This window comes from Modestobacter sp. SYSU DS0290 (assembly GCF_054050955.1).
Window position 1 is genome coordinate 1 of record NZ_JBJHAI010000004.1, and the last position, 57023, is coordinate 57023.

Below are 57023 nucleotides of genomic sequence, written 5' to 3' on the forward strand. Positions count from 1 at the left end.
GGGGGCGCCGCCGCCCCGGCGGGGCGGGGGGGGGGGGGGGGGGGGGGGGGGGGGGGGGGGGGGGGCGGGCGCGCCCCCCGCCCCCCCCCCCCCCCCCTCCCCGGTCTGCGCGGGGACCGCGGGCCGGGACACCGCCGGCGCGGGCGCGGGCGCGGACGCCGGGACGCCGGAGACCGCCGTGGCGTCCTTGCGGTTGCCCGGCTTGCCGCCGTCGAAGCCCGCGGCGATCACGGTGACCCGGACCTCGTCCCCGAGGGCGTCGTCGATGACCGCCCCGAAGATGATGTTGGCGTCCGGGTGCGCGGCGTCGCTGACCAGGGACGCCGCCTCGTTGATCTCGAACAGACCGAGGTCCGAGCCACCGGAGATCGACAGCAGGACGCCGTGAGCGCCCTCCATCGAGGCCTCCAGCAGCGGCGAGGCGATCGCCTGCTCGGCGGCCAGCAGCGCCCGGTTGTCGCCCCGCGCGCTGCCGATGCCCATCAGCGCCGAGCCTGCGCCGGACATGACCGACTTGACGTCGGCGAAGTCCAGGTTGATCAGGCCGGGCGTGGTGATCAGGTCGGTGATGCCCTGGACGCCGGACAGCAGCACCTGGTCGGCGGTGCGGAAGGCGTCCATCACGCTGACGTTCCGGTCGCCCAGCTGCAGCAGCCGGTCGTTCGGGATCACGATCAGCGTGTCGCACTCGTTGCGCAGCTCCTCGATGCCCGACTCGGCCTGGACGGCCCGCCGCTTCCCCTCGAAGGAGAACGGGCGGGTGACCACGCCGATGGTCAGGGCACCGAGCTTGCGGGCGATGGAGGCGACGACCGGGGCACCACCGGTGCCCGTGCCGCCGCCCTCGCCCGCCGTCACGAAGACCATGTCGGCGCCCTTGAGCACCTCTTCGATCTCCTCACGGTGGTCCTCGGCGGCCTGGCGACCGACGTCCGGCTGCGCACCGGCGCCCAGACCGCGGGTGAGCTCGCGACCGACGTCGAGCTTGACGTCGGCGTCGCTCATCAGCAGCGCCTGTGCATCGGTGTTGATCGCGATGAACTCGACCCCCTTGAGGCCCACCTCGATCATCCGATTGACCGCGTTCACCCCGCCGCCGCCGATGCCGACGACCTTGATGACCGCGAGGTAGTTGTGCGGAGGTGTCATGCGGCGCTCCCCAACTGAACCCTCATCCTCATGTAGAGCCTTATAGTTATGTCAACTCGGGCGTTGGGGACGAAGTTAGGTGCCCCCCAACGGCCCAGCAAGCACCCCTCCGGGCTCGGCGTGTCCCACGGGCACCACCTCACGAATCTCCCCCGACCCGTCGGTCACATCTGTCTCACGGATAGTGACGACCCGCGCGGCGGGCGTCTCATGTGCCGGTGCAGACGGCTGGGACGCCGCCCGGCACGCCGAGACGGGGAACTCGCTGGACATTTTCCGGCCCGGGCGTGTCGTCGCGCGCGGCGCGTTGCCTCCGGGTGGACGTCCGGAGGTCGATCCGTCCACCCACCGCCGGGCTGCGGAGGCCTCGGCTCAGCGCAGGACGACGGCGTCGGGGGTGCTGACGTCGAGGGTCCCGGCCGGGTCGAGGGTGCCGGCGTCGATCTGCTCCAGCAGGGCGTCGAGCACCTCCGCCTTGCGGTCGGTGCGCGCGGCGCTGCCCCACAGCACGGCGCGGCCGTCGGTCAGCGTGAGGGTGACGTCGTCCGGCCCGTCGGCGGAGACCGCGGTGACCTGCTCGCGCACGTGCCGCGGCAGCGCGGTGAGCGCACCCAGCGCCGCGGTGGTGGCGGCGTCGTCCGGACCCGGGTCGGCGACGTCCAGCGGCACGACGCCCTGGGGGGCCGGTCCGGTGATCGTGTCGAACACGACGCCGGTGTCGTCGACCAGCTGCCGGCGACCGGCGTCGGACACCACCGCGACCGGACGGCGCTCGACCACGGTGACCACCACGGTGTCCGGCCAGCCCCGGGTGACCTCGACCGAGGCGACGGGTGGCAGCCGGCCGACCCGTTCGGCGGCGCCGGCGGTGTCGACCCGGACCAGCGGCGTCCCCTCGTCGATCCCGGCGCTCGCCACCACCTGCTCGGTCGAGAGGGCCACCACGCCGTCGACGCGGACCTCCTGCACGGCCAGCACCGGGGAGCCCAGGAGCAGCCAGGCGACCACACCGACCGTGCTCAGGGCGACCGCCAGGGCGGCCACCAGGCGACGCCGCGGGCGGGCCGTCCGGCGCGGCCGGCGCCGTGGCCGCAGCGGCGTGACCGAGGACGCGCCCCGGCCCGGGGCCGTCCCGCGCCGGACCGACCGGGCCCGGTCCCGCGTGGTCGACCCCGTGCGGCTCACCGGGGCGCCCCCGGTGCGGTGGTCGCCTCGGTCCCCGGGTCCGGGTCGGCGATCGCGGCCAGGATCTCCGGCCCGACCATGGAGACGTCCCCGGCGCCCATGGTGACCACCAGGTCACCGGGGCGCGCCCGGGCGGCCATCGTGGGGGCCGCCGCCGACCACGACGGCTCGAACGCCACCCGTTCCGCCGGCAGTGGCACCGCCTCCGCCACCAGCGCGCCGGTCACCCCGGGCACCGGGTCCTCACGGGCGCCGTAGATGTCCATCACGACGACCTCGTCGGCGAGCCCCAGTGCCTGCCCGAAGCCGACGGCGAACTCCGCGGTCCGGCTGTAGAGGTGCGGCTGGAAGAGCACCAGCAGCCGGCCGGAACCGGTCACCGCCCGGGCGGCGCGCAGCTGCGCGGCCACCTCCGTGGGGTGGTGGGCGTAGTCGTCGTACACCCGCACCCCGGCGACGGTGCCCTTGAGCTCGAACCTGCGGTGCACCCCGCCGAACCGGCCCAGGCCGCCGATGAGCCCGGCGGCGGGCAGGCCCAGCTCCAGCCCGGCCAGCAGCGCGGCCGCACTGTTGAGCGCCATGTGCGCACCCGGCAGCCGGATGTGCACCTCACCGAGCACCCGGCCGTCCAGGACGGCGGTGTAGCGGGTGCCGTCGGGTCCGACCCGCAGGTCGTCCAGCCGGAGGTCGGCGCCCTGCCCCTGGCCGTAGGTGCGCACCCGGGCGGGGCCGCGAGCTGCCGGTCCACCCGCCACCTCCGCGAGCCGGGCGGCGCCCGGGTCGTCGGCGCACAGCACCAGGAACCCGTCCGCCGGCACCGTGCCCACGAAGGCGTCGAAGGCGGCCTCGACGGCCGCCAGGTCGCCGTAGTTGTCCAGGTGGTCGGCCTCCACGTTGGTCACGATCGCCGCCCGGGGCGCCAGCAGCAGGAAGGAGCGGTCGCTCTCGTCGGCCTCGGCCACGAAGACGTCCCCCTCCCCCGCGTGCGCGTTGGACCCGGACTCGTTGAGCGTGCCGCCGATGGCGAAGGAGGCGTCCACCCCGCAGGCCTGGACCGCGACGGTCAGCATCGACGTCGTCGACGTCTTGCCGTGCGTGCCCGCGACGGCGACGCTCCGCCGGCCGGCCATCACCGCGGCGAGCGCGACCGCCCGCGGCACCACCCGCAGACCGCGCTCGCGGGCAGCCGCCAGCTCGGGGTTCTCGGCCCGGATCGCGGTGGAGACGACGACCGTGGCCGCGTCCCCGAGGTGGGCCGCCTCGTGGCCGACCTCCACGCGGGCGCCCAGGGCCGCCAACGCCCGCAACGCCGGGGAGTCGCGGCGGTCGCTGCCGGACACCTGCAGGCCGCGGGCCAGCATGATCCGGGCGATCCCGCTCATCCCCGCGCCGCCGATGCCGATGAAGTGCACCGCCCCGAGGTCCTCCAGCGCCGGGATCGGCCCCCGCCACCCGGCCACGTCCGCCGCACTCATCGCGCCACCACTCCCAGGACCATGTCGGCGAGCCGTTCGTCTGCGTCGCGGGCTCCGGCAGCGGCCGCGCGCCCGGCCAGCGCGGCCAGCCGCACCGGGTCGGTGAGCAGCGGCAGCAGCTCCGCGCCGATCCACTCCGGGGTCAGGTCGGCGTCGGCCACCAGCAGCCCGCCCCCGGCCGAGACCACCGGCAGGGCGTTGAGCCGCTGCTCGCCGTTGCCGATGGGCAGCGGCACGAAGGCCGCGGGCAGCCCGACCGCGGACAGCTCGGCGACGGTCACCGCACCCGACCGGCACAGCGCCAGGTCGGCCGCGGCGTAGGCGAGGTCCATCCGGTCCAGGTAGTCGACGACGACGTAGGGCGCCGCGCCGGCCGGCCGGGCGGGCACCTCGACGTCGGTGTTCTTCGGCCCCCGGGCGTGCAGGACCTGCACCCCGGCGGCGGTGAGCGCGTCGGCGGCGGCCACCGCGGCCCGGTTCAGCGAGGCCGCGCCCTGCGAGCCGCCGAAGACCAGCAGGGTGGGCCGGTCGGCGTCCAGGCCGAACGCGGCCCGCGCCTCGGCGCGGCGCGCGGACCGGTCCAGCCCGCTGATCGAGGTGCGCAGCGGCATCCCGACGTGCTCTCCCCCGCGCAGCGGGGTCCCCGGGACGGTGACCGCGACCCGGGCGGCGAGCCGCGCCCCGATCCGGTTGGCCAGCCCGGGCAGCGCGTTCTGCTCGTGCACGACGACCGGGATCCCGGCCCGCCGGGCGGCCAGGTAGGCCGGCAGCGCGACGTAGCCGCCGAACCCGACGACGACGTCGGCACCGAGGTCGGTCAGCAGCGCGCGGGTCTCCGCCACGGCACGGCGCACCCGTCCCGGCACCCGGAGCAGGTCGACGGTGGGCTTGCGGGGCAGCGGGACCGGCGGGATCAGGCGCAGGTCGTAGCCGCGCGCCGGGACCAGCCGGGTCTCCATGCCGCGGGCGGTGCCCAGGCAGGTGACCCGCGGGGTGCCACCGGGGGCGCCGGTGCGCCGGGTCAGCGCGTCGGCGAGGGCGAGCATCGGCTCGATGTGGCCGCCGGTGCCGCCGCCGGCGAGCACGACGTGGACCCCGGCGGGGGAACCGGGGGCGGGGTGGGGCTGGGTCACTGCGGGCGTCCTGGCCGTTCCGTTCTCGGGCGGGACCGCGGGACCGACCGGCCCCGTGCCCCGCGGGCAGCCCCGGCGGCACCGCGGTCGCGGCGGTCGCGGGGGTCGACGGGGACGGGCACGGCCGGGGTGCGGCCGCGGTCGGTCGGGCGGTCACCGGCGGGCTGCCGGCCGCGCACAGTCTGCCGCTGGACCCCACCCCGGCGCGCGTCCGGGGCGTCCGGCCAGGGGTCCGGGGCGCTGCGCCGGGCAGGCCGGGGGGTCTCCCGGGGACCCGGTCGCACGGCCTCCTGCTCCTGGGTGCGCAGCCCCGGCACCCGGGTGACCGTGCGGCCCTGGCGCCGCCGGGCAGCGTCGGCCACCGGCTCGGTGCCCTGCCCCGACCGCGTCGGGCGACGACGGCGGGACGGCACCGGGTCGACCGGGGTGGCCGGGACCGGCAGCAGCAGCCGGGCGGCCCAGCTGCGGCGGGTGGTGCGCTGGTGCGCGATCGCCGCCGGCTCGGACCGGGCGAAGCGGGCGAGCAGGCCGATGACGAACAGGGTCAGCACCAGCGAGGTACCGCCGGCGGAGATCAGTGGCAGCGTCACGCCGGTGACCGGCAGCAGGCCCACGACATAGCCCATGTTGATCGTGGCCTGCCCGATCAGCCAGAAGGTGATCGCGATGCTGGCCAGCTGGACGAACCGGTCGGTGGAGCGGCGGGCGATCCGGAAGCCGGCGTGGGCCAGCATGCCGTACAGGCCGATCACCACCAGGCAGCCGAGGAAGCCCAGCTCCTCGCCGATGATGGCGAAGATGTAGTCGGACTCGGCGTGCGGCAGCATCAGGTTCCACTTCATCGCGCTGTTGCCCAGCCCGACGCCCCACACGCCGCCGGAAGCGAGCGCGTAGAAGCCGCGGATCGCCTGCATGCCGTCGCCCAGCGGGTCGGCGAACGGGTCCAGGAACGAGGTGACCCGGGCCAGCCGGTACGGCGCCACCGCCACCGTCACCGCCACCACCGCGGCGACCACCCCGACCGCGCCGCCGATCCACTTCCAGGACAGCCCGCCGGCCCACATCAGCCCGGCGACGACCAGGCCCAGGCTGACCACCGCACCCATGTCCGGCTCGCGGAGCAGCAGGAGGGACATCACCCCGAAGACCGGGATGACCGGGACCAGGAGCGACCGGGTGGTGAGGTAGCGCTCGCGCAGGGCAATGACGTGGGCGCCCCACAACGCGAAGACCAGCTTGGCCAGCTCCGAGGGCTGGAAGTTGGTGAAGCCGAGGTCGAACCAGGCGCGGGAGCCGTTGAGCTTCAGCCCGATGCCCGGGACGAGCACCAGCACCAGCAGCGCGACGGCCAGCAGCATGCCGCGGCCGGCCCACTGCCGGATGCGCCCCACCGGCAGGCGCATCGCGACGAGCATCCCGGCCAGGCCGATCAGCGCGAAGACCAGTTGCCGGACGCCGGGCAGCCAGGCGGGCTGGCCGGCGGTGGCCGCCTCGATCGCGGAGGCGGAGAAGACCATGACCAGGCCGATGGCCAGCAGCATGCCCGCCGAGCCGAGGACCAGGTGCGAGCTGGTCATCGGCCCGTCGAGCCAGGCGGGGCCGCGCAGCCGCCAGCGCACGCCACCGGCGGTCCGGTCGGCGGCGGTGCGGTCCCCGGCGCGCTCGGTACGCGGGCCGCGCTCGCGCGTGGTCGCGGTCATCGGCAGCTCACGGGCGCACTACCTCATCCCAGTGCGCGGACCGCGTCCGCGAAGGCACGGCCCCGGTGCGCGTAGTCGGTGAACACGTCCATCGAGGCGGCCGCCGGGGCGAGCAGCACGGTGTCGCCGGGGCGGGCCAGCCGGACCGCGGCCGCCACCACCTCGCGCATCACCTCGTCGCCGTACGTCACACGGCCCCCATCGGTCACCACCGCACCATCGTCGCCGCTGGGGACCACGGTGCGCGGGACCGCGGGGGCGTGTCGCGCCAGAGATCGGGCCAGCTGCTCCCGGTCCCGGCCCAGCAGCACCACGCCGGCCAGCCGCGGGGCGACCGCGGCGACCAGCGGGTCGATGTCGGCGCCCTTGAGCAGGCCGCCGGCGATCCACACGACCCGGGGGTAGGCGGCCAGCGACGCGGCCGCGGCGTGCGGGTTGGTCGCCTTGCTGTCGTCCACGAAGTCGACGCCGTCGACCGTGCCGACCAGCACGTTGCGGTGGGCGCCACCGCGGAAGCCGGCCAGCCCGCGGCCGATGTCGGCCGGCGCGATGCCGGCCACCCGGGCCAGCGCGGCCGCGGCCAGCGCGTTCACCGTGTTGTGCGGACCGCGGACCTGCAGGGTCTCCAGCTCGGCGAGCACCTCACCGGCGGGCGCGCCGGCGAACGCCCGGTCGACCAGCGCGCCGGAGCGGACGCCGAGCTGGCCGCGGGCGGGCTCGTCGAGGGTGACCGTGACCGGCCGGCGGTGCCGGGCGACCAGGGCCGAGGCGACCGGGTCCCCGGCGTCGGCGACCGCGACCGGGGCGTGCAGCAGCAGCCGGGCCTTCGCGTCCCGGTAGGCCTCCGGGGAGCCGTGCCAGTCGACGTGGTCGTCGGCGACGTTGAGCACGCAGGCGCCGGCCGGCGCGATCGAGGAGGACCAGTGCAGCTGGAAGCTGGACAGCTCCACCGCGAGCGCGTCGTAGGCCGGGGCGCCGTCGGCGTCGGTGGCGGTGACGACCTCGACCAAGGGGCGCCCGACGTTGCCGGCGGCGACCGCCCGCCGGCCGCCCGCCTGCAGCACCGCCTCCAGCATCGTCACCGTGGTGGTCTTGCCGTTCGTGCCGGTGACCGCGTACCAGGGCGCGGGCTCGCCGTCGGGGCCGGGCAGTCGCAGCCGCCAGGCGAGCTCCGGCTCCCCCACCACCTCCAGCCCGCGGGCGGCGGCGGCGACCAGCAGCGGGTTGTCCGGGCGCCACCCCGGTGAGGTGACCACCAGGTCGACGTCCTCCGGGGGCAGGCTCAGCGGCCCCAGCCAGCGGGCGCCGGCGGCGACCAGCTCCGCCACCACCGCGGGTTCCGCGGCGTCGGTCAGCGCGACGTCCGCGCCGCGGGCCAGCAGCACCCGGGCGGCGGCCGCGCCCGAGACGCCGAGCCCGGCGACGAGCACGCGGTCGGGGACGCGGGGGGTGGAGGTCGGGGAGGTCACCGGCCCAGCCTTCACAGTCCGGCGAAGGAGAGCCAGTCGGCGTAGAACAGCCCCAGGCCGAACGCCACCGCCATCCCGGTGACCAGCCAGAACCGCACGATGACGGTGTTCTCCGCCCACCCGGCCAGCTCGAAGTGGTGGTGCAGCGGCGCCATCCGGAACACCCGGCGGCGGGTGGCCCGGAAGAAGCCGACCTGGATCACCACCGACAGGGTCACCGCGACGAACAGCCCGCCCAGCACCACCAGCAGCAGCTCGGTGCGGGTGACGATCGCCAGCCCGGCCATCAGCCCACCCAGGGCCAGCGACCCGGTGTCGCCCATGAAGATCCGCGCCGGCGAGGTGTTCCACCACAGGAAGCCCAGGCAGGCGCCCATCGCCGCGGCCGCGACGAGGGTCACGTCCAGCGGGTCGCGCACCGTGTAGCAACCGTCGACCAGCTCGGCGGCGCAGTCGTGGCCGAACTGCCAGAACGAGATGATCACGTAGCTGGCGAAGACCATCGCCGAGCAGCCGGCGGCCAGGCCGTCGAGCCCGTCGGTGAGGTTCACCGCGTTGGAGAAGCCGGCGATGAACAGGTAGGCGAAGGCGACGAACAGGAACGCCGGCAGGGTCAGCGGCGCGATGTCCCGGACGAAGGAGACCGCGGTGCTGGCCACCGCGGCGCCCTGGTCGTCCTCCACCAGCGCCAGCACGGCGAAGGCCAACCCGACCACCAGCTGGCCGACCAGCTTGGCGGTCTTGTTCAGCCCCAGGCTGCGCCGGTACCGGATCTTGAGGTAGTCGTCGAGGAACCCGACCGTGCCCAGCCCGATGAGCAGGAACAGCAGCAGGAGACCGGTGGTGGTCACCCCGCGCCCGGGCTGGCCGATGAGGAACAGGTGGGCGATGAGGTAGCCGCCGACGGTGGCCAGCACCATGACGGTGCCCCCCATGGTCGGGGTGCCCTTCTTCGCCAGGTGGCTCTGCGGCCCGTCGTCCCGGATCTCCTGGCCGAACCCGTGCCGGCGGAACGCCTTGATCGCCAGCGGGGTCAGCAGGATCGAGATGATCAGCCCGAAGGCGGCCGCGACCAGGACGGACTTCACGCGCCGGCCCCGCGGTCGGCGGGGACGTCGGACAGGACGTCTGCGGCCAGCAGCTCCAGGGCGTAGGCCCGGGACGCCTTGACCAGCACCACGTCGCCCGGTGTGAGCACCTCGGCGAGCAGCCGCCGGGCGGCCTCCCGGTCGGGCACGTGCACCACTTCCTCCTGTGTCTGGGCCTCCGCCGCGCCACTCGCCGACCGTTCGGCGAGCGCGCCGGTGTGCAGCCCGATGGCGTCGTCCCCCACGGAGACGAGCAGGTCCACGCCGCTGCGCAGGGCGTCCCGGCCCAGCCGGGCGTGCTCGGCGTCGGCGCCGGGGCCGAGCTCCCCCATCGCGCCGAGCACCGCGACGCGGCGGCGCGCGGGCAGCCGGGCGAGCGCCGCCAGCGCCGCGCGCATGGACTCGGGGTTGGCGTTGTAGGCGTCGTTGACGACCGTCACCCCGTCCGCGCGGCGGGTGACCTCCATCCGCCAGCGGCTGCGCGGGCCGGCAGCCGACAGCGCCGCGGCGACCGCCCCGGGGGCCATCCCGGCCGCCAGCGCGGCACCCGCCGCGGACAGCGCGTTGGCCACCTGGTGCACGCCGACGACCTGCAGCTGCACCGGGTGCTCCTCGCCCGCGGCCACCAGGGTGAAGCGGGCACGGGCCTGCTCGTCGAGCTCGACGTCGGCGGCCCGCACGTCGGCGTCCTCGGCCAGCCCGGTGCGCAGCACGGACGCGGCGGTGCGCGGCGCCATGCCGGCCACCCGGGCGTCGTCGGCGTTGAGGACCGCGGTGCCCTCGGCCGGCAGCGCCTCGACCAGCTCGCCCTTGCTGGCCGCGATCACCTCGGCGCTGCCGAACTCGCCGAGGTGGGCGGAGCCGACGTTGAGCACGACGCCGATGCGCGGGCGGGCGATGCCGCAGAGCCGGGCGATGTGACCGGGGCCGCGGGCGCCCATCTCCAGCACCAGGAAGCGGGTCGCGGCGTCGGCGGTGAGCACGGTCAGCGGCAGGCCGATGTCGTTGTTGAACGACCCCTGCGGGCTCACCGTCGGGCCGGCGGCGGCGAGCACCTGGCCGAGCAGGTCCTTGGTGGAGGTCTTCCCGGAGGAGCCGGTGATCCCGACCGTGACCAGGCCACCGGCGACCAGCCGGCGGTGCACCTCGGCGGCCAGCCGGCCGAGCGCGGTGACCGGGTCGGCGACGACGACGGTGGGCAGCGCGGGGTCGGCCCGGGTGGCCAGCGCCCCGGCCGCTCCGGCCGCCGCCGCGGCGGGCAGGTAGTCGGCGCCGTCCACCCGCTCGCCGGGCAGCGCGACGAACAGGTCGCCGGCGGCCAGCCGGCGGGAGTCGGCGACGACCGCCCCCGTGACGGCGCCGGTCCCGGCACCGACCAGCTCGCCGTCGACGGCGGCGGCGACCTCGGCCAGGGTGAGGGTGATCATGCGTGCACCCGCGCGCCCAGCACCTCGCGCAGCACGGTGCGGTCGTCGAAGGGGAACACCTGCCCTGCCACCTCCTGACCGGTCTCGTGGCCCTTGCCGGCCACCAGGAGCGTGTCACCCGGGCGGGCCAGCGCGACCGCGGCGGCCAGCGCCTCGCGCCGGTCGCCCACCTCCAGCACCTCTGCCCGCCGGTCGGCGGGCACGTCGGCGGCCCCCGCACGGACGGCGGCGCGGATGGCCGCCGGGTCCTCCGAGCGCGGGTTGTCGTCGGTGATCACCAGCACGTCGCTGCCGGCCGCCGCGGCCGCACCCATCCCCGGCCGCTTGCCGGGGTCGCGGTCACCGCCACAGCCCAGCACGGTCAGCAGCCGGCCCGGCGTGGCGGCGCGCAGCGCGTCCAGCGCGGTGGTCACCGCGTCCGGGGTGTGCGCGTAGTCGACGACGACGACGAACTGCTGCCCGGCGTCGACCGGCTCCATCCGCCCGGGGACCACGGTCTCGGCGAGGCCCGCCACCGCCGCCTCCACCGGGACGCCGACGGCGTCCAGCAGCGCGACGGCGAGGACGGCGTTGGCGACGTTGAACGCGCCGGGCAGCCGCAGCCGCGCGGGCCAGGACCGGCCGCCGGGGCCGTGCAGGGTGAAGCTCGACCCACCGGCCGGCAGCGCGGTGACGTCGGTGGCCGACCAGTCGGCGGCGGTCTCCCGGGTGGCGGCGTCCCGGGTCGAGACGGTGACCGTGCCGGGGCGCACCAGGCGGCGCCCGTACGGGTCGTCGACGTCGACCACCTCCACGGCCGCGCGCCCGTCGAACAGCAGCGCCTTGGCGGCGAAGTAGCTCTCCATGTCGCCGTGGTGGTCCAGGTGGTCGCGGGAGAGGTTGGTGAAGCCCGCGGCCGCGAAGCGCACCCCGCCGACCCGGTCCAGCGACAGGGCGTGGCTGGAGACCTCCATGACCACCGCGCGCACGCCGGACTCGACCATGGTCGCCAGCAGGGCGTGCAGGTCCGGCGCCTCCGGCGTGGTCCGGGCGCTGGGCAGCGTCGTGGTCACCGGCACACCGTCCGGTCCGGTGCCCCGGGTGCGGGTCTGCACGGTGCCGATCAGCCCGCTGGTCCAGCCGGCCGCGGACAGCCCGGCCTCGACCAGGTAGGCCGTCGTCGTCTTGCCGTTGGTGCCGGTGATGCCCAGCACGGTCAGCTGCTCGCTGGGCCGCCCGTACACCCGGCCGGCGACCGGTCCGAGCACCGCCCGCGGCCGCTCGACCAGGCAGACCGGCAGGCCGGTCGCCCGGGCGGCGTCCGCGCCGGCGGGGTCGGTGAGGACGGCCGTGGCCCCGCGGGCGGCGGCGTCGGCGGCGAAGCGGGCACCGTGGGTGCGGGCTCCGGGCAGCGCGGCGTAGAGGTCGCCGGGGCGGACCTCGGCCGAGGCGTGGGTCACGCCGGTGACGGTGGTGCCGGCGTCGCCCTGGGCCGGGTCGCCGATGAGGTCGGCGAGCTCGGCGAGCCGGAGCGGGCGGGTCCCGGCGGGCCGGGGCACCGAGCCGGGGACGGTCGGGGTCACGACAGCCCAATCTACCGGCGCCGGGTGCCGCGACCCGGTCGCCCACCCGAGCCCGTGTCGCGCGCCGTCCGGACCGCTCGGGGGCTGGCCGGTCAGGGGACCGAGAGGGTGAAGTCCGGGCGCGGCGCACCCGAGGGCACCACCCCACCGGCGGTGAGCGCGTACCGCATGACGTCGGCGAAGACCGGCGCGGCGACCTGGCCGCCCTCGGCGTCGCTGGTGGGGCGCTCCAGGTCCACGGCGACGACGTACTGCGGGTCGTCGGCCGGGGCGTACCCGACGAAGGTGGTGAAGTAGCCGCCACCGGCGTAACAGCCGCACTCGGGGTTGGCGCGCTGGGCGGTGCCGGTCTTCCCGGCCACCCGGAACCCGTCCACCTCACCCAGCGGCGCGGTGCCCCCGGGCCCGACGACCGCCTCGAGCATGTAGGTGAGCTGGTCGGCGGTGTCCTCGCTGACCACCCGGGTCGGCTCGGGCCGAGCGGCCTCGGTCACCGTGCCGTCGGGCGCGGTGACCGAGTCGACCACCCGGGGCGGGATGCGGACCCCGCCGTTGGCCAGGGTCTGGTAGACCGACGCCATCTGCAGGGTGGTCACCGAGATGCCCTGCCCGATCGGCACGTTGGCCGCTCGGCTGGCGGTCCAGTCGGCGGAGGACTGCAGGATGCCGGCGCTCTCGCCGGGCAGCTCGATGCCGGTGGTCGACCCGAGGCCGAAGGCCCGCAGGTAGCGCTCGAACGTGCTGTCGCCGACCTCCCGGGCCAGCATGATCGAGCCGACGTTGCTGGACTTGGCCAGGATGCCGGTCACGGTGAAGTCGATGGGCTCGTGGTCGTGCGCGTCGGTGACGACGACGTCGCCGGCCTGGATGTGGCCGTCGACGGTGAGCACGGTGTCGGCCCGCGCCTTGCCCTCCTCGATGGCGGCGGCCAGGGTGACCGCCTTCATCACCGAGCCGGGCTCGTAGACCTCCGACACCACCGGGTTGCCCAGCAGGTCGGGGTCGGTGCTGCTGTAGGAGCCTGGGTCGTAGCCGGGGCAGCCGGCCATGGCCGCGACCTTCCCGGTGGCCACCTCCAGCACCACGGCCGAGGCGGTGGTCGTCGCGCCGTCGGCGCAGGCGGCGTCCAGCCGCTGCTGGACGACGAACTGCAGGTCCTCGTCGAGGGTGAGCGTGACGGTCTCGCCGTCGACGGCGGGGGTCGTGTCGTCGATGCCCGAGGGGATGGGGTTGCCGCGCCCGTCGACCTCGATGCGCTCCTCGCCGTCGGTGCCGGAGAGCACGTCCTCGTAGCGCTGCTCGATGCCGGCCAGCCCCTCGCCCTCGCGCCCGACGAAGCCGACGACCTGGCCGCCGACCGCGCCGGCCGGGTAGAGCCGCACCGGGTCGTCCTCGAAGAAGATGCCCTGGGACTCCTCCAGCGCGCGGATCCGGTCGGTGACCTCGATGGGGACCTGCTGGGCCAGCACCACGTAGCGGGAGTCCCGGGAGAGCTTCTCGGTCAGCTCCGCCGCCGGGACGTCGAGCAGCGTGGTCAGCGCGAGGGCGGTGCGCGCCGGGTCCTCGACCAGGGTCGGGTCGGCGACGACCCGCTCGGCGTCCACCGAGTACGCCAGCACGGAGCCGTCCCGGTCGGTGATCTGCCCGCGGACGGCGGCGATCGGGTAGACCTTCATCCGGTCGTTCTCCGCCGCCTGCGCGTACGGCGCGCCGTCGACGCCCTGCAGCACGACCAGCTTGGCGACCACGACCACCAGCAGGGTGACCAGGAAGGCCAGGCCCCACCGGTTGCGCTGATCGCGCTGGGCCAGGCCCAGCGGCTCCCGCCGGCGTCCGCCCTCCCGCCACGGCCGCCCCTCGCCGGCGCGGCCCGCCGGCCCGGTGGGACGCGGCGGGGTCCGCCGGGCCGTGCCGGGGCGGAACGGGGGCGGTGGACCTGCTGGTGGCACGGATCAGTTCCCGGGGGTCTGGGGGTTCTGCGGGGTGTCGGGCTCGGGGGCGGGGGCGGGCTGGGCGGTCCCGACCAGCACCGAGGTGCCGTCGGGTTGGAGCACGAGGTGCCCGGCGGCACCGGGCGGGACCAGGCCCACCTCGGTGGCGGCGCGGGCGAGCTCTGCTGCACTGTCGGCAGCGATCACCCGCTGCTCCAGCCGAGCGACCTCCTCGGCCTGCTCGGCGTTCACCTGGCGCTGCCGGGTGGCGTCCAGGGAGTCCACCGCGATGGCCGTGTTCAGCAGCAGCAGGCCCAGCGTGGTCGTCACCAGCAGCGCGACGACCAGGAGGACGAACGGGGCCCGCCGGCGGCGCGGCGCGCGCCCGGGGCGGGGGGCGGGACGGGAGGCGCCGGCACCGCCGGGCACCAGCCGCAGTTGCGGCCGCGGCACCGGGCCGCTGCGCCGGGTGGGGGCGGTGCGCGGGGCGTGCACCGGCCCGGTCACGGCGGTGCGGGCCCGGGGTGCGCCCACCCGGCCGGTCGTCGCCCGTGCCGGGGCGCTCACGCGGCCCTCCGGACCCGCTCGGCGGCGCGCACCCGGGCGGAGGCGGCCCGGGGGTTCACCGCGACCTCGGCCTCGGTGGGGGCCTCGCCCCCGCGGGTGACCAGGCGGAGCACCGGGGCGTGCTCCGGCATGGGCACCGGCATCCCGGGCGGGGTCCGGTCGGTCGCCTCGGCGGCGAGGGTCTGCTTCACGATGCGGTCCTCGAGGGAGTGGAAGCTGATGACGACCACCCGGCCACCGACGGCGAGCGCGTCGATGGCGGCCGGGAGGGCACGGTTGAGGACGCCGAGCTCGTCGTTGACCTCGATGCGCAGCGCCTGGAAGGTCCGCTTGGCCGGGTGCCCACCGGTCCGCCGGGTGGCGGCCGGGATGGCGTCCCGGACCAGCTCGGCCAGCCGGGCGGTGCCGGTGAACGGCTCGCGCGCCCGCTCGCGCTCGATGGCGGAGGCGATCCGGCCGGCGAACCGCTCCTCGCCGTAGACCTTCAGCACCCGGGTCAGCTCGCCGCGGCTGTAGGTGTTGACCACGTCTGCGGCGGTCCGCGGTGCGCCGGGGTCCATCCGCATGTCCAGCGGGGCGTCGGTGGAGTAGCTGAAGCCGCGGGTGGGGCGGTCCAGCTGCAGCGAGGAGACGCCGAGGTCGAACAGGACGCCCTGGACCTCCGGCACGCCCAGCTCGCCGAGGACGTCGGGCAGCTCGTCGAAGACGGCGGGCACCAGGGTGGCCCGCTCCGTGCAGCCGGCGGCCGCGATCCGGGCGGCGGCCTCGGCGCGGGCGTCGGGGTCGCGGTCCAGGCCGATCAGGCGCAGCTCCGGGTGGGCGCGCAGCAGGGCCAGGGAGTGACCGGCCAGCCCGAGGGTGCAGTCGACCAGCACCGCGCCGGGGGCCTGCAGGGCCGGGGCGAGCAGCTCGGTGACCCGGTCCAGCAGGACCGGCACGTGCACGGCCGGGCCGGCTGCCGGGGTGCCGTCCGGGAGGTCGTCCGGGGTGGTGCTCATCGGTGGACTCCTCTCCGGACGCGGGTGGGTGGGGCGCAGTGGGGGCGGTGGAGCGCGGTGGTGCCCCGGTGGGCCGCCACCCGGGCCCGCCGCCCCGCAGGGCTCGCCTGGCGCCGGGGAAGCGGTGCCAGGTGGAGCCCTGCTGGGGCGGCTCGGGCGGGTGGTGCCCTGCGCGGGTGGTGCGGGACGTCGAGCCGGGGGGAAGTCGGCTCGCTGTCCGGTGGGCCCGAGCCGGGGGGAAGCCGGTTCGGCGCCCGGTGGGTCGAGCCGCGGGGAAGTCGGCTCGGCCCGGTGGGGGGTGGGGCAGTCGGTCGGTGGGGCCGGGTGGGGTGCTGACGGGCTCAGGAGAGGGTCGGCATCCCCTCGCTCTCCATGGCGGCGAAGACGGCTTCCTGCTCGGCCACGTAGGCGTCCCAGGTGGCGCTGTCCCAGATCTCGAACCGGGTGTCGACGCCGACGACCACGACGTCGCGGTCCAGTCCGGCGTACTCGCGGAGGCTGGCCGGGATGGTGATGCGACCGGTCTTGTCCGCCTCCACCTCGACCATCGAGCCGAAGCTCATCCGGGCGTGCATGCGGGCGGCGTTGGTGTCGGCGGGGGCCATGGCCTTCAGCGCGGCGCTCTGCTCGGCGACCCGGGCCATGGTGAGGCCGTAGATGCAGCGCTCCTGGCCCTTCTTGATCACCATGCCGCCGGCCACCAGCTCGCGGTAGCGGACGGGGAGTGCGAGCCGGCCCTTCTCGTCGAGGCGCAGGGGGTAGCTGCCGACGAACACCGGATCACCCCCCGCATCTGTCCTCCTGTGGCTCTGTCGGATCCCATCCGTGGTCCCGACCTCCCCATCCGGCGACACATTAACCCACTGGCCCCCACCAGACACCACTCCGCGCCGTGTCGGCCCCTCCGCCCCACCGCCCTCCACCGGGCTCCCCCGACGGCCGGCTCCGGCCCGCCCGGCGTCCCCCGGCGCACGACCGCCCGCCGGGCGCCCCACCGGGGGGCTTTCGCACGTACCGTGGTCCGGGTGACGGAGGGCACCACGGAGCTGGATCCGCGAGCGGACGGGGCAGGGCTCGGGGTGACCGCCCTCGACACGCCCTCGGACGGCGCCGAGATCGACGTCGCGGCCGCCGGCGCACAGCTGGCCGCGTCGATCGGCCGCGTGGTGGAGGGCAAGCCCGACGTCGTCCGGCTGGCCCTGGTCGTCCTGCTGGCCGAGGGGCACCTCCTCATCGAGGACGTGCCCGGCGTCGGCAAGACCACCCTGGCCAAGGCGCTGGCCCGGTCGATCGACGGCACCGTGCGCCGCATCCAGTTCACCCCGGACCTGCTGCCCAGCGACGTCACCGGGGTGGCGGTCTACGACCAGGAGAGCCGCGCCTTCGAGTTCAAGCCCGGCGCCGTCTTCGCCAACGTCGTCGTCGCGGACGAGATCAACCGCGCCTCCCCCAAGACCCAGTCGGCCCTGCTGGAGTGCATGGAGGAACGGCAGGTCACCGTCGACGGGATCACCTACGAGCTGGCCCGGCCGTTCATGGTGGTGGCCACCCAGAACCCGCTGGAGATGGAGGGCACCTACCCCCTCCCCGAGGCCCAGCGCGACCGGTTCACCGCCCGCGTCTCGATGGGCTACCCGGACCGGGACGCGGAGCTGGCGATGCTCGACGAGCGGTCCAGCGCCGACCCCCTGGGCGGGCTGACCCCGGTCATCGACGCCGCGGGCGTCCGCGCCCTGGTCACCGCCGTCAGCCGGCTGCACGTCGCCGAGCCGCTGCGCCGCTACGTCGTGGCGCTGGTGGAGGCCACCCGCCGCTCCCCCGACCTCCGGCTGGGCGCATCCCCCCGGGCCGGCCTGCAGTTGCTGCGCGCAGCCCGGGCCGCGGCGGCGCTGGCCGGCCGCGACCACGTGCTCCCCGACGACGTCCAGGCGATGGCGGTGCCGGTGCTCGCCCACCGGCTGCTGCTGAGCCAGGACGCGGCGATGGCCCGCCGGGACACCCAGCGCGTGGTCACCGACCTGCTCGCCACCGTCCCGGCCCGCGGCCGCTGAGCCCGGCACCTCCCGAGGTCACCCGGTGGCACGCACCCGGCTCCGCGACGCCGTCTCCTCGCTGACCCTGCGTGGCCGCTGCCTGGTGGCCGCCGGCCTCACCCTCGGCGGGCTCGGTGCACTGCTGGGCGAGCGCAGCCTGCTCCAGCTCGCACTGTTCGTCCTCGCCCTGCCGGTGCTCTCCGCCGTCGGCGTGGCCCGGCAGCGCTTCCGGCTGGCCTCCCGCCGTTCGGTCACCCCCGGCCGGGTGCCGCGCGGCGGCGACGCGGAGGTGCTGCTGGAGGTGACCAACACCGACCGGCGCCCCGGCGGCCTGTGGCTGCTCACCGAGCAGGTCCCCGCCGAGCTCGGGGTCCGGCCGCAGTTCGTGGTCGAGCGGCTGGCGGCCGGCGCGACCGCCGCCCTGCGGTACCGGGTGCACGGGGGCCGGCGCGGCCGGTTCCCCCTCGGGCCGCTGCGGCTGCGGCTGGTCGACCCCTTCGGGCTGGTGCTGCGCAGCGCCGCCGGCGCCGACACCGCCGCGCTGGTGGTGGTCCCGCGGGTGCGCCCACTGTCCGGCACCGGGCCCCTCTCCGGCAGTGGCGGCACCGGCGGCGAGGGCACCCGGCGCTCGATCGCCGTCCACGGGGAGGACGACGTGAGCACCCGCGAGTACCGCCGCGGCGACGACCTGCGGATGGTGCACTGGCGGGCCACCGCCCGCACCGGCGAGCTGATGGTGCGCCTGGAGGAGCGGCCCTGGCGGGCGTCGGCCACCCTGCTGGTCGACTGCCGGTCGACCGGGCACCTGCTCGGTGGCACGGCCGCCGGTCCCGCCGGCGACCAGGCGCCACCCGCGGACACCCTGGAGTGGGTGGTCGAGGCCACGGCGAGCATCGGCAGCCACCTGATCGGCCGCGGCGCCGGGCTGCGGGTGGTCACCGAGGCCGGTGAGCTCCGCCCGGCCACCGGTGCCGGTCCGCTGGGGCCGGGCGAGCTGCTCGACCGGCTGGCCGAGCTGGGCCCCTCGCGCCACCCGTCCCTGCAGCCGGGGCTGGAGGCGCTGCGCCGGGCCGGGGACGCCGGAGGGGTCATCGCCCTGCTGGGGCTGCTCGGCCCCGACGACGCCCAGGCCCTCGCCCGGGCCCGGTCCGGACCGGGCACCGACCTGGCCGTGCTGATCGACCCGGCGAGCTGGCTGGACGCCGGCGCGGTGCGCGGCCGGCGGCCACTGGCACCGGCCGCCCGGGCCCAGGTGGTCACCCAGCAGCAGCGGGCCGCCGAGCTGCTCACCGCGGCCGGCTGGCAGGTCGCGCTCGCCCGGGCCGACACCGGCGTCGACCAGCTGTGGCGGTCCCTCGGCACCCCGGCCGTGCAGGTGCCGGCATGACCCGCCCCGCGCCCGCTGCGCCGCCCGAGCGCCCCGGCCCCGCGCTGGCCGCCGCGGCCGCCGTCGCCCTGGGCAGCCTGGCGCTGGCGCCGGTGTTCGCGACGGCCGGGTGGCTCCCCCCGGCGCTGCTCGTCGTCCTCGCGGTGGGGCTGGGTGGGGTGGCGCTGCGCGCCGCTGCCGGGCGGATGCCGGACCCGGTGGCCCGCCGGGTCCGGCCGCTGGTGCCCCTGGGTCAGCTGGCCCTGGTGCTGGCCGCGCTCACGGCCGTCTTCGCGCCGGGCGAGGCGTTCGCCGGGGTGCTGCCGACCCCGGGCAGCGTCTCGGAGCTGGCCGCACTGCTGGCCGACGGCACCGAGGAGATCCGCGAGCAGGCCACACCGGCGCTCCCGCTGACCGGGCTGGTCGCGCTCACCGCCGTCTTCGTGGCGCTCGTCGCCCTCGCGGTCGACCTGCTCGCCGTCCCGGCCCGGCAGCCCGCCCTGGGCGGGCTGGGGCTGCTGGTCCTCTACTGCGTGCCGGTGAGCACGATCACCGGCGACGTCGCGCTCGTGGCCTTCCTCGGTCCGGCCACCGGGTTCGCCCTGCTGCTGTGGACCGACCAGCGGACCCGGCTGACCACCGGCGCACGGGCCGGCAGCGGCTCCCCGCTGGGGACGGGCACGGTGCCTGCGCTGCGCACGGGGGCGATCGCGCTGGTGGTCGGGGTCCTGCTGTCGGCCCTCGTGCCCACGCTGGACGAGGGCTCGCTGGCCGCCCGCTGGGGCTCTGGCGGGAACGGCACCGGCACCGCGCTCGACCCGGTGGCCGAGATGCGCGGGCAGCTGAACCGTCCGTCACCGGTCGACCTGCTCAGCGTGCGGTCCGACGGCGACCTGGGCTACCTGCGCTCGGTGGTGCTCGACCGGTTCACCGCGGAGGGCTGGGAGCGGAGCAACGCCGACGGGCAGCGCTCCATCGCCGGGGACCGCTCGCTCGCGCCGCTGCCCGGTGGGGTGGCCCACCAGCAGGTGACCGCCCGGATCACCGCTGTCGGCCTCGACGACCAGTTCCTCCCGGTCCCCTACTCCCCGCAGACGGTGGACGTCGCCGACGGCGACGAGGGGAACTGGCGGTTCGACCGCGCCGGCCGCACCGTCTTCGGCCGCGGCACCACCACCGCGGGCCTGGTCTACGAGGTCACCGCCGACCGGCCGGACCCGAGCCAGGCGGACCTGGAGAACGCACCGGCGGCCGAGCCCGGCAGCGACGGCACCGACCGCTACCTCGAGCTGCCGCCGCTGGACCCGGCCGTCACCGACCTGGTCCTCCAGCTGACCACCCAGGACCAGTCACCCTACGAGCGGGTGCGGGCGGTCTTCGACCACCTGACCGACCGGAGCAACGGGTTCGTCTACAGCCTCTCCACCCAGCCGGGCACCTCCGGTGACGACCTCGCCGACTTCCTGGAGCGCAAGCGCGGCTACTGCGAGCAGTACGCCGGGGCCATGGCGGTGCTGGTCCGCGCCGCGGGGGTGCCCTCCCGGGTCGTGCTCGGCTACACCCGCGGTGCGGAACGGCCCGACGGCACCCGGGTGATCACCAGCGACGACGCGCACGCCTGGGTCGAGGTCTACTTCCCCGGGCAGGGCTGGATCCCCTTCGACCCCACCCCGATCGACGCCGACCGTGCCGCGCAGCTGCCGTGGGCGCCGCGGGCCGACGTCGTCGCTGCCGAGACCACCGCGCCGGCCGCCCCGAGCGCCGCGGTGCCGGCACCGGCCGGCCCCACCGCCCAGCTGGACCGGGACGACCAGTACGTGCCCCTGGCCACCCCCGAGGCGGCGGCTCCGTCGCACGGCCCCTGGCTGGCCGGCGTGGCGGGGCTCCTGCTGGTCCTGGCGCTCGCCGCGCTGCCGGCGGTGGCCCGCCACCGGCAGCGGCTGGGCCGGCTGGAGGACGGCCGACCGGCGGCGCTGTGGGACGAGCTGCTGGCCACCGCCACCGACCTCGGGCTGGTGGTCACCGGGACCGGCACGACCCGCCAGCTGGCCCGGCAGCTCACCGAGCAGGTGGCCGGCTCCGGCGGGACGGGCGCCGGCGGTGCGGGGGTCGACTCGATCGACGCCGCCCTGCGGGTGCTGACCCGCGCCGAGGAACGGGCCGTCTACGGCCCACCGGCGCCGTGGCCGGCCGACCCGGAGCTGCGCGCGGCGCTGGGCACCGTGCGGCAGGCGATGCTGCGCAGCGTGGGCCGGCGGCAGCGGGTGACGGCGGCGGTCTGGCCGGCGTCGACCCTGGCCGACGCCGGGCGCTGGGTGTCCGACCGGGGCCCGCGCCGCCCGCGTTCGGCCTGACCGAGCGGCCCGCCGGGGACGCTCGCTACGGTCGTTCCCGGCCGGCGAGCACGCCGGGCCACCCCCACCTCCGGAGTGCCTCGTGCGCGAGATCGCCGTCTTCGCCGGCAGTGCCCATCCCGAGCTCGCCGAGGAGATGTGCGCTCAGCTGGGCGTGCCCCTGCAGCCGGTACGGGTGACCCGGTTCGCCAACGACTGCCTCGAGGTGCAGCTGCAGGCCAACTGCCGGGAACGCGACGTCTTCCTGGTGCAGCCGCTGGTGACGCCGGTGCAGGAGAACCTGGTCGAGCTGCTGCTGATGATCGACGCCGCACGGGGAGCCTCGGCGGCCCGGATCACCGTGGTCCTGCCGCACTACGCCTACGCCCGGTCGGACAAGAAGGACGCACCCCGGATCTCCATTGGCGGCCGGCTGATCGCCGACCTGCTGGTCGCCGCCGGGGCCGGCCGGGTGCTGGCGATGACGCTGCACTCCCCCCAGGTGCACGGGTTCTTCAGCGTGCCGGTCGACCACCTGCACGCGCTGCGCGAGCTGGCCGACCACTTCCGGGCGCTCGACCTGTCCCGCACCACCGTCGTCTCGCCCGACCTGGGCAACGCGAAGGAGGCGGCCGCCTTCGCCCGCCGCCTGGGCGTGCCGGTCGCCGCGGGGGCGAAGCAGCGCTACGCCGACGACCGGGTGAGCATCAGCGCGGTGATCGGGGACGTCGCCGGCCGCGACGTGATCGTCCTGGACGACGAGATCGCCAAGGGCAGCACCGTGCTGGAGCTCATCGACCGGCTGCGGGACGCCGGCGCCCGGTCGATCCGGGTGGCCTGCACCCACGGGCTGTTCGCCGCCGGTGCGCTGGACCGGATCGGCGCCCAGCCGGACGTGCGGGAGATCGTCTGCACCAACACGGTGCCGGTGCCGGCCGGGGCGTCGGAGAAGCTGACCGTGCTGTCGGTCGCCCCGGCGCTGGCCCAGGCGGTGCAGCGCATCCACGACGGCGAGTCGGTCAGCGCGCTGTTCGACACCGTCCCGTCCGACACCGTCCCGTCCGACACCGTGCCGCCGGCCGTGGGGTGACCGGCGCCGGAATCGGCACAGCCGCCGTCCCGGCGGGACGGCGGCTGTGCGGTGAGGTCGGGCCGGGCTACTGGTCGTAGCGCCGGCGGAAGCGCTCCTCGAGACGGTTCTTCAGCGGCTGGCGGCCGGCCTTGCTCTTGCCGACCTTGCCGCGGGCGGCCGTGGCACCTCCCGGTCCGGTCGCGGCCGGACCGGCCTCGACGGCGCCGGTGGCGCCCTTGTAGTTCAGCGCGCCGAGGGCGGCTCCGCCGAAGGCGATCAGGGAGCCCAGCACGCCGACGACGACGTTGGGCAGGGCCACGCCGCTGACCATGACGGCCAGACCGACGACGACCAGCAGCGCGCCCAGCTGGACCTTGCGGCGGGCCTTCTGCCGGCGGTCACCGGTGCGGACGGTCGAGGCGAACTTCGGATCGTCGTCGACGAGGGCGCGCTCGATCTGCTCCAGCAGACGCTGCTCGTGCTCGGAGAGCGGCACGTCGACCTCCAGGTGCGCAGTACACAACCCACTGACGACAGTCCGCCCGTGGTGGCTCCGAGGATACGAGCCGTTCGCGGGGTGCGAAAGGCGAGCGGCTCCCGACACACCCGGGAGAGCGGTGATCTGCCTCCCGGCACCTCTCGCGACAGGTCAACGGGCGGCTCCGGGCGAGCGCCGCGCACCCTCCCCGAGCGCCGGCCGCTCACCGGGCACCCGCGTGCGGCCGAGCAGGGTCGCCGGGCGGACGACGCCGGCCCCGAAACGCCGGGCGGCCCGGTCGGCGGCCAGCTCGGCGTCCCGCCGGCCGTGCTCGCGGGCGCCCAGCTCCAGCTGCCGGGCCGTGGCGTCGGCCGCCACCAGCCGTTCGGCCCGCACGCCCACCAACCGGATCCGGGCCCGGTCCAGCCCCAGCCCGTCGAACAACGCCCGGGCGGTGTCGTAGAGCTCCTGCCCCACGTCGGTGGGCACGTCCAGCGTGCGCGACCGGGTGATCGTGGTGAAGTCGGCGAAGCGCACCTTGAGGGTGACCGTGCGGGTCAGGTGGCCGGCCGAGCGCAGCCGTCCCGCCGTGCGCTCTGCCAGGTGCAGCAGCTCCCGATGGACGACCGCGGGGTCGTCCACGTCGGTGCCGAAGGTCTCCTCCGCCCCGGTGGACCGGTCGGGCTCGTCGGGCACCACCGGCCGGGGGTCCCGGCCCCACGCCAGCTCGTGCAGGTGCGCCCCGGCCGCCTGGCCCACGGCCCGCTGCAGGGTGCGCGCCGGCACGTGCGCCAGGTCGCCCACCGTCTTGAGCCCCAGCCGCAGCAGCACCTCCTCGGTCTTGGCGCCGACACCCCACAGCGCCCCGACCGGCAGCGGGTGCAGGAACTCCATGACCTCGGCCGGGCGGACCACCAGCAGCCCGTCCGGCTTGGACCGGGTGGAGGCGAGCTTGGCGACGAACTTGCTGCCGGCCACCCCCACCGAGCAGGTGATGCCCTGCTCGTCGAACACCCGGGCGCGCAGGAGCTCCCCGATCGCGACCGGGTCGCCCAGCCGCCGACCGGCGCCGGAGACGTCCAGGAACGCCTCGTCCAGGCTCAGCGGCTCGACCAGCGGCGTGATGGACCGGAACAGCGCCATCACCGAGCGGGAGACCTCGGCGTAGAGCGCCAGGTCGCCGGGCAGCACGGTGGCGGTCGGGCACAGCCGGAGCGCCCGGGACGTCGGCATCGCACTGTGCACCCCGTAGGCCCTCGCCTCGTAGGTGGCCGAGGTGACCACGCCGCGGTTGCCGGCGCCGCCGACGATCACCGGGGTGCCGGCCAGCTCGGGGTGCCGGCGGACCTCCACGCTGGCGAAGAAGGCGTCCATGTCGACGTGCAGCACCGTGCAGCCGGCAGCCCGATCGGACACCCCTGACACCTCCGTTGCGCACACCCCGTGGCCTGCCCGGCGGCCGCCTTCCCCGCGACCGTCGAACAGGTGTTCGATGCCGGCGAGCGTAACCGGTCGCCGTCCGGTGGGCCCGCCGCTCGGAGGTGTGGCGAGTCGATCATCGCGGTAGAACTGCCCCGGGCCCGCCGACCGGTGGCCCCGACTCGACGATCGGAGGAGCCATGGCGCTCGACGACGAGGACATGACCAGCACCGAGGGCCCGGCCGACTCCGGTGCCGGTGAGGGCACGCCCGGCCAGCACGACGGTGGCGCGGACGGCGGCGCGGACGGCGGCGCGGACGGCGGCGCGGACGGCGGCGCGGACGGCGGCGCGGACGGCGGCGCGGACGGCGGTGCCGACGGTGGCGCGGACGGCGGCGCGGACGGTGGCGCCGACAGCGGCGCCGAGGGCCCGGCCGACTCGGGTGCCGCGGACGGCGGCGCCGCGGGCGTGCACGACGGCGGCGCGGACGGCTCGGCCTGACCGTGCCCGACCCTGAGCTGCAGGACCGGGCGCCGTCCTCTCCCCGGGAGGGCGGCGCCCGTCCCGCGCTGCGCCGGTGCATCGCGGTCGACCCCGAGGAGTTCGCCGCCGGGCACTGGTCCCGCCGCCCCCTGCTGTCCACCGCCGCCGAGCTCGGCGGCACCTTCACCGACCTGCTCAGCCTCGAGGCGGTCGACGAGCTGCTGAGCACCCGCGGCCTGCGCACCCCCTTCCTGCGGATCGCCAAGGACGGCGCGGTCGTCGACGCCAAGCGCTTCACCAGCCCGCAGGGCGCCGGCGCCGAGGTGGCCGACCAGGTCTCCTCCGACGCGGTGCTCCGGCTGTTCGCCGACGGCTCCACCGTCGTGCTGCAGGGCCTGCACCGCCTCTGGCCGCCGCTGATCGACTTCGCCGGCCAGCTCGCCGCCGACCTCGGCCACCCCACGCAGGTCAACGCCTACGTCACCCCGCCGTCCTCGCGCGGGTTCTCCCCGCACTACGACGTGCACGACGTCTTCGTGCTGCAGGTCGCCGGGGAGAAGCACTGGACGATCCACGAGCCGGTGCTCCCCGACCCGCTGCGCACCCACCCCTGGACCGACCGGGCCGCCGAGGTGGCCGCCGCTGCCGAGCGCCCGCCGGTGATCGACACCGTGCTGCGCCCCGGCGACGCCCTCTACCTGCCGCGCGGCTACATCCACTCCGCGGTCGCGCTCGGTGAGATCAGCGCCCACCTGACCGTCGGGATCCACTCGGTGACCCGTTGGGGCGCGGTCGAGTCGGCACTGGACCTGGTGCGCACCCTGGCCGCCGACGACCCGCAGCTGCGCGGCTCGCTGCCGCTGGGCGTCGACCTGGCCGACCCCGACGCCACCGCCGACGACGTCGCCGCGGTGCTGGCCGGACTGCACCGCTGGCTGGACTCCGTCGACCCGGCCGCCGTCGCCGACTCCCTGCGCGCCCGCACCTGGGCGCAGGTGCGCCCGGCGCCGGTGGCACCGCTGGCCCAGTCGGCCGCCGTGGCCGCGCTGGACGCCGACACGGTGCTGCGGGTGCGCCCCCTGCTGCGCGTCCAGCTGCGCGAGCCGGTGGGCGACCGGGTGGCGCTGGTCGCCGGCCGGCGCACCCACGACCTGCCGGCGTCCACCCACCCCGCACTGGCCGCGCTGCTGGGCGCCGGCGAGCTCAAGGTCGGCGACCTGCCCGGGCTGGACGCCGCCGACCAGCTCACCCTGGCCCGCCGGCTGGTGACCGAGTCGATCGCGGTTGTCCCCGACGCCCGGGCCGGAGCACCCGTGCGCACCGGCGGGCACGATGGGGGCCATGGCGTCGTCGGTGGGTGAGGAGCCCCCCACTCCCCGGCACCCCGCCCCCCGGCCGGCCGGCCGGCTCGACGACGCCCGCTGCTCGGTGCAGGCGCTGCTGCGTGGCGACGCCCCGACGGCGACCGCGCCGCCGGCCCGGCGCTGGCTGCTGGTGGAGCAGCCCGGGCCCTGGGGGCGCGACGCCCTGCTGGAGTCCCGGTTCGACCGGGCGGTGGCCCCGCAGCTGGCGGCACGGGCGCGGGAGGCCGGCGTCCGGGTGCAGCTGGTGCGCCGGCCCGGCGGGCGGCTGGCGGACACCGGCCGCCGGTGGGCGCTGGCCGACACCACCCCCGGGGTGGAGATCGTTCGCTGGGCGACCCGGGAGTCCGACGCCGAGCTGCTGGAGGTGCCGTGGGACGGCTCGGTCGGGAAGCCGACCGACGTCCCCACGTACCTGGTGTGCACCCACGGCGCGCACGACGCGTGCTGCGCCGTGCGGGGCCGGCCGCTCACCCAGGGCCTGACCGCCGCGGGGGCGGCGGAGGTGTGGGAGACCAGCCACCTCGGCGGGGACCGGTTCGCCGCGAACGTGCTGGTGCTGCCCACCGGGCACGTCTACGGGCAGGTGCCCACCGACGGCGCGGAGCTGGTGGCCGCCCACGCCCGCAGTGAGGTGGCGCTGCCGTGGCTGCGCGGCCGGTCGGGCTGGGCGCCACCGGTGCAGGCCGCCCAGCAGCACGCCCGGGCGGAACTGGGTCTGCTCGGCGTGCACGACCTGCCGCCGGTGCGCTCGAGCCGCCTGCCCTCCCCCGCCGACGGGGTCGAGCGCTGGGCGGTGACCCTCACCGCGCCGGACGGGGAGGTGCTGGTCACGATCGAGAGCCGCCGCTCGGAGGTGGCCGCGCTGACCACCTGCGCCGCACTGCGTCCGGTGCACTGGCGCACCTGGCACCCGTTGTCGCTGTCGTTGCGGGCGCCCGCGCCGACGGCCTGACCCTCAGCGCAGCGCGCGCCCGCGGGCGGCCAGCAGCGGGATCGCCAGCTCCGCCGAGGTGAGCGAGCCGTGGTAGGCGGCCAGCAGCGCGGCGTGCGGGGGCTCGGTGGCCCCGGCGGGGAACGACCAGGTGCCCCGGGCGAGGACCACCACGTCGCCGATCCGCTCGGCGACCGCGGGGTCGACCGGGCCGAACACCCCGGCGGCGACGGCCTCGTCCCGGCCGGCCACCCAGGCGCGCTCGCCGAGCAGCTCCCGCCAGGTGGCCAGCACGTCGCCGGCGGCGCCGGGCTCGGTGTGCACGTAGCGGGCCCGCGGCTCGCCGGTGAGCAGCCGGACGCCGTCGGTGAGCGCGGGCTCCTCGGTGACGTCCAGCCGGGTGTCGTTGGGGACGTCGACCATGCCGTGGTCGGCGGTGACCAGCAGGACGGCGTCGTCGGGCAGGCCGGCGGCCAGCTGCTCGACCACCGCGTCGACGACGGCGAGCTGGGCCCGCCAGCTGGGCGAGTCGACCCCGCGGACGTGCCCGGTGAGGTCCAGCTCGGCGGTGTAGGCGTAGACCAGGCTGGGTTCCCCGGCGGCGAGCGCGCCGTGCACCAGCGCGACCAGGTCACCGGGGCTGTACGCGGGCGTGTAGTCCGCCCCCCGGTACGCCGCCCGGGTGAGCCCGGAGCCGGCGAAGGAGTGCGGGCCGACCGCGGTGCAGCGGACCCCGGCAGCGGTGGCCTGCTCGAAGACGGTGGGCCGGGACTGCCACTGCCGCGGGGCGGGGTCGTCCTTCCACTGCACGTGGTTGAGCGTGCGGCCGGCGCCGGGCACCTCGGTGACGAAGCCCAGCACCCCGTGACTGCCCGGGGGCAGCCCGGTGCCCAGGGTGGTGAGGCTGACGGGGGTGGTGCTGGGGCAGGGCGCGGAGAGGACCCCGGCGGGGGTGCCCAGGGCGTTGAGCACCGGCGCGGTGTCCGGGTGGGCGGCGACCAGCTCGGCCCCCAGGCCGTCGACCAGCAGGACGGCGACCCGGCGGGCGCCGTCGAGGGCCTCGGTGAGGCGCAGCGGGTCAGCGGGCAGGTCACCGCGCTGCACCGGGACGCCCAGCGCGGTCGCCACGCTGGGCAGGACGTCGGCGAGGCTGGCGCTGCCGTAGGCCGGGACCGCGAACTCGTCCGGGAGGCGCATCGGCTCGGCGGTGGTCAGGCGCCGACGGGTCGGGTGGCCAGCACGTGCAGGCCGGTGGCGACGTCGCGGTAGGGCGAGGCGCCGGCCAGGGCCAGCTCGAGGGCGCGGACGGCGTCCGGGGCGGCGCCGGAGGAGGCCTCCAGCAGGTCGGCGACGACGGACACCCCGCGCCACTCCCCCGGCTGCAGGCCGGCGCCGGCGACGAGGGCGAGCAGCTGCTCGGGGTCGAAGCGCCGCCGGGCCGGGCCGCCGCGGGCCGGGGCGGGGTCCCGGTCGGCGAGCAGCTCGCGCGCCTCGACCGGGTGACCGGCGACGGCGCGGGCGAGCACGGCGCCGGCCCGGTTCGCCGCGGCGAGGGAGAGCGTGCCGCCGGGTCGCAGGACTGCGGCGATCTGGCCGAGGGTGCTGGCCGGGTCGTCGACCACCTCGAGCACGAAGTGGCAGAGGACCAGGTCGAAGCCGGGGGCCCCCGGTCCGTCCGCGGTGACCGGCGGCATCCGGTCGGCGTCGCCCTGCAGCCCGCGCACCCGTGCCCCGACGCCGGCGGTGTCGGCCCTCCGGTGCAGGGTGGCCAGGGCGTCGGCGCTGGGGTCGACGACGGTGACGGTGTGCCCGAGCTGGGCCAGCGGCACGGCGAACATCCCGCTGCCGCCACCGACGTCGAGGACGTGCAGCGGGCGGCCGGCGGTGACGACCGGGTCGAGCGCGGCCCAGACGGCCGCCGTCCGGGCGGGGGCCTGGGTCGGCGCGGCGGAGGAGGTGGGCGGCACGTGCGGAGCCTAGTGCGGCGCGGCCGGGGCCACAGCACGGTGGACGGGGCAGCCCTCCGGACCCGCCGGGCACCACCCGTGGGGCCGGGGTGACTGTTGGGGCAGTCGTCATCTGCGGTTCGCGCGCCTGCCGGGCAGGGGGCGGTGTCCCTCCCTACCGTCCCGCCATGCCGAGCTACCGACTGATGGACGGGTACGGGTACCCGACCGACACGTTCACCGCGGACTGCGACGAGGACGCCAGGATCTTCGCGATGTCCCGGGCGGAGGACTACCCGCGGCCCGAACCCCGGTTCGGTGGCCGGCGCGACTTCCAGGTGCACCGCCAGGACGGCGAGCGCTGGCGCCTGCTGGTGGCCTGGGCCCCCGCCTGAGAAAGGACCCGTCCCCCTCACCCCTCGCACGCTCGGGGCGAGCCTCTGGACGGGGCCGAACTGCAGTCTCGACGTCAGTGCCCCGAGCTGCCGGGGCTGGAGTGCCACAGCTTCCGCGGCGGCGCGGCCGCTGCCCGGCGGGCTGCAGTCGCGGCGCCGTCGCCGGCCGGCTTGATGTCGGCGTAGGGCGACATCCGGAAGCCGGTCGGGTGCACCAGCACCGGCCGCACCACCACCGGCCGCGAACCGTGCGAGGCCGCCGCCCCGGCGATCGCCTGCTCGGTGTACTCCCCCGGGGCCGCCATCAGCTCCGCCACCGCGGCCGGCCCGCCGGTCTCCCACGCCTCGTGCAGCGCGGGGAGCTCCCAGGCCCCGGTGGCCCGCAGCGACACCCCGCGCGGACCGGTGCGCCGCAACACCCCGCGGACCACCAGCAGCCAGGAGTGGAAGACCGTGCCGGCGTAGGGCCCCTGGGCGTCTTCGAAGAAGGTCGAGTCCGCACAGCCGGTGCCGTCGTCGAGGGTCACGAACACCACCCGGCGGCCGGACCGGATCGGCGGGGTCTGGGTGGCCACCTTCACCCCGGCCACCAGCACCTCCGACCCGCTCCGGCACCCGAGCAGCTCCCCGGCCGGGACCGCACCGAGCGCGGCGAGGAACGGCCGGTAGAAGTCGACGACGTGCCGGCTGGCGTCCAGCCCCAGCACCTCCAGCTCGGCGCGCACCCGCTCGGCGTCGGTGAACTCCGGCAGGCCGGAGGGGACGAACTCAGGCGGCCCACCGTCCCCACCGGCGCCCCCTCCCCCGGGCTCCCCGCCGGCGTCCTCCAGCCCGAACAGGTCCAGCCCGAGCTGGCCGGTGCTGCCGGCCTTCCGGCCGCTGCGGCTCCACCGGTCCAGCTCACCGATCTGCAGCAGCAGGTCGCGCCGGGTCAGCTGCTGGCGCCGGCGGGCCGGCCGGCCGGCCTCGCTGTCGCGCACCCCGAAGCCGTAGACCGAGTCGAAGCCCCCGGCCAGCACCAGCCGCTCCACCACCGGCCGGGACACGTTCGCCCGGGTCCAGAAGTCGGCCAGCGAGCGGTACGGCTGCCCGGCGACCACCCGGCTCACCTCGTCGTCGTTGATGCCCTTGACGTCGGCCAGCGACAGCCGGATGCCGTACCGCGCCGGGGTGGGCATCGACGCGGGCATCCACTCCGGCCGCTGCCACCCGCCCCCGCCGGACCCGTCCCCGCCGGGCCCGTCCCCGTCGGGCCCGTCCCCGTCGACCCGCTCCACCCGGTAGGCCCCGGTGGAGGCGTTGACGTCCAGGCCGAGCACGCGCACCCCGAAGTTGCGGGCGTCGTCGAGGATCAGCCGCTTGGGGTACATCCCCGGGTCGTGGGTGAGCACCCCGGCCAGGAACGCCGCGGTGTGGTGGGTCTTCAGCCAGGCCGACTGGTAGGTGGGCAGCGCGAACGCCGCGGCGTGCGCCTTGCAGAACCCGAAGGAGCCGAAGGCGACCAGCACCTCCCACACCTGCTCGACCACCGCGACGGGGAAGCCCTCGTCCAGGGCGCGCGGGGCGAACCACGCCTTCACCTCCGGATGGGCGTCGCGCTCCCCCAGCGCCCGGCGCACCTCGTCGGCCTCGGCCAGCGAGCAGCCGGTCATCGCCGCGACGATCATCAGCACCTGCTCGTGGAAGACCACCACCCCGGCGGTCTGCTCCAGCGCCGGCTTCAGCGCGGGGTGCAGGTACTCGGGTTCGCGCCAGCCGTTCCGGGCCAGCAGGAACGGGGTGACCATGTCGCTCTTGACCGGGCCGGGCCGGAACAGCGAGATGTCGACGATGAGGTCCTCGAAGGTCTGCGGACCGAACTTGCCGACCAGCTCCCGCTGCCCGGGTGACTCGATCTGGAACATCCCCAGCGTCCGGGTGCTGCGGATCAGCTCGAAGGTGGCCGGGTCGTCGCGCGGGACGGCGTCGATGTCGACCTGCTGACCGTCGACCCGGGCCACCTCGTCCATCGCGTGGGCGATCGCCGACTGCATCCGGATGCCCAGCAGGTCGAGCTTGAGCAGCCCGAGCTCCTCGACGTCGTCCTTGTCGAACTGGCTCATCGGGTAGCCCAGGTAGCTGCTCTCCACCGGGGTGCGGTCCAGCAGGGTGGCATCGGAGAGCAGCACCCCGCACGGGTGCAGGGCGATGTGCCGGGGCAGCCCGTCGAGCCGGGCGACCAGGTCGAAGAGCAGGTCGAGATCACCGCTGCCGCCCGATCGCCTGGACCCCAGCCGGCTGGCCCGCAGCTCCGGGAGGTCGCGCAGCGCTGCGTGCACCTGGTCGGCCCGGATGTGCGGGAACGCCTTGGCCACCGCGTCGATCTCGGCCGGGGGCAGCCCGAGGGCGGCTCCGACGTCGCGGATGGCGTGCCGCACCCGGTAGGTGTCCATCATCGAGATGCAGCTGACCCGGTCGGCGCCGAAGCGCTCGATCACCGCGTCGTAGACCTCCATCCGCCGCGCGGACTCCACGTCGATGTCGATGTCGGGCAGCTGGTGGCGCAGCGGGGAGAGGAAGCGCTCCATCAGCAGGCCGTAGCGGATCGGGTCGACGTCGGAGATGCCCAGCAGGTAGGTGACCAGGCTGCCGGCGCCCGAGCCCCGGGCCGCCGCCCGCACCCGCAGCTCCTTGATCAGGGTGACCACGTCGGCGACGGTGAGGAAGTAGGAGGGGTAGCCGAGGGAGTCGATCACCGCCAGCTCCTCCTCCAGCCGCTCGCGCACCGCGGCGGTGGGGGTCATCGCCCGCCGGCCGAAGCCGGCCTCGCACCGGGCGCGCAGCACCTGCGAGGGGCCCATCCCCCGCTCGGCGGCGGTGGTGACCACGTCGAGCTCGGGGTAGCGGACGCTGCCGATCCCGAGGTCGGTGCGGACGTCGACGGTGCACTGCTCGGCGACCCGGGCGGTGGTCTCCAGCAACCGCAGCGCCGCGTCGCGGTCGGGCCCGGCCAGCTCCGCGGCGAGCTCGGCCATCTCCTTGCCCGACTTCAGGTACCCCTCGGCGGTCCGCCGGTCGACGTGCCGCTGCCCCAGCGGGACCAGCCGGCGGGCGGCGTCGAGGACGTCGGCGGTGGGGGCGTCGAGCGCGTCGACGTAGCGCACCGCGTTGGTGAGCACCGCCGGCACGCCGGTCTCGGCCGCCAGCCGGAGCATCGCCTGGGCGCGTGCGCGGTCGCCCCGGCCGCGGTGGTGGACCACCTCCAGGACCAGCCGCCCGCCGTCACCGGAGCCGTCGAAGACCGCGCGCCAGGCGGCCAGCCGGGCGCGGGCGAGGTCGGCGTTGCCGTCGGCCAGGGCCCGGCCCACCGACGAGTCGGGGCCGAGCACCGCCAGCAGCCCGGCGGCGTGCTCCCCGGCCAGGGCCAGCGAGCTGATCGGCTCACCCCGGGTGCCGCCCAGGTGGGTGGCGCTGGTCAGCCGGCACAGCGAGCGCCACCCGGCGCCGTCGCGGGCCAGGAAGGTGACCCGCGGCAGCCGGGGGTCGACGCTGGCCCCGCCGCGGGCCGGCGACCGGCGGCCCGCGGGGTGGTGCGCCCGGCGCAGCTCCGCCGAGCGGACCCGCACGGCCTCCCCCGGCTCACCGCCGGCGACGGGGTCGAGGGCGAGGTCGACCCCGAACAGCGGCCGGATGTCGGCCGACCGGCAGGCGAGGGCGAACTTGACCGCGCCGTAGAGGCCGTCGCGGTCGGTCAGCGCGAGCGCCCCCATGCCGTGCTCGGCGGCGCGGGCCACCAGGTCGGCCGGGTGGTTGGCGCCGTGGCGCATCGAGTAGCCGGAGGCGACGTGCAGGTGGACGAAGGGGTCGCCGCTCACGGGCGGGGCCGCCCGGCCGGACGGCGGCCGTCACCCGGGCGGGTGCGCACCGGCGCCGGCGGCGGGGTGCGGCTGATCGTCGCCTCGACCACCCGCAGGAAGGTGGCGACGTCCCGGACCAGGTCGTCGGCCTCCCGCTCGGTGACCGCGGAGGACAGCCCGGCCTCGGCCGCGGCCCGCTTGGCCGCGCCGGCGGCGAAGAACGCCGCCCACTCGGCCAGCTCGGGTGCGACCTGGCTGATCAGCACCCACGCGCTGCGCGGCCGGCGTCGGCCGCTCTCCGGCTGGGTGCGGGCGGCCAGCAGCGCCGCGGCGCCGCGCAGCGCGGCCAGGTGGGCGGTGGCGTAGCGCCAGCTCGCCTCCGGCGCCGCCGCGGCCTCGGCGAGCCCGCGGTGGGCCTGGCCGAGCAGCTGCGCCGCGGCCACCGGCAGCGCCGGCGGCAACGGCAGCTGACCCTGGACCGGACGCTCCCGGTCCGGGGAGGGGCCCGGGGAGGACGGGGCGGCGGACATCGTCGTGAGGACCCGGGCGGCCATCAGTCGTGCACCCGCACGAGCAGCCACTGGTTGACCGTCGGCTCCCAGGACAGGTCGAACACCCCGGCGAAGCTCATCCGGGACCGGCCGGCCCGGACCGCCTCCACCCGCCACACCTGGCGGGTGGCCACCAGCTCCGCCGACGCGCCCCCCTGCCCGGTGTCGGTCTGCCACCAGGGCGAGGTCTCCACCCAGGAGTCGAGCAGCTCCCCCACCACGTAGCGGGTCGAGCCGCGCCAGAACTGCGCCGGCCCCTCGGCTCCCCGCTCGACCTGGACCTCTTCACCGACGCGGCCACCGGCCCCGACGAGCACCCGGCTCATGACAGACTCCCGCACTCTCGCCCCCACCGGCGCTGCACCTGCCCGGCGGGGAAGCGCCCCGGAGGGCGCCGGGCGGGGTGTGCGACCGGTGTTCGAACACGTGTTCGAACACCGGTGAGTAGACCGGACCAGCCGGGGGCCGTCAAGCCGACGCGGGCGTGTCCCGTCCGTGTCGTTACAGCGACTGCACCCCAGGGGCCGACCGCCTGGGGCGCTCCGGGCGGTCGATCACCGGGTGACGCACGTCGCGGCCAGCGGTGGGAGGATCCCCGGCATGACCGCAGCGGAGGAGACCCCGCACCACCCCCGGGTCGCCGAGGTCGCCCAGCTGCTCCGCACCGCCGGGGCCACCGGCGAGGTGCGCGTGCTGCCGGAGAGCGCCCGCACCGCCGCGGCCGCCGCCGCAGCGCTCGACGTCCCGGTCGGCGCGATCGCCAACAGCCTGGTGTTCGACGCCGGCGGGCACCCGGTGCTCGTGCTGACCAGCGGCGCCCACCGGGTCGACGAGGCCCTGGTGGCCGACCTGCTCGGCGTCCCCACGCTCACCCGGGCCACCCCGGCGTTCGTCCGCGAGCACACCGGCCAGGCCATCGGCGGGGTCGCCCCCATCGGGCACCCGGCACCCATCGGCACCCTGGTCGACGTCGAGCTCGCCCGGTACCCCACGGTGTGGGCCGCAGCCGGTCACCCGCACGCCGTCTTCCCCACCACCTACGACGAGCTGCTGAAGCTCACCGCCGGCACGGCCGCCGAGGTCGGCCCCGGGCCCGCGGTCCCCGAGGAGGCCCCCTGATGACCGGCACCACCCCCGCCACCCGGGTCACCGAGCTCCCGGCCGGCTGGCTGCGCGAGCACCTGCACGAGGCCCTGGCCGTCTACGGCGCGGCGATGGGCTACGGCGAGTCCGTCGTCGCCGGCCGCTACGGCTACGCCGTCCAGCACACCGAGCGCCCCGGCTTCCGCGCCGTCGGCGCGTTCGCCGAGGGCGACGGCGGCACCGAGCAGCTGGTCGGCTTCGGCTACGGCTACCTGGTCGCGCCCGGCCAGTGGTGGCACGACCAGGTGCGCAACGCGCTGGACCGGCGCACCGCGAAGCAGTGGCTGCCCGGCGCCTTCGAGGTCTGCGAGCTGCACGTGCTGCCCGACCACCAGAGCCGGGGCATCGGCCGCCAGCTGCTGCACGCACTGCTGGCCGGCCTGCCCCACCCGGCGGCGCTGCTGAGCACGCCGGACACCGACACCAAGGCCTTCCGGCTGTACCACGCCGACGGCTTCGTCGACCTGGCCCGCGGCTACCACTTCCCCGGCGACTCCCGCCCCTTCGCCATCCTCGGCGCCCGCCTGCCGCTCGCCCCGACCGCGCGGAGAGTCTGATCAGCACCGACAGCGCCGTCGACGCCGTCGTCATCGGCTCCGGGCACAACGGCCTGGTCGCCGCCTGCCACCTGGCCCGCGCCGGTCTGCGGGTGGAGGTGGTCGAGCGCGACGAGGTGCTCGGCGGCGCGGTCTCCACCGTCGAGCGCTGGCCCGGGGTGCGGGTCGACCGCGGGTCCAGCGCGCACGTGATCATCCGGCACAGCGGCGTGGTCGAGGAGCTGGAGCTCGAGCGCTTCGGGCTGCGCTACGTCGACTGCGACCCGTGGGGCTTCGCCCCGGCCCCGGCGCCCGGCGACCCCGGCCCCGACGGCCGGCCACTGGTTTTCTCCGTCGACCTCGACGCCACCTGCGCCTCGATCGCGGCGGCCTGCGGGGACGCCGACGCCGCCGCCTACCGCCGGTTCGTCGAGGTCTGGGGGCCACGCAGCGCCGCCGTCGTCAAGGCGTTCGGCGACCGCCCGGCGATGACCCGGCTGGTCCGCCACCTCTGGCCGGTCGGCGCACCGCGGCAGGGCCAGCCGCGCACCCCGGGCGGGGAGATCGCCACCGACTTCCTCGGCTCCGGCGACGCCCTGCTGGACCGGTGGTTCACCAGCGAGCGGCTCAAGGCGGCGCTGGCCTGGTTCGGCGCCCAGTCCGGGCCGCCGATGTCCGAGCCGGGCACGGCCGCGATGGTCGCCTGGGTCGCCCTGCTGCACGACGTCCCGCCCGGGCACCCCGTGGGCGGCTCCGGCGGCCTCACCGAGGCGCTGGCCGCGCGGCTGGCCGCCGACGGCGGCCGGGTCACCCTGGGCGACGGCGCCGCGCGGCTGCTGGTCACCGACGGCCGGGTGACCGGCGTGCAGACCGAGTCGGGCCGGCAGATCCGGGCCGACACCGTCGTCGCCGCCTGCCACGTGCTGACCACCAAGGCGCTGGCCGGGGACGACGCACCCCCGGCGCTGGCCGCCGCCGAACCGCCGGTGGGCAACGGCTTCGGCCTGGTCCTGCGCGCGCAGACCGACGCCCTCCCCCGCTACCCCGGCGCAGGGGACGAGTCGTTGCAGGGGCTGCAACTGCTGTGCACCGACCGGGCCCAGCTCGCCCGCGCGCACGGCGACTGGCTGGCCGGCGAGCTGCCCCGGGAGCCGGTCCCGCTGGCGATGTCCTTCTCCGCGAGCGACCCGACGCTGGCGCCGCCCGGTCAGCACGTGGTCACCATCTGGGGCCAGTGGTACCCCTACCGGCTCGCCGACGGGTCGGACTGGGACGCCATCGCCGACACCGCCGCCGAGCAGCTGGTGCAGGCCGTCGACCGGTACGCCCCGGGCTTCGCCGCCTCGGTACAGCGACTGCACGTCCAGACCCCACTGGCCCTGGAACGTGAGCTGGGCCTGCTGCGCGGCAACGTCATGCACGTGGAGATGGGCCTGGCCAGCATGTTCGGCTTCCGCCCCACCCCCGCACTCTCCGGGCACCGGGTGCCGGGCCTGGCCGGGCTCTACCTCGCCGGGGCCTCCACCCACCCCGGCGGTGGGGTCTCCGGCAACTCCGGACGCACCGCCGCCCGGCTGGTGCTCGCCGACCGGCGGCCGGCCGCCCGGATGCGCACCCTCGCCGCGCGGCAGCTGCGGAGTGGGCGCCTGCGGAGCGCCCGGCGGTGACCGGCACGGCCACCGACCAGCGCCCGGTCGCCGGCCGGGCACCGGCCTCCTGGCTGCCCTGGGCGCTGGCGGTCGGCGTGGTCGCCACCGCCATCGCCTACCCGCTCACCGACGGCGGCGCCCGGGACGCGGTCAGCTGGACGATCGTGCTGCTCGGCACCGGGGTCACGGTGAGCGCGGCGACGGTGAGCCGTGGCTGGCGCACCGGGCTGGGCGTGCTGGTGCTCGTCGGCGCCGTCGCGGTGCTGTTCGAGGCGCTCGGGCTGGCCACCGGGTTCCCGTACGGCGAGTACGCCTACAGCGACGTGCTGGGGCCCACGCTGCTCGGGGTGCCGTTCCTGGTCCCCCTGGCCTGGCTGATGATGGCCTGGCCGAGCTGGGTGCTGGCGGCCTGGCTCACCCGCCCGCTGCGCCGGCCACGGGCCGCCCGGGTGCTGGGAGCCGCCTACGTCTTCGCCGCCTGGGACGTCGTCCTGGACCCGCAGCTGGTGCAGGCCGGCTACTGGCGCTGGGCGCACCCGGAGCCCGGCCTGCCGGGGATCGACACGGTGCCGCTGACCAACCTGGGCGGCTGGCTGCTGGCCGGGCTGGTGCTCATGACCCTGCTGGACCTGCTGGTCGCCCGCACCGCCCGTCCGCGCCGGACCGGCGACGCCGCGCCGCTGCTGGTGCTGGCCTGGATGACCCTTGGCGGGGCGCTGGCCCACGCCGGATGGCTCGACCTGCCCGGCTCCGCCGCGTGGGGGGTGCTGCTGGCGCTGCCGGTCCTCGCCGCGGTGGCCGTGCGGGCGCGCCGGTGAGCCGGCTGGTCCGGATCTGCGCCGGCCTCTCGGTGCTGGGCGCCGTGCACGCCGCGGTCAACACCCAGCTGCTGCGCCGCCCGCCCGCCGTGCCGCCGGCGCTGGCCCGGCGGGTCACCGTCGTCCTGCCGGTCCGGGACGAGGCCGACCAGGTCGCCGACTGCCTGGCTGCGGTGCTGGACCAGCGCGGGGTGCCCCGGTTGTCCGTCGTCGTCGTCGACGACGGGTCGACCGACGGCACCGTTCAGCGGGTCCCCGCCGACGACCGGGTCACCGTGCTCCGCGCGACCCCGCCCGGCCCGGGCTGGCTGGGCAAGCCGAACGCCTGCGCGCAGGGCGCCGCGGCCGCCGCCGACGCGGACGTGCTGGTCTTCCTCGACGCCGACGTCCGGCTGATGCCCGACGCGGTCGCCGCGGCGGTGACCCTGCTCGACGACGCCGGACTGGACCTGGTCTCGCCCTGGCCGCGGCAGTTGGCCGGCAGCGCCGCCGAGCGGCTGGTCCAGCCGCTCCAGCAGTGGCTGTGGGCCACCCTGCTCCCCCTGCGGCTGGCCGAGCGGTCGCCGCGGCCGTCGCTGGCGGCGGCCAACGGGCAGTTCCTGGTGGTCCGGCGGGCCGCCTACGCCCGAGCCGGTGGGCACGCCGCCGTGCGCGGGGAGGTGATCGAGGACGTCGCGCTGTTGCGCGCGGTGAAGGCATCCGGCGGCCGCGGCGTGGTCGTCGACGGCTCCACGCTGGCCGCCTGCCGGATGTACCGCGGCTGGCCGGAGGTGCGTGCCGGGTACGCCAAGTCGCTCTGGTCGGCCGTCGGTGGGCGGCCCGCAGCCGCGGGCGCCGCCGCCGTCGCGCTCACCGCCGTGTGGCTGGTCCCGCCGCTGGCCGCGCTCACCGGCTCCCGCGCCGGTGCGGTCGGCTACGCCGCGGGGGTGGCCGGGCGGGCCGTCGTCGCCGCCGGCACGGGCAGCCGGGCCTGGCCCGACGCGCTGGCGCACCCGGTGTCCATCGCCCTGCTCGACGTCCTGGTCGCCCGGTCACTGGTCGAGCGCCGCCGGGGGACGCTGCGGTGGCGGGGGCGGACCCTGGCGGCGACGGGTGCGGGCCACCCGGCGTCCTCGGCCCAGCAGCCCTAGCCTGGGGCCGTGGACGCCAACGAGCTGCTCGCCCTGCGCACCTCCGAGGGAGCCGCCCTCGTGCTGCTCGGCCTGCGCGGCGACTGGTAGCCCTACTGCTGCGCCCAGGCGGTCCGCCTGGCCCGGTCCTCGTCCCGGTTCTCCGCCGCCGGGGCGGAGGTGGTGCTCGCCTCGGTGGACCCGCCCGAGGTCCAGCTGGCGATGAACCGGACGTGGCACCTGCCGTTCCGGTGGGCCAGCGACCCCGACGGGGAACGGCTGGCCAGGCCGCTGGACGCCTGGGACGCCGACGCGTCGATCTTCCGGCCGGTGGTCGTCGCGGTGGCCCCCGACGGCCGCGAGGTGTTCCGGGAGCTGTCCCGGGACTTCACCGACCGCACCGACGACGAGCCGGTGCTCGCGGCGGTCGAGGCACTGCAGCTGCCCGCGCTGCCCGAGCCGTCGACCTGGGCCCCGGCCGGCGTGACCCCCCGGCCGTCGGAGCGGGCGTTCCAGCCCCGGTCCTTCATCCCGTACTTCCGGGCGATCCGGTTCAACACCATGGCGCTGAGCCAGCGGATGGTCGACGACCGGGACCGGGACCAGCTGGTCACCGAGCAGCGGATGGCCGAGTCGTTCCTCGCCGCCTTCGACGGCTGGCGCGCCGAGCACCCACCGGAGCACCAGGACCGGGGCTGAGCCACGAGCGGCGGGGCGCGAGGATGACCGGGTGACCGAGCAGAGCAGTTCCCCGCGGGTGCACTTCGATCCCACCGAGATGGCGCCCGGGGCCTTCTACCGGGTGCTCAACTCGGTCGTCGTGCCCCGCCCGATCGCGTGGGTCTGCACCCGCTCCGCCGCGGGCGTGCTCAACCTGGCCCCGCACTCCTTCTACACCGTGGCCTGCGTCGACCCACCGGTCGTCCAGTTCACCTCGGTGGGGCGCAAGGACTCGCTCACCAACGCCGAGCAGACCCGGGAGTTCACCGTCAGCCTCACCCCCGAGGCGCTGTTCGAGCAGGTCAACGCCACCGGCACCGACTTCCCACCGGACCAGGACGAGGCCGAGCACACCGGGGTGCGGCTGGAGCCCAGCGCCGTCGTCGGCGTGCCCCGGGTCGCCGAGTCGCCGGTGTCGCTGGAGTGCGTGCTGCACGGCACGGTGTCCTTCGGCGACAGCACCGTCGTCTTCGGCCGGGTGGTCGGCATCGCCGTCGCCGAGACCGCTGTCGAGGACGGCCGGCCCCGCATCGAGCACCTGCGGCCGCTGGCCCGCCTGGGCGGCGACGAGTGGTCGACGATCGGCGAGGTCCGGGCGATCCGGCGGATCCCCTACCGCGACTGGGCCGCGGACCCCGCCATCGGGGAGCGCCTCCGCGGCGGGTGACGCCGCGGGCGGTCAGCCGCCGGTGGCGCGCAGGGCGGCGATCAGCTCCCGTTCCCGCGCGGCCGACAACCCGGTCCGCCGGGGCCGGTCCAGACCCTCGTCCCGTTCCCAGGCCAGCAGGTCGCGCAGCACGGACTCGCGCGGCCGGTGGGTCAGCCCGGCGGCCGCGGCGGCGGCCCCGGAACGGGCGGACCAGCCACGGTGTCCCGGATCGGCCAGCCACATCGCCAGGGACTCCTCGCCCATGTACTGGGCCACGCCCTGCTCGACCAGCCAGTCGGCCGGCGCCGGCACGGTCGGGCCGGTGTGTCCGCCGACCGCACGGCACAGCGACACCCACTCCCCGAAGGGCACGACCGGCCCCACCGCGTCGTAGGTGCCGGTCACGCCGGCCTGTGCGCAGTCCAGCAGCCAGCCGGCGAGATCGCGGACGTCGACGACCTGGGTGGCCAGGTCCGGGGTGTCCGGCACGAGCAGCGGGCCCGTGGGGTCGGCGGCCGCCCGGGCCACCCAGGCACCCGATCGGTCGCTGACGTCACCCGGCCCACCGATCAGCCCGGCCCGTGCCACGAGCAGCCGGTCACCCAGCGCCTCCCGGGACAGCTGCTCGCAGGCCACCTTCGCCGCCCCGTAGAGGGCGCGTCCGGCCCGCTGCCGGTCGGTGGCGGGGAGCAGCTCGGCCGTCTCGTCCGCCCCGGGGACCGAGTGGTCGGCGTAGACGTTGCCGGAGGAGACGAGGGTCCAGTGCCCGGCCCGCGGGCCCAGCGCCGCCAGCGCCTCCCGCACGTGTCCCGGCTGCCACGACACCTCCACCACGGCGTCCCAGCGCCGACCAGACACACCGTCGTACGCGCCCGGCCGGTCCCGGTCCGCGGCGACCAGCCGCGCTCCCGGGGCGACCGCCCCGGACTCACCGCGCGCCAGGCAGGTGACCTCGATCCCACGGGCCAGCGCCTGCCGGGCGATCTCACGCCCCAACCAGGCCGTTCCGCCGAGCACCAGGAGTTCCATGCGGACAGCCAAGCGCCCGGCCCGGCCGGGAGGCGAGCCCGTTCGCCGCCGGCGTAGCGACGGGCGGCCGGCTCAGGCGGGGAGGTGGGGCGCGACCTCGGCGGCGGCGTCGGCGCCGAAGGCGTCGGCGAACCGCGCCAGGAAGTCCTCCACCGGCAGCGAGTACTCCTGGGTGCCGATCACCTCGACGGCGGCCGTCGCGACCGCGGAGCCCACCTGCAGGCACCGCTCCAGGCCCAGCCCCCACTGCCGCGCGGCCACGAAGCCGGCGCGCAGCGCGTCGCCGCCACCGGTGGGCTCGACCGGCTTGGTCTCCGGGACGGCGATCACCTCGATCGGCTCCTGACCGGCCTGCTCCACCCGCACGCCATCGGCCGCCCGGGTGGTCACCCAGCTGCCGACCCGGCCGAGCACCTCGGCGTCGTCCCAGCCGGTCTTCTGCAGCAGCAGCGCGTGCTCGTACTCGTTGGTGAACAGCAGCTCCGCGCCGTCGACCAGCTCGCGGATCATCTCGCCGTCGGCCCAGGCCAGCTGCTGCGAGGGGTCGGCGAGGAAGGGGAAGCCCAGCTGCCGGCACTCCTGCGTGTGCTGCACCATCGCGGTCGGGTCGTTGGGCCCGATCACCACCAGGTCGACCCCGCCGATCCGGCCGACCACCGGCGCCAGCTCGATCAGCGAGGCCTCGCTCATCGCGCCGGAGTAGAAGGACGCGATCTGGTTGTTCGCCGCGTCGGTGGTGCAGGTGAACCGGGCGGTGTGCTTCAGCTCGGACCAGTGCACGCTGCCGGTGTCGACCCCGTGCCGGGTCAGCCAGGCGTCGTAGTCGGCGAAGTCGCCGCCGACGGCACCGACGAGCACCGGCCGCTGCCCGAGCAGCGCCAGGCCGTAGGCCATGTTCGCGCCGGCTCCGCCCCGGTGCTGGACCAGGTCGTCGACGAGGAAGGACAGCGAGACGTTCTGCATCTTCCCCTCGACGAACTGGTCGGCGAACCGGCCGGGGAAGGTCATCAGGTGGTCGGTGGCGATCGATCCGGTCACGACGACGGGCATGGCTGAGCTGCTTCCTGCTGGACGGCGGGGGACGACCCGCGGCGTCCGCGGTGCCCGGCAAGCGTAGGAGCCCCGTCCTGCCTCCGCCCGGCGCCCTCCCCCGGCCGGGTCAGCGGGACGGGTCGCGGACCAGGGCCAGGAACAGCGGCGAGCGGGTGGCGGTGTCGGTGAGCAGCAGCAGGAACGGCCGGTCGAAGACCACCTCGGGCAGCGGCGTCCGGAAGGAGGTGGCGACGACGGTGACGCCCGTGGCCGCGGCGGCCACCGTGCCGTCCTGGTCGACGTCGAGCAACACCTTCTGCACCACCTGGTCGATCCGCGCGTCCGGCCCGAGCTCGGGCACCGCCACGGGCACCCCCAGCTCGGCCAGCGGCTCCAGCAGGTCACCGTGGGTCTGCTCGACGTGCAGCCGGGGCAGCCGGACGTCGACCCGGGCCGGCGGCGCGTCGGCCAGCGCGGCGAGCAGCGGCTCGTCGGCGGTGGCCGGGTCGGTGCCCACGGGCGGCAGCAGCGCGACCGCGGTCAACGTGCCGTCGCGGTAGGGCAGCTCGACCGACTGCCAGCCGGCGGCAGCGCGGGCGGTGCCCGACGCGCCCGACATCATCGGCACCTCGACCGTGCCGGTCGGCGCGCTGAACGGCGCCGGGGCGGTCGAGGTGAACCGGCTGGCCCAGCGGGCGCGCAGGTGCACCGCGTTGGTGAGCACCAGCACGGTGTCCCGGCCCAGCGGCTGGTCGAACAGGCTCCGGATCAGTCCCCGGGTGTCCGCGGCGACCGCGGCGTTGACCCGGTCCGTGGCACCGGCGGGGTCCTGCGCGAAGTCGAGGGCACCGATCTCGGCACCGAAGGCGGTGCGCACCGCGGTCAGATGTGCGGGGTCGAGGTGGTACCTGGTCGCGGTCCAGAGCCGGTTGCTCACCTGCAGCACATCGCGGGCTCGCTCGCCGTCCGGGTCGGCCTCGGAGCGGAGCGCGGCGAGCGCCCGGGTGTGCTCCCCCAGGGCCGCGGCCAGCTCCGCCGACCACGCGGGGAGCCGCAGCACGGCCCCGAGCTGTGCGGCGCGGGGCCCGGCGAGGCGCGGGTACAGCAGGCCGAGGGCCTGCGCGGCCGACGTCGGCGACAGCAGCAGGTCGTCGTGGGGACGGCGGGCGGCGACGGCGCGCAGCAGGCCCAGCCCGAAGGCGGTCTGCGCGTCGGCGACGGTCCGTGCGGTGGTGGTCTCGGTCTCGGCGGTCACCGGTGCAGTCAGGCCGACCTCGCCGTCCGGGTCAAGACCCCGCGGGCTCCTCCCCCAGCGCCCGGCGCAGCTGGACGCCGAGCTGCGCGGTGCCGACGAGACCGAGCAGGCACCCGACGCCGGTGCCGATGCCCACGACCAGCTCCGAGGAGATCAGGGCCGGCGACACCACCGCTGCGACGACCCCGGCCCCGCCGAGGGTCATCCCGGTCATCGCCACCCGGGTGGGGCGCTCCCACACCGAGATGGCGCCGGTCTCGCTCACCCCGGCCTGCCCGGCGCGAGCACGCAGGTAGTCCGGCAGCCAGCAGAGCGCCCCGAACGCCACGGCCAGCCAGCCCGGCGCCCCGGCGGCCCACAGCGCGAGCGCGTAGGCGACCTCGGTGAGCCGGTCGACGACGGAGTCCAGCACGAACCCCCGCCGCGAGGCCCGCCCGCCGGCGATCGCCAGCGCACCGTCCAGGGAGTCCAGCAGCCCGGACAGGCCCACCAGCAGCCCGGCCGCGATCAGCCAGAGCCCCCCGGCGGCCGCCGCCGGCACGGCCGCACCCGCCACGACCAGGCCCAGCGCCGTCGCCACCAGCGGCGACACCCGGGCCAGCGGCACGGCCAGCGTGTAGGCCAGGGTGAGCCAGCCACGCACCAGCCGGCTGGCGGCCGGATCGGTGCCGCCGTGCCAGCGGGACCACGCGATGAGGTACTCCTCGCGGCTCAGCACCCGTGCAGTCCACCACGGTGCGGGCAGCGGGCGCTGGCAGCGGGGACAGTGGGTCCGTGCTCGCCGGTCTCGCCCCCGCCCGCCGTCGTCTGCTCCTGGCGCTGCTCGCGCTCGTGCTGGTGGCCGCGGCCGTCGCCGTCGCCGTCCCGCTGCTGACCGGGGACGACGCAGGCCCGGTCTCCGTGGCCGATCCGGAGCGGCCCGGCCCGGTGCTGCTGGTGCCCGGGTACGGCGGGTCGACGGAGTCGCTGCGGCCGCTGGCCGAGCGGCTCGCCGCCGAGGGGCGCGACGCGACCGTCGTCGAGGTGCCGGAGGGCGGCACCGGCGACCTGCGGGGCTCGGCCGACGCGCTCGGGGACGCCGTGGACGAGGCCCTGGCCCGCACCGGCGCCGAGAGCGTCGACATCGTGGGCTACTCCGCCGGTGGGGTGATCGCCCGGGTGTGGGCCGCCGGCGGGGGCGCGGCGCAGGCCCGGCGGGTGGTCACCCTGGGCTCGCCGCACCACGGCACCACCGTCGCGGACCTGGCGCGCAGCTTCGTGCCCGCCGAGTGCGGGGCGGGCTGCCAGCAGCTGACCACCGACAGCGAGCTGCTCGCCGGCCTGAACGCCGGGGACGAGACGCCGGCCGGGCCCAGCTGGGTGTCGATCTGGACCACCGTCGACCGGACGGTGACCCCGCCGTCGTCGGCCGAGCTGGCCGGTGCGCTGGAGCTGCCGGTGCAGTCGGTGTGCGCCGACTCGCAGGTGTCGCACGGCCGGCTGCCCACCGACCCGCTGGTGCAGGCGATGGTGGTGGCCCAGCTGCAGCCGGGCGACCCGGTCGAGCTGGGCCCGGCCGACTGCGCGACGCTCAGCGCCGGCTGACCCCGCCCCGGCCACGGCCCCGCTGCAGGGACCCGCACCGAGCCTGCGAGGTGTGGGGGGCAGTGGGGTCCTTCATCAGCTGGTGATGTCCTTGGTGGTGAAGTTCGCCCACGCCGCCGCCAGCAGCACCCCGACGTAGACCCCCTGCAGCGCCAGGCCGCGCACGATGTCGCGCCAGAACACCGGGTCGCGGAACAGGTCGACGAACGCCAGCCAGTAGCGGGTGGGCAGGTAGGGCGCGAAGGACGACGCGGCGTCCAGGGTGAGCAGCAGCGACGAGGCGATGAGCACCGCCAGCGCGCCGAGCATCGCGGCGGGCGGGGAGTCGGTGAGCGTGGAGAAGAACAGCGCGAACGCCGCCACCCCGAGCATCGACACGGTGACGTAGCCGATGGCCAGCAGGGTGCGGCCGGCCAGCTCCTGGGCGGTGAGCGTCGTGCCGGACAGCGCCGTCCCGCCGATCGGCTGGACGTCGAACAGCAGCTGCCCCACCAGGTAGCCGACCACCGCCACCACCAGCACGGTGACGAAGACGAAGGCGATCAGCGCGACCAGCTTGGCGACCAGCAGCCGGGTGCGCCCCGCGGGACGGGCGAGCAGGTAGCGCAGCGTGCCGGCCTGCGCCTCCCCGGCCACCGACTCCCCGGCGATCAGCGCCACCGCGATCGGCAGGAACAGCGGCAGCACGATCGCCAGCGCGGCCAGCGGGTAGAGGGTGCCGTTGGTGAGCACCGCGGAGAGGAACGCCGGGCCCTCCCCGGGCCGCGGCGCCAGGTCGGTGACCGCGAGCAGCACGGCCACCAGCACCGGCAGCGCGTTGAGCAGCCCGATCGTCACCCAGGTCCGCGGCCGGCGGAACAGCTTGCGCAGCTCGACGCCGATCACCGCCGGCTCCGCTCCCCCGGCGCGTCCACCCGGTCGGCGCTGGTGCTCGCCGCGGCCAGCACCACCTCCTCCAGGGTCGGCCGCTGCAGCGCCAGCCCGGTGACCGGCACCCCGGCGGCCACCAGCGCGGCGTTCACCTCGGCCGGGTCGCCGCGCACGACGGCGCGCGAGCCGTCGACGGAGAGCACCCGGCCGTCCAGCGTCGCGCGCACCCGCTCGGCGTCGGGGGTCTCCACGACCGTCGACCCGGTGGGCGCGGTGAGCGTGGCCAGCTCGTCCTGCAGCACCAGCCGCCCGCGGTCGAGCACCCCGACCCGGGTGGCCAGCTGCTCGACCTCGGCCAGCAGATGACTGGAGAGGAACACCGTCGTCCCCTCCCGGTTCAGCGCCAGCAGCAGCTCGCGGATCTCCGAGATCCCCTGCGGGTCCAGGCCGTTGGTGGGCTCGTCGAGCACCAGCAGCTCCGGACGGCGCAGCAGCGCCCCGGCCAGGCCCAGCCGCTGCCGCATGCCCAGCGAGTAGTCGCGCACCGGCCGGCGGCCCACCCCGGCCAGCCCCACCTGCTCCAGCACCGTGTCGATCCGCGCCCGCCGGGTGCGCCGGGACCCGCCGGGGCCGGCGGCGTCCAGCAGCGCGAGGTTCGCCCGCCCCGACAGGTGGCCGTAGTGCGCCGGGCCCTCGACCAGGGCGCCCACCCGGGGCAGCACCTCCCGGGCCCGCCGCGGCATCGGCCGGTCCAGCAGCCGCACCTCGCCCTCGGTGGGCAGCACCAGGCCCAGCAGCATCCGCACCGTCGTCGTCTTCCCCGAGCCGTTGGCCCCCAGGAAGCCGTAGACGTCCCCGGCGCGCACGTCGAGGTCGATGCCGTCGACGGCGCGCAGCCGCCCGTACCGCTTGACCAGCCCACGGGTCCCGATGACCGTGCTCACCGCTGCCCGCCCGCCAGCAGCTCGCCGGCCGCGGCCGCGAGCGCCTCGCCGTCGACCGTCCCGGTCAGCAGCAGCGGCCCGCGTCGGCCCTCGACCAGCATCAGGCCCAGCGGCCCGGCGGCGATCCGCACGCCGAGGTCGTCGACGACGGCGTCCGGCGCACGCCGCAGCGCCGCCTGCAGGCTGCCGGCCGCCTCGTCCGGCAGCGGGACGACGACGAGCACGGTCACCCCGCGGCCGTAGGCGGCGATCGAGGTCGGCGCCCCCGGCACGTCCCGCCGCGCCAGCCCGGCCAGGGCGCCGGGCAGGACGACGTCGTCCCGGGCACCGACCCGCGCGGCGTCGAGCAGCTGCTGGTCCGGGCCGGTGCGCAGCTCCCGCGCCGGCGGCGGGGTGAACCGGGTGACCTGGGCCGGGGGGACGGCCAGGTCGACGTCGAGGAAGGCGGTGTCCAGCGCCGGATCGGCGTCGGTGCCGCCCTCGCCGACCACCCGCACCCGCAGCGGGAGGCCGCTGGCGGAGTCGACCCACACGTCGACCCGGCCGACCGAGGAGGCGGCGGCGGCGGGGACCACGCGCAGGCCGAGGGCGTCGCGCCCGGCCACCCGTGCCGCCGGCAGCCGGGACAGCTCCGCGTCGTCGGCCTCGGACAGCAGTCGCCACCCCAGCGCGGTGGGCAGCAGGTCCGGTGCGGTGGGCAGCGTGAGCGGCCCGGTCACGGAGCGGGTCACGACCGCGTCCTCGTACTCCCAGGTCCAGACGCCGCCGCGGTCGCGGTGCACGTCGGTCTCCCCGGTCGGGGTGACCACGTCCACCCGCCAGTCGTACGGGCCGCGGTACCAGGCGCGCATCGACGTCCGGTCGCTGAGCAGGTCGGCGACCGGGGTGAGCTGCTGACCCACCGGCAGCGCCAGCCCACCGGCCGCCTGGGCGTAGCCGGAGTACGGCACGTCGGCCGAGGCGAGCGCCCGCGCCCGCAGGTCCGCCGCGGAGACCGGGGCGTCGGTGGCCGGCAGGGCGCCGAGCAGCGCGGGGAGGCTGACCAGCACCGCGACACCGGCGGCCACGGCCCCCCAGCGGGCGGCTGCCCCGGTCCGCCGTCGTGCCACGCCCAGACCGTACGTCGGTTGCCCGCAACCCGCCTGGGCCGGTGATCATGGCTCCGCATCGGTCGCGCCTCTTCCACCGACCCGAGCGGGTGAGGGAGGGTGCACCGGAGCGGGATGCGGAACAGGAGAGGACTTCGCCATGAGCGGCGCTGACGGGCCGGGAGCGGAAGCCCCGGGCGGCGCCCGGGGGCTGTGGCCGGACCGCTACCTGACAGACGGCCTGCTGGTCATCACCGCGAAGCCGGCCACCACCCAGCGGTCCGGTCCACCGGCCTGGGGACGACTGCTGGACCGGCTGGCCAGCCTGGACTGGCTGGTCTGGACCGGTCGCCAGTGGCGGTCGCTCGACACCGACCAGAAGTGGGTGGCGGCGGTGTTGGCGCTGCTCCTCACCGGCGGGCTGGCGCTGCTGGTCCCGGCGGCGGGGGTCCTGGTGCTCGACCGGCGGGAGGCCAGCGCCCCGCCGCCGCCACCCCCGGAGGTGAGCCTGGCCGCCTGGGACACCATCGAGGCACGCGTCGCCGGAGCCGCCAGCCGGGCCTGGGCCGAGACGGTGCGCGAGCCCTCCTGGCGCTCACCGCTGCTCGCCCACACCCGAGCTGCCTTCGACGGGGACGCCGAGGTCCGCCAGATCGTGGACCTGGCCGTTCGGATCCAGCAGGCACGAGGGAACCTGGGCGCACGCCCCACGGGTCCGGCTGCCGAGTTCTGGGACCGCCAGCACAGCGCCCTGGACGCCGCCGCGCGACGGCTGGGCTTCCGCGCCGACGCGCTGATCCGGCACCGCGACCAGGCCGCGGCCCTGTCCGTGGAGCTCCAGCACCTGGCAGACCTGGAGCGGCTGGAGCGCAGCGCCGTGGAGGTCGACGGGCTGACCGTGGAGACCGCGGTCGCCTCCGGCCGGGGTGACGGCGGGCTGGACCAGGTCGCCGACGAGATCGCAGCGGTACGCCGGGCGATGACCGAGCTGGTCGACCTGATGACGCACACCCGCGCGCCGCTGGCCGAGCCACCCGAGGTCACCGGCTGACCCTGCGGGTCCGTTCCCCGGCCCCTACGGTCGCGTCGTGGCTCCTCCGATCAGCGACGCCGTCGTCGTCGACGTCCTGCGCCGGGTCGACCGGGTGCTGGCCCCCGTGGTCCGGCGGCTGGGCCGTCCCCCCGAGCTGCCGGCCGAGCAGCGCGCCGCCTGGTGGGCCGACCGGGTGAGCCGGGTCGCCGCCGGCGTCTCGGCGGCGCCGCGGTTCGCCGGCCGGCTGGCCGACCTGCTGCCGCTGCAGAACACCGTCGGCTCGGCGGTGCAGTCCCTGGTCGTGCTCGGGGTGGCCGCCGAGCACCGGGTGACCGACCCGGCCGAGCGGATCGCCCTGCTCACCCGGGTGCTGGTGGACCGGGAGCTGCCCGCGGAGCAGGTACGCCCACTGCTCGAGCGCGACCGCGGCGTGTACGTGCAGGAGGCGTTCGGCGAACGGCGCTCGGGCGTCGGCGGCGCGGCCCGTGCCCTGTGGCGGGTCGCCCGGCTGCTCGGCCGGATCGACGACGCCCTGGACGCCCGCCCCAAGGGCAAGCTGCGCCACCGGGCGCTGTCCCAGCTGCCCGTGGTGGGCGTCGCCGGTGGCTACGCCGCCGAGCACGAGGGGCTGCGCCTGGCGGCGCGGGAGGCCGACGAGCTGCTGTCCCGCTGAGGGTCAGACCGCCGGCACCCCGGCGAGGTTCGCGTGGACCTCCCGGGTCGCCGTCGAGCGGTTCATGGTGATGAAGTGGATCCCCGGGACGCCCTCGTCCAGCAGCCGGCTGCACATCTGCGTGGCCACCTCCACGCCCAGCTCCCGCACCGCCCGCCGGGCCTCGGGGGTGTCGCCGTCCAACGCGGCGAAGCGCGTGGCCAGCTCGTCGGGGAACGCCTGCCCGGACAGCTCGACGATCCGCGCGATCTGCCGGGCGCTGGTCACCGGCATCACCCCGGCGAGGATCGGGACGTCGCAGCCGCGGGCGGCCACCCGGTCGCGCAGCCGGAGGTAGTCCTCGACCCGGAAGAACATCTGGGTGATCGCGAAGTCCGCGCCGGCACGGCACTTGGCGACGAACATCTCGGTGTCGGCCTCGGCGTCCGGCGACCGGGGGTGCAGCTCGGGGAAGGCGGCCACGCCCACGCAGAAGTCGCCGGCGTCCTTGATCAGCTCGACCAGGTCGGCGGCGTACCGCACGCCCTCGGGATGGGCCACCCACTCGGCCTGCGGGTCGGCGCCGGGCGGGTCGCCGCGCAGTGCCAGCAGGTTCCGCACCCCGGCTGCGGCCAGCCGGCTGACCACGTGCCGCAGCTCCGCGACGCTGTGGTCGACCGCGGTGAGGTGCGCCAGCGGCAGCATCGTCGTCTCCGCAGCGATCCGCTCGGTCACCGCGACAGTGCCCTCGCGGGTGGAGCCGCCCGCCCCGTAGGTCACCGACACGAAGGAGGGCTGCAGGCGCTCCAGCTCGCGCAGGGCGGTCCACAGCTGGGTCTCCCCCGCCGCGTCCTTGGGTGGGAAGAACTCGAACGACCACGTGGGCTGCTGCTGGGCGAGGAGCTCGCGCACCGTGCCGGTCACGAACGGGAGGGTAGTGGCTGCATCCGGACGGCCGGTCGCGGGCGAAGGACCTCCGACAGCGCCGGAGCAGGGCCCGCAGCGGTCCGGGGTGGGAGAACAGATGAACCGGTGTCAGCCAACTGACACCTTGGCCGGGCCGCGACCGATCGAGTTGGGCAATACTGGCCCGGTGATCGCCGGGACCCAGCACCGCGACAGCCCACCCGGCCCCGAGGTCGCCGCCTCGCAGGCGGCCGACCTGGACCGTGTCCGCAGCGCCGTCAGCGACGCGCTGGCGGCGTTCCTCAGCGAGCAGCGCGCGACCCTCGGGGCCATGGCCCCGCAGCTGGCGCCGGTCGTCGACGAGGTGTGCGCCCTGGCCGAGGGCGGCAAGCGGCTGCGCCCGCTGTTCGCCTACTGGGGCTGGCGCGGGGCCGCCGGTTGGGGCGACCGGCCCGAGGACGACGCCGCGGTGCTGCGCGCGGTCGCCGCGCTGGAGTTCGTGCACGCCAGCGCGCTGGTGCACGACGACGTGATGGACGGCGCCCTGACCCGCCGCAGCCGGCCGGCCACGCACATCGGCTTCGCCGCCCGCCACGGGGACGAGGGGCTCGACGGCGACGCGGCCCTGTTCGGGGTCGGGGCGGCGATCCTCGTCGGTGACCTGGCGCTGGTGTGGTCCGACGAGCAGCTGCGCCGGTCGGGCATCTCCGCCGCGGCGCTGGCCCGGGCACGCACGGTCTGGGACGTGATGCGCACCGAGGTGACGGCCGGCCAGTACCTGGACCTGCTGCGCGCCGGCGGCGGGCTGCCCGGCCCCGAGGGCGCGCTGACCGTCGCCCGGTACAAGAGTGCCGGGTACACCGTGCAGCGCCCGCTGCAGCTGGGCGCGGCCATCGCCGGTGCGGCGCCGGCGGTCACCGAGGCCTACACCGCGATCGGCCTGCCCCTGGGCGAGGCCTTCCAGCTGCGCGACGACGTGCTGGGCGTCTTCGGCGACCCGGCGGTCACCGGCAAGTCCGTCGACGACGACCTGCGCGAGGGCAAGCAGACCCTGCTCATCGCGCTGGCCGAGGAGCGCGCCGACGCCGCCGGCCGGCGGCTGCTGGCCGAGTCCCTGGGCGACCCGACCGCCGGCCCCGACCAGCTCGCCGCGCTGCGCGAGCTGATCGAGGCCACCGGCGCCCGGGCCCGGGTCGAGGAGCGGATCACCGAGCGGACCACCCTCGCCCGGACCGCGATCGCCGAGGCGCCCGTCGCCGAGGACGCCCGCGCCGCGCTGGACGCGCTGGCGGTCGCCGCGACCACCCGCACCGCGTGAGCGGCCTGCGCCGCGGCCGGGTCCGCACCGTGCCCGGGAGCACCGACCGGGTGGTCGTCGTCGGTGCCGGGCTGGCCGGGCTGTCGGCGGCCCTCCGCCTGCGCGGCGCCGGCCGCGAGGTGACCGTCGTCGACCGCTGCCCCGGCCCCGGCGGGCGCGCCGGGGTGGTCACCCGGGCCGGGTACACCCTGGACACCGGCCCGTCGGTGTTCACCGCCCCGGAGGTGCTGGCCGAGGCGTTCGCCGCGGTCGGCGACCGCCTGGAGGACCGGGTCCCCCTCACCCCTCTGGCGACCACCTACCGGGCCCAGTTCGCCGACGGCAGCCACCTGGACGTGCACGCCGACCGCGCCGCGTTCGCCGCCGAGGTCGAGCAGCTGTGCGGGCCGGCCGAGGCCGCAGCCCTGCACCGCTACCTCGACGACCTCGCCGAGCTGTACCGGCTGCAGCTGGGCACGTTCATCGACCGCAACCTGGACTCCCCGCTGGACCTGGCCGGTCCCGAGCTGGTGCAGCTGGTCCGCCGCGGCGGCTTCCGGCGGCTGTCCTCGCACGTCGACCGGTTCTTCGCCGACGACCGGCTCCGCCGGCTGTTCAGCTTCCAGGCGCTCTACGCCGGGGTGTCGCCGTTCCACGCGATCGCCGCCTACGCGGTCATCGCCCAGCTCGACATCGGCGCCGGGGTCTGGCACCCCGAGGGCGGGATCGGCGCGGTGCCCCGGGCGATGGCCGCCGCGGCCACCGACGCCGGGGTGGAGTTCCGGTACGGGGTGGACGCCGAGCTGGAGGTGGACGGCTCCCGGGTCACCGCCGTCCGGCTGGCCGACGGCGACCGGCTGCCCACCGACGCCGTCGTGGTCACCGCCGACGCGCCGCACCGGCTGGTACCCGGCCTGCGCGGCCCACGGCGCCCGGTCTACTCGCCGTCCTGCGTGGCCCTGCACCTGGGCGCCCGCGCGACGTTCCCCGACCAGGCGCACCACACCATCAGCTTCGGGCAGACCTGGCGGCAGGTGTTCGACGAGCTCACCCGCGACGGGCGGCCGATGAGCGACCCGAGCCTGCTGATCAGCATGCCCTCGGTCACCGACCGGTCGCTGGCCCCCGACGGCGGTCAGGTGCTCAGCGTGGTCGCGCCGACGCCGAACCTCGACCCGCGCAGCGGCGGCAACCCCGACCTGGACTGGCCGGTGCTGGCGCCGCGCTACCGCGAGGAGCTGCTGGCCACCCTCGACGCCCGCGGCTGGACCGGCGTCGCCGACACGATCGAGGTGGAGGAGCTGCTGACCCCCGTCGACTGGGCGGCGCAGGGCATGGCCGCGGGCACCCCGTTCGCGCTGGCGCACACCTTCGGGCAGACCGGGCCGTTCCGCCCGTCCACGCTGCCCCGCTCGGGACCGGAGAACGTGGTGCTGGCGGGCTCGTCGGTGCAGCCCGGCGTCGGGGTGCCGATGGTGGTGATCAGCGGCCGGCTGGCCGCCGAGCGGATCACCGGGGTGCCGTCGTGACCGCCGTCCCGCCGCCCACCCGGGAACAGCAGCAGGCGACGCTCGACGCGGCCTACGCGGTGTGCCGCGGGATCGCCGCCGAGCACGGCAAGTCCTACTTCCTGGCCACCCGGCTGCTGACCCCGGACCGCCGGGCGGCGGTCCACGCGCTGTACGCCGCCGCCCGGGTGGCCGACGACATCGTCGACGTCGGCGCCGACCAGCCCGGCCGGGACCCCGAGGGCGAGCTGCTGGCCTGGTCGACGGCGGCCCTGGAGGAGGTCTCGGCCGGCTGGTCCGACGACCCGGTGCGGCTGGCGCTGGTGCACACCTACCGCCGGTACGCGATACCGGTCGAGCACCTGGTCGACTTCCTGGCCGCGATGACCAGCGACCTGGAGGTCACCGGCTACGCCGACCTGGACGCCCTGGACCGGTACATGTGGGGGTCGGCGTCGGTCATCGGGCTGCAGGTGCTCCCCGTGCTCGGCACCGCCCCCGGGGTCGCCCGGGAGGAGGCGGCGCCGCACGCCATCGCCCTGGGCGAGGCGTTCCAGCTGACCAACTTCCTGCGCGACGTCGCCGAGGACGTCGACCGCGGCCGGGTCTACCTGCCGGCAGACCTGATGGCCGCGCACGGGGTCACCCGGGAGCAGCTCGCCGCCAGGCGCCACTCCCCCGGCTTCACCGCGCTGATGCGGGAGATGATCGCGGTCACCCGCCGCCGCTACGACGACGCCGCACCCGGCACCCCGATGCTGGCGCGCGAGTCCCGGGACTGCGTGCGCGCGGCCACCGCCCTGTACGGCGGGATCCTCACCGAGATCGAGCGCGCCGACTACCGGGTGCTGGACCGCCGGGTCCGGGTGTCCCGGCCGCGACGCCTGGCGGTGTTCGCCCGCCGGTTGACCGCCGCCCAGCTGGCCAGGGTGAGCAGCACCAGGGCGAAGCCGAACAGCAGGTCCTCGACCGGGGCGTAGGCGATGCGCGGGCCCCAGATGGTGTCCGGGTCGTAGGTGACCACGTCCAGGCCGGTGAGCACGCCGTTCATCAGCAGCTGGAAGCCGATCACGATCGCGTACGCCGTCCAGAACACCGGCCGGGTGACCAGCCGGGTGCGCAGGACGGCGAGGTCGACCACGAGGACGGCGACGACCGCGAGCACCGCCAGCGCCGAGTAGCTCACCGCTCGGCCTCCTCGGCGGGGTAGCCGGCGTCCCAGCCGGTCACCTTCCGCACCGCCTCCAGGGCCAGCACGGCGCAGATCGGCACGACGACGAAGAAGAGCACCTCCTCGACCGGGATGCCGCCGGGCAGCCGGACGTCGACGGTGCGGTCCGCGCTGTAGTCCCAGTGCCCCTGGGCGATGGCGTACAGCACCCAGCCGAGGAAGACGACCAGCTCGGGGACGAGCGCGAGCAGCAACCGGCGCCAGCGGGCGTAGACCCGCACCCGCAGCAGCAGCTCCAGCGGGGCGGTGACCACGAGGCAGCCCACCAGGAGCGCCCCGTAGGTCAGCTGCCCCATCGCCGGCTCAACGGGCTCGCCGACTCAGAACGCGAGGGCCTGGGCGCGGCGCACGACCTCGCGGTGCCGGTCGTCCCGCAGCGCCTGCACCGGCGTGCCGGGCAGCGTGTCGTCCTCCCGGTACAGCCACTCGAAGGCCTCCTGCTCGGTGTAGCCGCCGTCCATCAGGACGGTGAGCAGTCCGGGCAGGTGCCGGAGGACCTCGCCGTCCAGCAGCAGGTCGGCCGGGATCTTGCTGTTGCCGCTGCCGGGCACGGCGATCAGCTTGTGCTCGCGCAGCAGCTGGCGCACCCGGTTGGGCGAGACGCCGAGCTGCTGGGCGACCTCGGCGGGGGTGAGCGTGTCCACCACGCCAGCCTATTGCGCAGCGGGCGGGGCGCCCGCCGCGGGGCGCCGGTCCTGTCAGACCCCCCGGGCAGCATCGACGCATGGCGCTGAGCACCGTCGAACGCGAGCAGTTCCTCGCCGAACCGCACGTCGCCGCCCTGTCGGTCGCTGCCGGCCCCGACCGCGGGCCGCTGGCCGTCCCGATCTGGTACGGCTACGAGCCGGGCGGCACGGCGTGGATCGTCACCCCCGCCGCCTCGCGCAAGGCCCGGCTGATCGAGGCGGCAGGCCGGTTCACCCTGCTGGTCGACCGGGTCGCACCCAGCGTCCGGTACGTGTCGGTCGAGGGCCCGGTGGCCGGCATCCGCCCCGCGACCGAGGACGACGTCCGGGCGATGGCCCGGCGGTACCTGCCACCGCCGGCGGTGGAGGGGTACGTCCAGGTCGCGCTGGCCGACCACGGCGAGCAGGTCCTCGTCCACCTCGATCCCCAGCGGTGGCTCTCCGCCGACCTGGGCTGACGCCCGCCCTGGTCGGCGCGACGTGACGGTCTCCCTAGGCTGCCGCCATGGAGCCGCGGTACCTGGACCTGGCCGCGCTGGAGGACCGGGCCCGGGAGGAGCTGCCGGCCGAGGTCCACGACTACTACGCCGGCGGCGCCGGAGCGGAGATCACCCTCGCCGAGGCGACCGCGGCCTGGCGGGGGTGGCGGCTGCGCCCCCGGGTGCTGCGCGGTGACGCCCCGCCGCAGCTGGCGACGACGCTGCTGGGCACGCCGGTCGCCACCCCGGTGGGGGTGGCGCCATGGGGGTTCCAGGCGATGGCGCACCCGGACGGCGAGCGCGCCACCGCCCGGGGCGCGGCCGAGGTCGGTGCGCTGATGACCGTCTCCACGAGCGCGAACACCGCGCTGGCCGACGTCGCCGCGGTCACCCCGGCCGGGCCGCGCTGGTTCCAGCTCTACCGGCTGCACTCCCCGGCCCACACCGACGACCTGGCCCGGCGCGCCGGTGCCGCGGGCTACCAGGCCCTGGTGCTCACCGCCGACGTCCCGGTGCTCGGCCGGCGGCTGCGCGACCTGCGCAACGGCTTCGACCTCCCCGCCGGGCCGGCGATGGCCAACCACCCCGGGGCGGGCGGCGCGCCGGTGTCGATGCGGGCGGTCGAGTCGCCGGCGTGGACGTTCGCCGACATCGACCGCCTGACCGCCGTCTCCGGGCTGCCGGTGGTGGTCAAGGGCGTGCTGCGCGGCGACGACGCGGCCCGCTGCGTCGCGGCCGGCGCCGCCGCCGTCTGGGTGTCCACGCACGGCGGCCGGCAGGCCGACCCGGTCGTCGCCAGCGCCGACGCCCTGCCCGAGGTGGTCGACGCGGTCGCCGGTGAGGTCGAGGTCTACGTCGACGGCGGGATCCGGTCGGGGTCGGACGCGCTGGTCGCGCTGGCGCTGGGCGCCC

52 protein-coding genes and 2 pseudogenes (1 of these 54 running past the window's edge) are annotated in these 57023 nt (G+C 76.6%); 23 read left to right on the top strand and 31 right to left on the bottom strand.

Going from position 1 to position 57023, the window contains the following annotated elements:
• From ftsZ to mraZ, 13 genes are all read right to left on the bottom strand, one after another.
• A partial coding sequence (gene ftsZ / locus ACI795_RS05515) for a cell division protein FtsZ (protein WP_457074223.1) occupies positions 1-1149 on the bottom strand: 1149 nt, incomplete at its 3' end.
• Between the two features lie 372 nt (positions 1150-1521).
• Complete coding sequence (locus ACI795_RS05520; protein ID WP_457074224.1) at positions 1522-2193, bottom strand: cell division protein FtsQ/DivIB; 672 nt, start codon at positions 2191-2193, stop codon at positions 1522-1524.
• Positions 2194-2330: 137 nt separating this feature from the next.
• The gene (murC, locus tag ACI795_RS05525; RefSeq protein ID WP_457074226.1) at positions 2331-3809 is read right to left on the bottom strand and encodes a UDP-N-acetylmuramate--L-alanine ligase; all 1479 of its coding nucleotides are present in this window, start codon (positions 3807-3809) and stop codon (positions 2331-2333) included.
• Positions 3806-4942: an undecaprenyldiphospho-muramoylpentapeptide beta-N-acetylglucosaminyltransferase gene (gene murG / locus ACI795_RS05530; RefSeq protein ID WP_457074228.1), complete on the bottom strand. Its 1137-nt coding sequence runs from the start codon at positions 4940-4942 to the stop codon at positions 3806-3808. The genes murC and murG overlap by 4 nt, the downstream gene beginning before the upstream one ends.
• The gene (gene ftsW / locus ACI795_RS05535) at positions 4939-6642 is read right to left on the bottom strand and encodes a putative lipid II flippase FtsW (RefSeq protein WP_457074230.1); all 1704 of its coding nucleotides are present in this window, start codon (positions 6640-6642) and stop codon (positions 4939-4941) included. Before ftsW ends, murG begins: the two co-directional genes overlap by 4 nt.
• A 23-nt stretch (positions 6643-6665) precedes the next feature.
• Complete coding sequence (gene murD, locus ACI795_RS05540; RefSeq protein WP_457074231.1) at positions 6666-8111, bottom strand: UDP-N-acetylmuramoyl-L-alanine--D-glutamate ligase; 1446 nt, start codon at positions 8109-8111, stop codon at positions 6666-6668.
• Positions 8112-8122: 11 nt separating this feature from the next.
• Positions 8123-9199, bottom strand: coding sequence for a phospho-N-acetylmuramoyl-pentapeptide-transferase (mraY, locus tag ACI795_RS05545; protein WP_457074232.1), 1077 nt, complete (start codon positions 9197-9199; stop codon positions 8123-8125).
• On the bottom strand, positions 9196-10626 hold the full coding sequence (locus ACI795_RS05550) for a UDP-N-acetylmuramoyl-tripeptide--D-alanyl-D-alanine ligase (protein WP_457074233.1): 1431 nt from the start codon (positions 10624-10626) through the stop codon (positions 9196-9198). Before ACI795_RS05550 ends, mraY begins: the two co-directional genes overlap by 4 nt.
• A complete protein-coding gene (locus tag ACI795_RS05555) occupies positions 10623-12188 on the bottom strand; it encodes a UDP-N-acetylmuramoyl-L-alanyl-D-glutamate--2,6-diaminopimelate ligase (RefSeq protein WP_457074235.1) in 1566 nt (521 codons plus the stop codon). Before ACI795_RS05555 ends, ACI795_RS05550 begins: the two co-directional genes overlap by 4 nt.
• Positions 12189-12280: 92 nt before the next feature.
• Positions 12281-14137, bottom strand: coding sequence for a peptidoglycan D,D-transpeptidase FtsI family protein (locus ACI795_RS05560; RefSeq protein WP_457074236.1), 1857 nt, complete (start codon positions 14135-14137; stop codon positions 12281-12283).
• A gap of 3 nt (positions 14138-14140) precedes the next feature.
• Positions 14141-14686, bottom strand: a complete 546-nt coding sequence (locus ACI795_RS05565; protein WP_457074237.1) for a hypothetical protein — start codon at positions 14684-14686, stop codon at positions 14141-14143.
• Positions 14683-15684: a 16S rRNA (cytosine(1402)-N(4))-methyltransferase RsmH gene (rsmH, locus tag ACI795_RS05570; RefSeq protein WP_457074238.1), complete on the bottom strand. Its 1002-nt coding sequence runs from the start codon at positions 15682-15684 to the stop codon at positions 14683-14685. The genes ACI795_RS05565 and rsmH overlap by 4 nt, the downstream gene beginning before the upstream one ends.
• Positions 15685-16025: 341 nt before the next feature.
• On the bottom strand, positions 16026-16460 hold the full coding sequence (gene mraZ / locus ACI795_RS05575) for a division/cell wall cluster transcriptional repressor MraZ (RefSeq protein WP_457074239.1): 435 nt from the start codon (positions 16458-16460) through the stop codon (positions 16026-16028).
• Positions 16461-16763: 303 nt separating this feature from the next.
• Here mraZ and ACI795_RS05580 point away from each other — a divergent pair, with 303 nt between their 5' ends.
• From ACI795_RS05580 to ACI795_RS05595, 4 genes are all read left to right on the top strand, one after another.
• The gene (locus ACI795_RS05580) at positions 16764-17735 is read left to right on the top strand and encodes an AAA family ATPase (protein ID WP_457074241.1); all 972 of its coding nucleotides are present in this window, start codon (positions 16764-16766) and stop codon (positions 17733-17735) included.
• Between the two features lie 25 nt (positions 17736-17760).
• Positions 17761-19104: a DUF58 domain-containing protein gene (locus ACI795_RS05585; RefSeq protein WP_457074242.1), complete on the top strand. Its 1344-nt coding sequence runs from the start codon at positions 17761-17763 to the stop codon at positions 19102-19104.
• Positions 19101-21437 (top strand): transglutaminase family protein, encoded by a 2337-nt coding sequence (locus tag ACI795_RS05590; RefSeq protein WP_457074244.1) that lies wholly within the window; start codon positions 19101-19103, stop codon positions 21435-21437. Before ACI795_RS05585 ends, ACI795_RS05590 begins: the two co-directional genes overlap by 4 nt.
• Positions 21438-21519: 82 nt before the next feature.
• Positions 21520-22506 carry a ribose-phosphate diphosphokinase gene (locus ACI795_RS05595; protein ID WP_457074246.1) on the top strand — a complete coding sequence of 329 codons (987 nt, stop codon included), beginning with the start codon at positions 21520-21522 and terminating at the stop codon, positions 22504-22506.
• 67 nt (positions 22507-22573) lie between these two features.
• Here ACI795_RS05595 and ACI795_RS05600 read toward each other — a convergent pair whose 3' ends face one another.
• Together ACI795_RS05600 and dinB are read right to left on the bottom strand one after the other, a co-directional pair.
• On the bottom strand, positions 22574-23011 hold the full coding sequence (locus ACI795_RS05600; protein WP_457074247.1) for a DUF3040 domain-containing protein: 438 nt from the start codon (positions 23009-23011) through the stop codon (positions 22574-22576).
• 126 nt (positions 23012-23137) lie between these two features.
• Positions 23138-24382, bottom strand: coding sequence for a DNA polymerase IV (gene dinB / locus ACI795_RS05605; protein ID WP_457074249.1), 1245 nt, complete (start codon positions 24380-24382; stop codon positions 23138-23140).
• 203 nt (positions 24383-24585) lie between these two features.
• On the opposite strand from dinB, the gene ACI795_RS05610 reads away from it, so the two are divergent.
• From ACI795_RS05610 to ACI795_RS05620, 3 genes are read left to right on the top strand one after another with little or no spacing between them, the layout of a single operon-like run.
• Entirely contained in the window at positions 24586-24888 is a 303-nt protein-coding gene (locus ACI795_RS05610; RefSeq protein WP_457074251.1) for a BatC protein, read from the top strand.
• Positions 24889-24890: 2 nt separating this feature from the next.
• Complete coding sequence (locus ACI795_RS05615; protein WP_457074252.1) at positions 24891-26231, top strand: cupin domain-containing protein; 1341 nt, start codon at positions 24891-24893, stop codon at positions 26229-26231.
• Positions 26212-27186 (top strand): sucrase ferredoxin, encoded by a 975-nt coding sequence (locus tag ACI795_RS05620; protein WP_457074254.1) that lies wholly within the window; start codon positions 26212-26214, stop codon positions 27184-27186. Before ACI795_RS05615 ends, ACI795_RS05620 begins: the two co-directional genes overlap by 20 nt.
• A 3-nt stretch (positions 27187-27189) precedes the next feature.
• On the opposite strand, the gene ACI795_RS05625 is transcribed toward ACI795_RS05620, so the two are convergent.
• Both ACI795_RS05625 and ACI795_RS05630 read right to left on the bottom strand, forming a co-directional pair.
• Entirely contained in the window at positions 27190-28362 is a 1173-nt protein-coding gene (locus ACI795_RS05625) for an alkaline phosphatase family protein (protein ID WP_457074255.1), read from the bottom strand.
• Between the two features lie 14 nt (positions 28363-28376).
• A complete protein-coding gene (locus ACI795_RS05630) occupies positions 28377-29132 on the bottom strand; it encodes a methyltransferase domain-containing protein (protein ID WP_457074257.1) in 756 nt (251 codons plus the stop codon).
• A gap of 167 nt (positions 29133-29299) precedes the next feature.
• Between ACI795_RS05630 and ACI795_RS05635 the strand changes: the two genes are divergently transcribed.
• Complete coding sequence (locus ACI795_RS05635) at positions 29300-29506, top strand: hypothetical protein (RefSeq protein ID WP_457074258.1); 207 nt, start codon at positions 29300-29302, stop codon at positions 29504-29506.
• Between the two features lie 74 nt (positions 29507-29580).
• Here the strand turns inward: ACI795_RS05635 and ACI795_RS05640 are convergent, their stop codons facing one another.
• The 3 genes from ACI795_RS05640 to ACI795_RS05650 are packed head-to-tail and all read right to left on the bottom strand — an operon-like array spanning position 29581 to position 34219.
• Positions 29581-33360 (bottom strand): DNA polymerase III subunit alpha, encoded by a 3780-nt coding sequence (locus ACI795_RS05640; protein ID WP_457074259.1) that lies wholly within the window; start codon positions 33358-33360, stop codon positions 29581-29583.
• Positions 33357-33896, bottom strand: a complete 540-nt coding sequence (locus ACI795_RS05645; RefSeq protein WP_457074260.1) for an SAV_6107 family HEPN domain-containing protein — start codon at positions 33894-33896, stop codon at positions 33357-33359. Before ACI795_RS05645 ends, ACI795_RS05640 begins: the two co-directional genes overlap by 4 nt.
• A complete protein-coding gene (locus ACI795_RS05650) occupies positions 33896-34219 on the bottom strand; it encodes a DUF6504 family protein (RefSeq protein ID WP_457074261.1) in 324 nt (107 codons plus the stop codon). The genes ACI795_RS05645 and ACI795_RS05650 overlap by 1 nt, the downstream gene beginning before the upstream one ends.
• 274 nt (positions 34220-34493) lie before the next feature.
• On the opposite strand from ACI795_RS05650, the gene ACI795_RS05655 reads away from it, so the two are divergent.
• The 7 genes and pseudogenes from ACI795_RS05655 to ACI795_RS05685 all read left to right on the top strand — a co-directional run bounded on the left by ACI795_RS05655 (position 34494) and on the right by ACI795_RS05685 (position 40535).
• On the top strand, positions 34494-35012 hold the full coding sequence (locus ACI795_RS05655; protein WP_457074262.1) for a YbaK/EbsC family protein: 519 nt from the start codon (positions 34494-34496) through the stop codon (positions 35010-35012).
• Positions 35012-35593, top strand: coding sequence for a GNAT family N-acetyltransferase (locus tag ACI795_RS05660; protein ID WP_457074263.1), 582 nt, complete (start codon positions 35012-35014; stop codon positions 35591-35593). Before ACI795_RS05655 ends, ACI795_RS05660 begins: the two co-directional genes overlap by 1 nt.
• 32 nt (positions 35594-35625) lie before the next feature.
• The gene (locus ACI795_RS05665) at positions 35626-37239 is read left to right on the top strand and encodes a phytoene desaturase family protein (RefSeq protein ID WP_457074489.1); all 1614 of its coding nucleotides are present in this window, start codon (positions 35626-35628) and stop codon (positions 37237-37239) included.
• A complete protein-coding gene (locus ACI795_RS05670) occupies positions 37236-38039 on the top strand; it encodes a carotenoid biosynthesis protein (RefSeq protein WP_457074264.1) in 804 nt (267 codons plus the stop codon). Before ACI795_RS05665 ends, ACI795_RS05670 begins: the two co-directional genes overlap by 4 nt.
• Complete coding sequence (locus ACI795_RS05675) at positions 38036-39169, top strand: glycosyltransferase (protein WP_457074265.1); 1134 nt, start codon at positions 38036-38038, stop codon at positions 39167-39169. The genes ACI795_RS05670 and ACI795_RS05675 overlap by 4 nt, the downstream gene beginning before the upstream one ends.
• Before the next feature lie 102 nt (positions 39170-39271).
• A pseudogene (locus ACI795_RS05680) lies at positions 39272-39847 on the top strand (peroxiredoxin family protein); the annotation flags it as partial.
• A 31-nt stretch (positions 39848-39878) separates the two neighbouring features.
• Complete coding sequence (locus tag ACI795_RS05685; protein WP_457074266.1) at positions 39879-40535, top strand: flavin reductase family protein; 657 nt, start codon at positions 39879-39881, stop codon at positions 40533-40535.
• 12 nt (positions 40536-40547) lie between these two features.
• On the opposite strand, the gene ACI795_RS05690 is transcribed toward ACI795_RS05685, so the two are convergent.
• The 4 genes from ACI795_RS05690 to ACI795_RS05705 form a co-directional block, all read right to left on the bottom strand.
• Positions 40548-41546: an NAD-dependent epimerase/dehydratase family protein gene (locus tag ACI795_RS05690; RefSeq protein ID WP_457074267.1), complete on the bottom strand. Its 999-nt coding sequence runs from the start codon at positions 41544-41546 to the stop codon at positions 40548-40550.
• A 72-nt stretch (positions 41547-41618) separates the two neighbouring features.
• Positions 41619-42596 carry a carbohydrate kinase family protein gene (locus ACI795_RS05695; RefSeq protein ID WP_457074268.1) on the bottom strand — a complete coding sequence of 326 codons (978 nt, stop codon included), beginning with the start codon at positions 42594-42596 and terminating at the stop codon, positions 41619-41621.
• Positions 42597-42705: 109 nt separating this feature from the next.
• On the bottom strand, positions 42706-43833 hold the full coding sequence (locus ACI795_RS05700; protein ID WP_457074269.1) for a serpin family protein: 1128 nt from the start codon (positions 43831-43833) through the stop codon (positions 42706-42708).
• A 31-nt stretch (positions 43834-43864) separates the two neighbouring features.
• Complete coding sequence (locus tag ACI795_RS05705) at positions 43865-44551, bottom strand: CDP-alcohol phosphatidyltransferase family protein (RefSeq protein ID WP_457074270.1); 687 nt, start codon at positions 44549-44551, stop codon at positions 43865-43867.
• 56 nt (positions 44552-44607) lie between these two features.
• Between ACI795_RS05705 and ACI795_RS05710 the strand changes: the two genes are divergently transcribed.
• On the top strand, positions 44608-45417 hold the full coding sequence (locus ACI795_RS05710) for a lipase family alpha/beta hydrolase (protein ID WP_457074271.1): 810 nt from the start codon (positions 44608-44610) through the stop codon (positions 45415-45417).
• A gap of 75 nt (positions 45418-45492) precedes the next feature.
• Here the strand turns inward: ACI795_RS05710 and ACI795_RS05715 are convergent, their stop codons facing one another.
• The 3 genes from ACI795_RS05715 to ACI795_RS05725 are packed head-to-tail and all read right to left on the bottom strand — an operon-like array spanning position 45493 to position 48340.
• Positions 45493-46302 (bottom strand): ABC transporter permease, encoded by an 810-nt coding sequence (locus ACI795_RS05715; RefSeq protein ID WP_457074272.1) that lies wholly within the window; start codon positions 46300-46302, stop codon positions 45493-45495.
• A complete protein-coding gene (locus ACI795_RS05720; RefSeq protein WP_457074273.1) occupies positions 46299-47231 on the bottom strand; it encodes an ATP-binding cassette domain-containing protein in 933 nt (310 codons plus the stop codon). The genes ACI795_RS05715 and ACI795_RS05720 overlap by 4 nt, the downstream gene beginning before the upstream one ends.
• Entirely contained in the window at positions 47228-48340 is a 1113-nt protein-coding gene (locus ACI795_RS05725; RefSeq protein WP_457074274.1) for a transcriptional regulator, read from the bottom strand. The genes ACI795_RS05720 and ACI795_RS05725 overlap by 4 nt, the downstream gene beginning before the upstream one ends.
• Positions 48341-48479: 139 nt before the next feature.
• Here ACI795_RS05725 and ACI795_RS05730 point away from each other — a divergent pair, with 139 nt between their 5' ends.
• Positions 48480-49370 (top strand): hypothetical protein, encoded by an 891-nt coding sequence (locus ACI795_RS05730; RefSeq protein WP_457074275.1) that lies wholly within the window; start codon positions 48480-48482, stop codon positions 49368-49370.
• Positions 49371-49407: 37 nt separating this feature from the next.
• Positions 49408-50025 (top strand): hypothetical protein, encoded by a 618-nt coding sequence (locus tag ACI795_RS05735; RefSeq protein ID WP_457074277.1) that lies wholly within the window; start codon positions 49408-49410, stop codon positions 50023-50025.
• 3 nt (positions 50026-50028) lie between these two features.
• Here ACI795_RS05735 and metF read toward each other — a convergent pair whose 3' ends face one another.
• Positions 50029-50928, bottom strand: a complete 900-nt coding sequence (gene metF, locus ACI795_RS05740; RefSeq protein WP_457074278.1) for a methylenetetrahydrofolate reductase [NAD(P)H] — start codon at positions 50926-50928, stop codon at positions 50029-50031.
• Between the two features lie 169 nt (positions 50929-51097).
• Between metF and ACI795_RS05745 the strand changes: the two genes are divergently transcribed.
• From ACI795_RS05745 to ACI795_RS05755, 3 genes are read left to right on the top strand one after another with little or no spacing between them, the layout of a single operon-like run.
• The gene (locus ACI795_RS05745) at positions 51098-52228 is read left to right on the top strand and encodes a polyprenyl synthetase family protein (protein ID WP_457074279.1); all 1131 of its coding nucleotides are present in this window, start codon (positions 51098-51100) and stop codon (positions 52226-52228) included.
• The gene (crtI, locus tag ACI795_RS05750; RefSeq protein ID WP_457074280.1) at positions 52225-53736 is read left to right on the top strand and encodes a phytoene desaturase family protein; all 1512 of its coding nucleotides are present in this window, start codon (positions 52225-52227) and stop codon (positions 53734-53736) included. Before ACI795_RS05745 ends, crtI begins: the two co-directional genes overlap by 4 nt.
• The gene (locus ACI795_RS05755; protein ID WP_457074281.1) at positions 53733-54695 is read left to right on the top strand and encodes a phytoene/squalene synthase family protein; all 963 of its coding nucleotides are present in this window, start codon (positions 53733-53735) and stop codon (positions 54693-54695) included. The genes crtI and ACI795_RS05755 overlap by 4 nt, the downstream gene beginning before the upstream one ends.
• Here the strand turns inward: ACI795_RS05755 and ACI795_RS05760 are convergent.
• The 3 genes and pseudogenes from ACI795_RS05760 to ACI795_RS05770 all read right to left on the bottom strand — a co-directional run.
• Positions 54692-54901, bottom strand: a pseudogene (locus ACI795_RS05760) (lycopene cyclase domain-containing protein); the annotation flags it as partial. The gene ACI795_RS05755 and the pseudogene ACI795_RS05760 overlap by 4 nt on opposite strands.
• A complete protein-coding gene (locus ACI795_RS05765; protein WP_457074282.1) occupies positions 54898-55242 on the bottom strand; it encodes a lycopene cyclase domain-containing protein in 345 nt (114 codons plus the stop codon). The gene ACI795_RS05765 and the pseudogene ACI795_RS05760, both read right to left, overlap by 4 nt.
• A gap of 24 nt (positions 55243-55266) precedes the next feature.
• Positions 55267-55590, bottom strand: coding sequence for an Rv2175c family DNA-binding protein (locus tag ACI795_RS05770; protein ID WP_457074283.1), 324 nt, complete (start codon positions 55588-55590; stop codon positions 55267-55269).
• A gap of 80 nt (positions 55591-55670) precedes the next feature.
• Between ACI795_RS05770 and ACI795_RS05775 the strand changes: the two genes are divergently transcribed.
• Positions 55671-56090, top strand: a complete 420-nt coding sequence (locus tag ACI795_RS05775; RefSeq protein WP_457074284.1) for a pyridoxamine 5'-phosphate oxidase family protein — start codon at positions 55671-55673, stop codon at positions 56088-56090.
• Between the two features lie 47 nt (positions 56091-56137).
• Positions 56138-57023, top strand: the 5' portion of a protein-coding gene (locus tag ACI795_RS05780) for an alpha-hydroxy acid oxidase (RefSeq protein WP_457074285.1). Its footprint extends 194 nt past the window's final position; the window shows 886 of its 1080 coding nt (coding positions 1-886); it begins with the start codon at positions 56138-56140; its stop codon lies beyond the right edge, outside the window.

What these genes read in the sequence shown, in the direction of transcription:
- ftsW (WP_457074230.1), bottom strand. Translation starts at nt 6,642, where the DNA reads ATGACCGCGACCACGCGCGAGCGCGGCCCGCGTACCGAGCGCGCCGGG.
- ACI795_RS05775 (WP_457074284.1), top strand. Translation starts at nt 55,671, where the DNA reads ATGGCGCTGAGCACCGTCGAACGCGAGCAGTTCCTCGCCGAACCGCAC.
- ACI795_RS05645 (WP_457074260.1), bottom strand. Translation starts at nt 33,896, where the DNA reads ATGGCCGCCCGGGTCCTCACGACGATGTCCGCCGCCCCGTCCTCCCCG.
- ACI795_RS05660 (WP_457074263.1), top strand. Translation starts at nt 35,012, where the DNA reads ATGACCGGCACCACCCCCGCCACCCGGGTCACCGAGCTCCCGGCCGGC.
- ACI795_RS05620 (WP_457074254.1), top strand. Translation starts at nt 26,212, where the DNA reads ATGGCGTCGTCGGTGGGTGAGGAGCCCCCCACTCCCCGGCACCCCGCC.
- ACI795_RS05590 (WP_457074244.1), top strand. Translation starts at nt 19,101, where the DNA reads ATGACCCGCCCCGCGCCCGCTGCGCCGCCCGAGCGCCCCGGCCCCGCG.
- ACI795_RS05550 (WP_457074233.1), bottom strand. Translation starts at nt 10,626, where the DNA reads ATGATCACCCTCACCCTGGCCGAGGTCGCCGCCGCCGTCGACGGCGAG.
- ACI795_RS05610 (WP_457074251.1), top strand. Translation starts at nt 24,586, where the DNA reads ATGGCGCTCGACGACGAGGACATGACCAGCACCGAGGGCCCGGCCGAC.
- murC (WP_457074226.1), bottom strand. Translation starts at nt 3,809, where the DNA reads ATGAGTGCGGCGGACGTGGCCGGGTGGCGGGGGCCGATCCCGGCGCTG.
- ACI795_RS05635 (WP_457074258.1), top strand. Translation starts at nt 29,300, where the DNA reads ATGCCGAGCTACCGACTGATGGACGGGTACGGGTACCCGACCGACACG.
- ACI795_RS05765 (WP_457074282.1), bottom strand. Translation starts at nt 55,242, where the DNA reads ATGGGGCAGCTGACCTACGGGGCGCTCCTGGTGGGCTGCCTCGTGGTC.
- ACI795_RS05625 (WP_457074255.1), bottom strand. Translation starts at nt 28,362, where the DNA reads ATGCGCCTCCCGGACGAGTTCGCGGTCCCGGCCTACGGCAGCGCCAGC.
- ACI795_RS05695 (WP_457074268.1), bottom strand. Translation starts at nt 42,596, where the DNA reads ATGCCCGTCGTCGTGACCGGATCGATCGCCACCGACCACCTGATGACC.
- ACI795_RS05730 (WP_457074275.1), top strand. Translation starts at nt 48,480, where the DNA reads ATGAGCGGCGCTGACGGGCCGGGAGCGGAAGCCCCGGGCGGCGCCCGG.
- ACI795_RS05655 (WP_457074262.1), top strand. Translation starts at nt 34,494, where the DNA reads ATGACCGCAGCGGAGGAGACCCCGCACCACCCCCGGGTCGCCGAGGTC.
- ACI795_RS05650 (WP_457074261.1), bottom strand. Translation starts at nt 34,219, where the DNA reads ATGAGCCGGGTGCTCGTCGGGGCCGGTGGCCGCGTCGGTGAAGAGGTC.
- rsmH (WP_457074238.1), bottom strand. Translation starts at nt 15,684, where the DNA reads ATGAGCACCACCCCGGACGACCTCCCGGACGGCACCCCGGCAGCCGGC.
- ACI795_RS05690 (WP_457074267.1), bottom strand. Translation starts at nt 41,546, where the DNA reads ATGGAACTCCTGGTGCTCGGCGGAACGGCCTGGTTGGGGCGTGAGATC.